Annotated in this window: 51 protein-coding genes and 3 tRNA genes (1 of these 54 running past the window's edge); 23 read left to right on the top strand and 31 right to left on the bottom strand. The window is 54.0% G+C overall.

Annotated elements, in window-relative coordinates:
• From rnr to nnr, 13 genes are all read right to left on the bottom strand, one after another.
• On the bottom strand, positions 1 to 338 hold the start of the coding sequence (gene rnr, locus PMI17_RS19990; protein ID WP_007892017.1) for a ribonuclease R. 2,113 nt of this gene lie to the left of the window's left edge; only the first 338 of its 2,451 coding nucleotides appear in the window; it begins with the start codon at positions 336 to 338; its stop codon lies beyond the left edge, outside the window.
• A gap of 16 nt (positions 339 to 354) precedes the next feature.
• Positions 355 to 798 (bottom strand): nitric oxide-sensing transcriptional repressor NsrR, encoded by a 444-nt coding sequence (nsrR, locus tag PMI17_RS19985; protein WP_007892016.1) that lies wholly within the window; start codon positions 796 to 798, stop codon positions 355 to 357.
• Positions 799 to 1,112: 314 nt separating this feature from the next.
• Positions 1,113 to 2,411 (bottom strand): adenylosuccinate synthase, encoded by a 1,299-nt coding sequence (locus tag PMI17_RS19980; RefSeq protein ID WP_007892015.1) that lies wholly within the window; start codon positions 2,409 to 2,411, stop codon positions 1,113 to 1,115.
• 178 nt (positions 2,412 to 2,589) lie between these two features.
• Positions 2,590 to 2,790 carry a DUF2065 family protein gene (locus tag PMI17_RS19975; protein WP_007892014.1) on the bottom strand — a complete coding sequence of 67 codons (201 nt, stop codon included), beginning with the start codon at positions 2,788 to 2,790 and terminating at the stop codon, positions 2,590 to 2,592.
• Positions 2,791 to 2,847: 57 nt separating this feature from the next.
• Entirely contained in the window at positions 2,848 to 3,852 is a 1,005-nt protein-coding gene (gene hflC, locus PMI17_RS19970) for a protease modulator HflC (RefSeq protein ID WP_007892013.1), read from the bottom strand.
• 3 nt (positions 3,853 to 3,855) lie between these two features.
• Positions 3,856 to 5,088, bottom strand: a complete 1,233-nt coding sequence (hflK, locus tag PMI17_RS19965) for an FtsH protease activity modulator HflK (protein ID WP_007892012.1) — start codon at positions 5,086 to 5,088, stop codon at positions 3,856 to 3,858.
• A 229-nt stretch (positions 5,089 to 5,317) separates the two neighbouring features.
• On the bottom strand, positions 5,318 to 6,598 hold the full coding sequence (gene hflX, locus PMI17_RS19960) for a ribosome rescue GTPase HflX (RefSeq protein ID WP_007892011.1): 1,281 nt from the start codon (positions 6,596 to 6,598) through the stop codon (positions 5,318 to 5,320).
• Between the two features lie 80 nt (positions 6,599 to 6,678).
• Entirely contained in the window at positions 6,679 to 6,996 is a 318-nt protein-coding gene (gene hfq, locus PMI17_RS19955; protein WP_007892010.1) for an RNA chaperone Hfq, read from the bottom strand.
• 110 nt (positions 6,997 to 7,106) lie between these two features.
• Positions 7,107 to 8,048, bottom strand: coding sequence for a tRNA (adenosine(37)-N6)-dimethylallyltransferase MiaA (gene miaA / locus PMI17_RS19950; protein ID WP_036621940.1), 942 nt, complete (start codon positions 8,046 to 8,048; stop codon positions 7,107 to 7,109).
• Complete coding sequence (gene mutL, locus PMI17_RS19945) at positions 8,041 to 9,897, bottom strand: DNA mismatch repair endonuclease MutL (RefSeq protein WP_007892008.1); 1,857 nt, start codon at positions 9,895 to 9,897, stop codon at positions 8,041 to 8,043. The genes miaA and mutL overlap by 8 nt, the downstream gene beginning before the upstream one ends.
• Before the next feature lie 42 nt (positions 9,898 to 9,939).
• Positions 9,940 to 11,601: an N-acetylmuramoyl-L-alanine amidase AmiB gene (gene amiB / locus PMI17_RS19940; RefSeq protein WP_007892007.1), complete on the bottom strand. Its 1,662-nt coding sequence runs from the start codon at positions 11,599 to 11,601 to the stop codon at positions 9,940 to 9,942.
• Positions 11,598 to 12,074, bottom strand: coding sequence for a tRNA (adenosine(37)-N6)-threonylcarbamoyltransferase complex ATPase subunit type 1 TsaE (tsaE, locus tag PMI17_RS19935; RefSeq protein WP_007892003.1), 477 nt, complete (start codon positions 12,072 to 12,074; stop codon positions 11,598 to 11,600). Before tsaE ends, amiB begins: the two co-directional genes overlap by 4 nt.
• A 3-nt stretch (positions 12,075 to 12,077) precedes the next feature.
• Positions 12,078 to 13,595, bottom strand: coding sequence for a bifunctional ADP-dependent NAD(P)H-hydrate dehydratase/NAD(P)H-hydrate epimerase (gene nnr / locus PMI17_RS19930; RefSeq protein WP_071531078.1), 1,518 nt, complete (start codon positions 13,593 to 13,595; stop codon positions 12,078 to 12,080).
• Between nnr and queG the strand changes: the two genes are divergently transcribed.
• On the top strand, positions 13,594 to 14,733 hold the full coding sequence (queG, locus tag PMI17_RS19925) for a tRNA epoxyqueuosine(34) reductase QueG (RefSeq protein WP_007892000.1): 1,140 nt from the start codon (positions 13,594 to 13,596) through the stop codon (positions 14,731 to 14,733). The two genes, nnr and queG, sit on opposite strands and share 2 nt — an antisense overlap.
• 434 nt (positions 14,734 to 15,167) lie before the next feature.
• Here queG and PMI17_RS19920 read toward each other — a convergent pair.
• The 4 genes from PMI17_RS19920 to orn form a co-directional block, all read right to left on the bottom strand.
• Positions 15,168 to 15,243, bottom strand: a tRNA-Gly gene (locus PMI17_RS19920).
• Between the two features lie 197 nt (positions 15,244 to 15,440).
• A tRNA-Gly gene (locus PMI17_RS19915) sits at positions 15,441 to 15,516 on the bottom strand.
• Between the two features lie 26 nt (positions 15,517 to 15,542).
• A tRNA-Gly gene (locus PMI17_RS19910) sits at positions 15,543 to 15,618 on the bottom strand.
• 290 nt (positions 15,619 to 15,908) lie between these two features.
• The gene (gene orn, locus PMI17_RS19905) at positions 15,909 to 16,457 is read right to left on the bottom strand and encodes an oligoribonuclease (protein ID WP_007891998.1); all 549 of its coding nucleotides are present in this window, start codon (positions 16,455 to 16,457) and stop codon (positions 15,909 to 15,911) included.
• 103 nt (positions 16,458 to 16,560) lie between these two features.
• Here orn and rsgA point away from each other — a divergent pair, with 103 nt between their 5' ends.
• The 3 genes from rsgA to mscM all read left to right on the top strand — a co-directional run bounded on the left by rsgA (position 16,561) and on the right by mscM (position 21,945).
• Positions 16,561 to 17,604: a small ribosomal subunit biogenesis GTPase RsgA gene (gene rsgA, locus PMI17_RS19900; RefSeq protein ID WP_007891997.1), complete on the top strand. Its 1,044-nt coding sequence runs from the start codon at positions 16,561 to 16,563 to the stop codon at positions 17,602 to 17,604.
• Between the two features lie 93 nt (positions 17,605 to 17,697).
• The gene (asd, locus tag PMI17_RS19895) at positions 17,698 to 18,594 is read left to right on the top strand and encodes an archaetidylserine decarboxylase (protein WP_007891996.1); all 897 of its coding nucleotides are present in this window, start codon (positions 17,698 to 17,700) and stop codon (positions 18,592 to 18,594) included.
• Between the two features lie 15 nt (positions 18,595 to 18,609).
• Positions 18,610 to 21,945 carry a miniconductance mechanosensitive channel MscM gene (gene mscM, locus PMI17_RS19890; protein ID WP_007891994.1) on the top strand — a complete coding sequence of 1,112 codons (3,336 nt, stop codon included), beginning with the start codon at positions 18,610 to 18,612 and terminating at the stop codon, positions 21,943 to 21,945.
• A 52-nt stretch (positions 21,946 to 21,997) separates the two neighbouring features.
• Here the strand turns inward: mscM and mdh are convergent, their stop codons facing one another.
• Positions 21,998 to 22,933 carry a malate dehydrogenase gene (mdh, locus tag PMI17_RS19885; protein WP_007891993.1) on the bottom strand — a complete coding sequence of 312 codons (936 nt, stop codon included), beginning with the start codon at positions 22,931 to 22,933 and terminating at the stop codon, positions 21,998 to 22,000.
• 422 nt (positions 22,934 to 23,355) lie between these two features.
• Between mdh and argR the strand changes: the two genes are divergently transcribed.
• From argR to yhcN (PMI17_RS19865), 4 genes are all read left to right on the top strand, one after another.
• Positions 23,356 to 23,826, top strand: coding sequence for a transcriptional regulator ArgR (gene argR, locus PMI17_RS19880; protein ID WP_007891992.1), 471 nt, complete (start codon positions 23,356 to 23,358; stop codon positions 23,824 to 23,826).
• A gap of 489 nt (positions 23,827 to 24,315) precedes the next feature.
• Positions 24,316 to 24,579, top strand: a complete 264-nt coding sequence (gene yhcN / locus PMI17_RS19875) for a peroxide/acid stress response protein YhcN (protein WP_007891991.1) — start codon at positions 24,316 to 24,318, stop codon at positions 24,577 to 24,579.
• A gap of 88 nt (positions 24,580 to 24,667) precedes the next feature.
• On the top strand, positions 24,668 to 24,934 hold the full coding sequence (locus tag PMI17_RS19870) for a YdgH/BhsA/McbA-like domain containing protein (protein ID WP_007891990.1): 267 nt from the start codon (positions 24,668 to 24,670) through the stop codon (positions 24,932 to 24,934).
• A 101-nt stretch (positions 24,935 to 25,035) separates the two neighbouring features.
• On the top strand, positions 25,036 to 25,302 hold the full coding sequence (gene yhcN / locus PMI17_RS19865) for a peroxide/acid stress response protein YhcN (RefSeq protein ID WP_007891989.1): 267 nt from the start codon (positions 25,036 to 25,038) through the stop codon (positions 25,300 to 25,302).
• A gap of 51 nt (positions 25,303 to 25,353) precedes the next feature.
• Here yhcN (PMI17_RS19865) and PMI17_RS19860 read toward each other — a convergent pair whose 3' ends face one another.
• From PMI17_RS19860 to aaeX, 5 genes are all read right to left on the bottom strand, one after another.
• A complete protein-coding gene (locus PMI17_RS19860) occupies positions 25,354 to 25,623 on the bottom strand; it encodes a hypothetical protein (protein ID WP_036621939.1) in 270 nt (89 codons plus the stop codon).
• Between the two features lie 25 nt (positions 25,624 to 25,648).
• Positions 25,649 to 27,103 carry an NAD-dependent succinate-semialdehyde dehydrogenase gene (locus PMI17_RS19855; protein WP_007891987.1) on the bottom strand — a complete coding sequence of 485 codons (1,455 nt, stop codon included), beginning with the start codon at positions 27,101 to 27,103 and terminating at the stop codon, positions 25,649 to 25,651.
• 111 nt (positions 27,104 to 27,214) lie between these two features.
• Positions 27,215 to 29,167, bottom strand: a complete 1,953-nt coding sequence (gene aaeB / locus PMI17_RS19850; protein WP_007891986.1) for a p-hydroxybenzoic acid efflux pump subunit AaeB — start codon at positions 29,165 to 29,167, stop codon at positions 27,215 to 27,217.
• Between the two features lie 11 nt (positions 29,168 to 29,178).
• Positions 29,179 to 30,108, bottom strand: coding sequence for a p-hydroxybenzoic acid efflux pump subunit AaeA (aaeA, locus tag PMI17_RS19845; RefSeq protein ID WP_007891985.1), 930 nt, complete (start codon positions 30,106 to 30,108; stop codon positions 29,179 to 29,181).
• A 9-nt stretch (positions 30,109 to 30,117) separates the two neighbouring features.
• On the bottom strand, positions 30,118 to 30,321 hold the full coding sequence (gene aaeX, locus PMI17_RS19840; RefSeq protein WP_007891984.1) for a p-hydroxybenzoic acid efflux pump operon protein AaeX: 204 nt from the start codon (positions 30,319 to 30,321) through the stop codon (positions 30,118 to 30,120).
• A 258-nt stretch (positions 30,322 to 30,579) separates the two neighbouring features.
• Here aaeX and aaeR point away from each other — a divergent pair, with 258 nt between their 5' ends.
• Positions 30,580 to 31,497, top strand: a complete 918-nt coding sequence (aaeR, locus tag PMI17_RS19835) for an HTH-type transcriptional activator AaeR (protein WP_036621938.1) — start codon at positions 30,580 to 30,582, stop codon at positions 31,495 to 31,497.
• 41 nt (positions 31,498 to 31,538) lie between these two features.
• Here the strand turns inward: aaeR and tldD are convergent, their stop codons facing one another.
• The 8 genes from tldD to csrD form a co-directional block, all read right to left on the bottom strand.
• Entirely contained in the window at positions 31,539 to 32,984 is a 1,446-nt protein-coding gene (gene tldD / locus PMI17_RS19830) for a metalloprotease TldD (RefSeq protein ID WP_007891982.1), read from the bottom strand.
• 64 nt (positions 32,985 to 33,048) lie between these two features.
• Positions 33,049 to 36,867 (bottom strand): AsmA2 domain-containing protein YhdP, encoded by a 3,819-nt coding sequence (yhdP, locus tag PMI17_RS19825; RefSeq protein WP_007891981.1) that lies wholly within the window; start codon positions 36,865 to 36,867, stop codon positions 33,049 to 33,051.
• Between the two features lie 46 nt (positions 36,868 to 36,913).
• Positions 36,914 to 38,383 (bottom strand): ribonuclease G, encoded by a 1,470-nt coding sequence (gene rng, locus PMI17_RS19820; RefSeq protein ID WP_007891980.1) that lies wholly within the window; start codon positions 38,381 to 38,383, stop codon positions 36,914 to 36,916.
• Complete coding sequence (locus PMI17_RS19815; protein ID WP_007891979.1) at positions 38,373 to 38,966, bottom strand: nucleoside triphosphate pyrophosphatase; 594 nt, start codon at positions 38,964 to 38,966, stop codon at positions 38,373 to 38,375. The genes rng and PMI17_RS19815 overlap by 11 nt, the downstream gene beginning before the upstream one ends.
• Positions 38,967 to 38,974: 8 nt before the next feature.
• Positions 38,975 to 39,463 carry a rod shape-determining protein MreD gene (gene mreD, locus PMI17_RS19810; protein WP_007891978.1) on the bottom strand — a complete coding sequence of 163 codons (489 nt, stop codon included), beginning with the start codon at positions 39,461 to 39,463 and terminating at the stop codon, positions 38,975 to 38,977.
• The gene (gene mreC, locus PMI17_RS19805) at positions 39,460 to 40,494 is read right to left on the bottom strand and encodes a rod shape-determining protein MreC (RefSeq protein WP_007891977.1); all 1,035 of its coding nucleotides are present in this window, start codon (positions 40,492 to 40,494) and stop codon (positions 39,460 to 39,462) included. The genes mreD and mreC overlap by 4 nt, the downstream gene beginning before the upstream one ends.
• 206 nt (positions 40,495 to 40,700) lie before the next feature.
• Positions 40,701 to 41,744, bottom strand: a complete 1,044-nt coding sequence (gene mreB / locus PMI17_RS19800) for a rod shape-determining protein MreB (RefSeq protein ID WP_007891976.1) — start codon at positions 41,742 to 41,744, stop codon at positions 40,701 to 40,703.
• A gap of 308 nt (positions 41,745 to 42,052) precedes the next feature.
• Positions 42,053 to 43,999 carry an RNase E specificity factor CsrD gene (csrD, locus tag PMI17_RS19795; RefSeq protein ID WP_007891975.1) on the bottom strand — a complete coding sequence of 649 codons (1,947 nt, stop codon included), beginning with the start codon at positions 43,997 to 43,999 and terminating at the stop codon, positions 42,053 to 42,055.
• 324 nt (positions 44,000 to 44,323) lie between these two features.
• Between csrD and msrP the strand changes: the two genes are divergently transcribed.
• From msrP to PMI17_RS19725, 14 genes are all read left to right on the top strand, one after another.
• Positions 44,324 to 45,328, top strand: a complete 1,005-nt coding sequence (gene msrP, locus PMI17_RS19790) for a protein-methionine-sulfoxide reductase catalytic subunit MsrP (RefSeq protein ID WP_007891974.1) — start codon at positions 44,324 to 44,326, stop codon at positions 45,326 to 45,328.
• A complete protein-coding gene (msrQ, locus tag PMI17_RS19785) occupies positions 45,329 to 45,931 on the top strand; it encodes a protein-methionine-sulfoxide reductase heme-binding subunit MsrQ (RefSeq protein ID WP_007891973.1) in 603 nt (200 codons plus the stop codon). It begins immediately after the preceding gene.
• Positions 45,932 to 46,163: 232 nt separating this feature from the next.
• The gene (gene aroQ, locus PMI17_RS19780; RefSeq protein WP_007891972.1) at positions 46,164 to 46,616 is read left to right on the top strand and encodes a type II 3-dehydroquinate dehydratase; all 453 of its coding nucleotides are present in this window, start codon (positions 46,164 to 46,166) and stop codon (positions 46,614 to 46,616) included.
• A gap of 21 nt (positions 46,617 to 46,637) precedes the next feature.
• The gene (gene accB / locus PMI17_RS19775; RefSeq protein WP_007891968.1) at positions 46,638 to 47,105 is read left to right on the top strand and encodes an acetyl-CoA carboxylase biotin carboxyl carrier protein; all 468 of its coding nucleotides are present in this window, start codon (positions 46,638 to 46,640) and stop codon (positions 47,103 to 47,105) included.
• A gap of 11 nt (positions 47,106 to 47,116) precedes the next feature.
• Positions 47,117 to 48,466 carry an acetyl-CoA carboxylase biotin carboxylase subunit gene (gene accC, locus PMI17_RS19770; RefSeq protein ID WP_007891966.1) on the top strand — a complete coding sequence of 450 codons (1,350 nt, stop codon included), beginning with the start codon at positions 47,117 to 47,119 and terminating at the stop codon, positions 48,464 to 48,466.
• A 72-nt stretch (positions 48,467 to 48,538) separates the two neighbouring features.
• Positions 48,539 to 48,781: a YhdT family protein gene (locus PMI17_RS19765; RefSeq protein WP_007891964.1), complete on the top strand. Its 243-nt coding sequence runs from the start codon at positions 48,539 to 48,541 to the stop codon at positions 48,779 to 48,781.
• The gene (panF, locus tag PMI17_RS19760) at positions 48,771 to 50,216 is read left to right on the top strand and encodes a sodium/pantothenate symporter (RefSeq protein ID WP_007891962.1); all 1,446 of its coding nucleotides are present in this window, start codon (positions 48,771 to 48,773) and stop codon (positions 50,214 to 50,216) included. The genes PMI17_RS19765 and panF overlap by 11 nt, the downstream gene beginning before the upstream one ends.
• Positions 50,217 to 50,227: 11 nt before the next feature.
• Positions 50,228 to 51,109, top strand: a complete 882-nt coding sequence (gene prmA / locus PMI17_RS19755) for a 50S ribosomal protein L11 methyltransferase (protein WP_007891959.1) — start codon at positions 50,228 to 50,230, stop codon at positions 51,107 to 51,109.
• A gap of 404 nt (positions 51,110 to 51,513) precedes the next feature.
• Positions 51,514 to 52,479, top strand: coding sequence for a tRNA dihydrouridine synthase DusB (gene dusB, locus PMI17_RS19750; protein WP_007891958.1), 966 nt, complete (start codon positions 51,514 to 51,516; stop codon positions 52,477 to 52,479).
• Positions 52,480 to 52,503: 24 nt separating this feature from the next.
• Positions 52,504 to 52,800 carry a DNA-binding transcriptional regulator Fis gene (fis, locus tag PMI17_RS19745; RefSeq protein ID WP_007891954.1) on the top strand — a complete coding sequence of 99 codons (297 nt, stop codon included), beginning with the start codon at positions 52,504 to 52,506 and terminating at the stop codon, positions 52,798 to 52,800.
• 540 nt (positions 52,801 to 53,340) lie between these two features.
• Entirely contained in the window at positions 53,341 to 54,366 is a 1,026-nt protein-coding gene (locus PMI17_RS19740; RefSeq protein WP_007891952.1) for an amino acid ABC transporter substrate-binding protein, read from the top strand.
• A 66-nt stretch (positions 54,367 to 54,432) separates the two neighbouring features.
• The gene (locus PMI17_RS19735; protein ID WP_007891950.1) at positions 54,433 to 55,611 is read left to right on the top strand and encodes an amino acid ABC transporter permease; all 1,179 of its coding nucleotides are present in this window, start codon (positions 54,433 to 54,435) and stop codon (positions 55,609 to 55,611) included.
• Positions 55,612 to 55,626: 15 nt separating this feature from the next.
• On the top strand, positions 55,627 to 56,727 hold the full coding sequence (locus PMI17_RS19730; protein ID WP_007891949.1) for an amino acid ABC transporter permease: 1,101 nt from the start codon (positions 55,627 to 55,629) through the stop codon (positions 56,725 to 56,727).
• 8 nt (positions 56,728 to 56,735) lie between these two features.
• Positions 56,736 to 57,497, top strand: a complete 762-nt coding sequence (locus PMI17_RS19725) for an amino acid ABC transporter ATP-binding protein (RefSeq protein WP_007891947.1) — start codon at positions 56,736 to 56,738, stop codon at positions 57,495 to 57,497.
• Positions 57,498 to 57,671: the final 174 nt, after the last annotated feature.

Below are 57,671 nucleotides of genomic sequence, written 5' to 3'. Positions count from 1 at the left end.
TCAGCGGAGAGATAGAAATCATCTTTCTGACCTTCAACGCGCAGGAAGCCATAGCCATCACGATGGCCAATCACTTTGCCACGAATCAGATCCAGACGTTCTGGTAAGGCGTAACATTGACGGCGAGTAAACACCAACTGACCATCACGCTCCATGGCGCGTAGACGGCGGCGCAGCGCTTCCAGCTGCTCTTCGCTGGTGATATTCAGTTCCTGCGCGATGTCGTCGCGGTTAGTTGGTTTTTCCCGTTTCTCAAGCAGAGCCAGAATGAACTCACGGCTCGGAATAGGGTTTTCGTATTTTTCAGCTTCTCTATCCTGAAAAGGATCTTTTGACATTACGGTTCCTCCGATGTCATTTAATTTGGATTGCCACCGGCGGTTCGGACAATAAAAGTTGGTACAACGCATCGTTGTTTCTGACCAAATCGGCCAGCGTGTACCTGTCCAGTTCCTTGAGGAATAGCTGGACCGCATCGTGTAGCGCTTTACGCAAACGACAGGCTGGTGTGATGGAACACTCTTCGCAGTTCACGAGCTGCAAGGGCTCCATTTTTCTCACCACATCGCCAATCACGATTTTTTCCGGGTCCATGCCTAAACGAATTCCGCCGTTTTTACCGCGTGTTGCGGCTACAAAGCCAGCCCGGCTAAGTTGGTTGATGATTTTAACCATATGGTTACGCGACACCCCGTAGGTATCGGTGACTTCGGTAATGTTAGTCTGCTTACCTTCCGGCAACGTCGCCATGTAAATCAGGGCACGCAGACCATAATCGGTAAAACTTGTTAGCTGCACATAGACCTCAGTGAATCATCGGACATTATGGTTATGCGCCGGTCGGCGTGATGTTTAAATATGATGATAAACCAGAGCGTGGTGGCCGGTGCGTTTTTTTCCTGCAAGTATCGATATTTGCAAGAAAAAATAGAGTGAGTGGAGTCAAATATTGTCTATAGCCTAAATAATTCGAGCTGGAGGAAGGCGGCAAGTGGGTGAATCCCCAAGCGCTTACTCAAGTAAGTGACTGGGGTGAGCACGCGCAGCCAACGCGCCTGCAGCTTGAAGTATTTAGGTTATATTGAGGCCGGGCGATGCCCGGCCTCAAAAGATTATGCGTCGAACGGATCGCGCAGAATCATGGTCTCACTGCGGTCTGGGCCGGTAGAAATAATATCAATCGGCACACCGGTCACTTCTTCTACACGTTTGATGTAGTCACGTGCAGCTTGCGGCAAACCTTCCAGCGTCTTAACGCCGAACGTGGTCTCGCTCCAGCCTGGCATGGTTTCGTAGATCGGCTCAATGCCTTCCCAGCCTTCCGCAGCCAGCGGCGTGGTGGTCATTTCGCGGCCATCTGGCATGCGATAAGCCACGCAAATTTTTACTTCTTTCAGGCCATCCAGCACGTCCAGCTTGGTCATGCAGAAACCTGACAGCGAGTTGATCTGCACTGCACGGCGAACTGCCACCGCGTCCAGCCAGCCGGTGCGACGACGACGACCGGTAGTCGCGCCAAACTCGTGGCCCTGCGCGCACAGGAATTCGCCGGTTTCGTCGAACAGTTCGGTCGGGAATGGACCAGCGCCAACACGCGTTGAATACGCCTTCACGATACCCAGCACGTAATCAACGTAACGTGGACCAATGCCTGAACCGGTCGCCACGCCACCTGCGGTGGTGTTAGAAGAGGTCACGTACGGATAGGTACCGTGATCGATATCCAGCAGCGTACCCTGTGCGCCTTCGAACATAATCAGATCGCCACGCTTGCGCGCGCCATCCAGCAGATCAGACACATCAACGACCATGCTGGTAATGATATCGGCAACTGCCAGCGTATCACTCAGCACTTTTTCGTAGTCAACTGCATCAGTTTTGTAGTAGTTAACCAGCTGGAAGTTGTAGAAATCGACGATCTCTTTCAGCTTCACCGCGAAGGTTTCTTTGTTGAAGAGATCGCTCACGCGCAGACCGCGACGTGCCACTTTGTCTTCATAAGCTGGACCGATACCACGACCGGTGGTGCCGATAGCTTTGGCGCCGCGCGCTTTTTCACGTGCTACATCCATTGCTACGTGGTATTGCAGAATCAATGGGCAGGCTTCAGAGATCAGCAGACGTTCACGTACCGGCACACCGCGTTCTTCAAGGCCTTTCATCTCTTTCATCAGCGCTTCAGGCGACAGCACAACGCCGTTACCAATGATGCTGGTGACGTTTTCACGCAAGATGCCAGATGGAATTAAGTGAAGGACGGTTTTTTCACCGTTGATGACAAGTGTATGGCCTGCATTGTGGCCACCTTGGTAACGCACGACGTAATTCGCGCGCTCTGTCAGAAGGTCTACGATCTTACCTTTACCTTCGTCACCCCATTGGGTGCCCAGTACGACGACGTTCTTACCCATTTTTTCAAAATCACCGATTGCTTAAAAATGGATTCTACCACCTGACTTTTACTCTTTCAGCACTTTTAGCATACGATTGCGCTGTTTTTTGCCTGAGTTTTGCTCAGCTCACAACATGTTGGGTACACAACGGCCATCAGACACAATTGAACCCCTGCGACCTCACATAATTTTTCATTTACGATCGCGTATGCATGCTGATCATCGCGTAAATCACCACGCCAGCAACGACTAAACCACCGCCAAAACGATGCAAAAGGCGATCGGGTAACTGTGTCATTGCTAGTATCATGCGCCGCCAGGCTCGTGGCATAAACATCGGCCCAAGTCCTTCCAGCACCAAAACTAAAGCCAGCGCCATCCAGATGGTTGTGTTCATGATTTTTTCCCAAAAAAAAGGCCGACAACATTGTCGGCCTGGACTTTATATCAGTTCTTAACGCGTGGCGTTAGAGGGCGCTTTCATATAGCGGAAGAAATCGCTATCCGGGCTCAATACCAACACATCCTGATTGTCTGAGAAACTATTCTCATAGGCACGCAGACTGCGGATAAAGGCATAGAAATCCGGATCCTTGCTAAAGGCATCAGCAAACAGTTTTGCCGCTTCACCATCACCTTCACCCCGGGAAATCAGCGCTTCACGCTGAGCTTCTGCCAGCGTACGCGTCACCTGATAATCAGCCTGCGCACGCAGTTTTTCTGCCTCTTCCTGGCCTTGTGAACGCTGACTACGCGCTACCGCTTCACGCTCGGCGCGCATACGGTTGTAGATCGCGTCAGACACTTCCGTTGGCAGGTTGATCTGCTTAATACGCACGTCGACGACCTGGATACCCAACGCTGCCATGCTGTTCGGGTTAGGTGCTGGTTCACTGCTGTTGGTTTCACGCTCTACACGTGCCGCCGCATTAGCAATCGCATCATCCGCAGCTGGCGTCTGAACGTCATCATCATTGCCGGCGCTGCCGGTGTTCAGCGCATCACGCACGTCGGTGGTCAAGCGACCACGCGAATCGGTCACGATGTCTTTCACATCCAGACGGCCCATTTCAGAGCGCAGACGGTCACTGAACTTACGTTTCAACAACACTTCGGCCTGAGAAACGTCGCCACCGCCGGTTGCCAGGTAGTAACGGCTGAAATCGCTGATGCGCCATTTGATGTAGGAATCAACGATCAGGTCTTTCTTCTCTTTGGTGACAAAACGGTCGGCCTGGTTATCCATGGTCTGAATGCGCGCATCCAGTGACTTCATGGTTTCAATAAACGGAATCTTGAAATGCAGACCCGGTGCATACACCAGCGGTTTATTTTCGTCATCACGCAGAACCTTACCAAAGCGCAGCACGATGCCACGTTGGCCTTCCTGCACCACGAACAGTGACGCGTAAAGCACCACCAGCACTACAATAATTACGGCGATGATTGGCTTACGCATCGATTACTCCCTCCCTTGGCGCTGGGTATCGTTGCGCAGCGCATTGGCGCGACGCTGATCCATGATGCTGTCTGGACTGTATGATGAGGTATCACTACGGCTTGCATTGCTATCAGAAGACGAAGGTGACTTCATTAAATTAGTCATTTTTTGACCGCCCTGGCCAGATTGACCACCGCGCATCAACTGATCCAATGGCAGAACCGTCAAATTGCTACCACGATCGCTGATCAATACTTTGCGGGTATGGCTCAACACGCGTTCCATGGTTTCAATGTAGAGACGCTCTTTGGTGATTTCCGGTGCGGCTTTGTATTCCGGCAGCAAGCGAGCGAAACGGGCAACTTCACCCTGCGCTTCTAGCACCGTACGTTCTTTGTAGGCACGACCTTCTTCAAGGATACGCTGCGCCTGACCATTGGCACGCGGCTGGACTTCATTCGAATACGCTTCGGCTTCACGCACATACTGTTCACGGTTTTCACGCGCGGCAATCGCATCATCAAACGATGCTTTTACTTCTTCCGGTGGACGCGCCGCCTGGAAGTTTACGTCCAGCAGGGTAATACCCATGTTGTACGGACGGATGGTCTCGTCGAGCTCACGCTGCGTTTCGCTACGCACCACGGTACGGCCTTCCGTCAGAATGCGGTCCATGGTCGAGCGCCCAATCACGCCACGTAAGGCGCTGTCAGTGGCCTGACGCAGACTGTCGTCGGCGCTGGTTACCGCATACAGATAACGTTCTGGATCGGTTACGCGGTACTGCACGTTCATCTCAACGCGCACCACGTTCTCATCCGAGGTCAGCATCACGCCAGACGCCGCCAGTTCACGGACGGCTTCAACGTTCACCGCACGAACCTGATCGATAAAGGTCGGTTTCCAGTTAAGGCCTGGCTCAACCAGATGGCTGAATTTGCCAAAGCGGGTGACGACGCCACGTTCCGCTTCTTTGATAGTGTAGAAACCGCTAGCCGCCCAGATAACCACTGCCGCTACGGCAACGATGCCAACAACTTTGCCACCGCTACCGCCGCTGCGCTGACCGTTATCATTCTGTTTGCCACCGCCCAGTCCGCCGAGTTTTTTACTCAGCTTACGGAAGATATCATCCAGATCAGGTGGTCCCTGATCGCGACCTCCTTTATTTCCCCCAGAGTTGCCGCCTTGATTATTGCTGCTTCCCCACGGGTCGCGGTCCTGTCCGTTATTTCCGGGCTGATTCCACGCCATGTCTCTACTCCATTTATTGTATTTACGGTTTTACCCTTCATCTTTCGGATTGCAGCTGCGTTGGCTGCCTTCACGCACCCCAGTCACTTACCGATGTAAGCTCCTGGGGATTTGCTCAGTTGCCGCCTTGCCGCAATCCGAAATATTCGCGTAAAACCATAATATTTCGGCCTGCAACGATAATTACTACAACCTGAAATCTTTTTTGGGTAAGTGCGATTGGGCAATATCAAACAATATAACTGGCTAGCGACGGCTCTTGCTTACACAGACGACGCCAGTCAACAATCGGCATACGCACGTGCAAACTTACACAGCCATCATCTTCATTCCATTCTTTTTCTATTGCGTGTAGCTGGTAAAAACGACTGCGTAAACGGCCTGCTTCCGGCGGCAGACGCAAATCGTACTGCGCAATTTCACCGGCTAAACGCTCTGAGAGCGCCTGCCACAACAGCGGTAGGCCTACGCCGCTCTGTGCAGATAACCAAACACGTATCGGCTGGTTCTCTTCGTTACGATCGATACGCGGCACAAAATCCTCCAGCATATCGATTTTGTTCATGATCAACAGAGCCGGAATTTCATCGGCTTCAATCTCTTCCAGAACTTCGTTAACGGCATCAATGTTGTCATTCACGCGCAAATCGGCAGCGTCAATCACGTGCAACAGCAGTGTCGCCTGCCGCGTTTCCTGCAGGGTGGCTTTAAATGCCGCCACTAAATCATGCGGCAAGTGACGAATAAAACCTACCGTATCGGCTAACACCACTTCACCCACATCCGCCACGTTAAGGCGGCGCAGAGTCGGATCCAGTGTCGCGAAGAGTTGGTCCGCTACGTAGACATCCGCAGAGGTAATCGCGTTAAACAGAGTGGATTTGCCGGCGTTGGTGTATCCCACCAGCGAAACTGTTGGCACGTCAGCTTTGGCGCGCGCTTGCCTACCCTGATCGCGCTGTTTTTCGACGCGTTCAAGACGGGAGAGAATCTGGCTAATACGACCACGCAGCAAGCGGCGGTCCGTTTCCAGCTGAGTTTCACCTGGACCACGCAAACCGATACCGCCTTTCTGGCGTTCAAGGTGTGTCCATCCGCGAACCAAACGGGTTGCTAAATGGCGTAGTTGTGCCAGCTCGACCTGCAATTTCCCCTCATGGGTGCGGGCGCGCTGGGCGAAAATATCGAGAATTAAGCCGGTGCGATCGATTACGCGACATTCGCACAGCCGTTCAAGATTACGTTCCTGAGCAGGAGTTAAGGCATGATCGAATAAAACGACCGATGCTCCACTCGCTTTTACCGCATCGGCAATTTCAACTGCCTTTCCTTCACCGACAAAATATTTGGGATGTGGCGCTTTACGGCTGCCCGTAATGACTTGCAGCGCTTCGACGCCCGCAGAAGAGACAAGAGTTTCAAACTCCTGCAAATCTTCCAGCTCTTTGTCTTGGGAGAACCAGATGTGTACCAGTACGGCCTGCTCACCGGCATCATAACGGTCAAACAAGCTATAACCTCGCTAAAATAAAATAACCAGGACAGGAAAACGCTCTCGTTCTCCAGCCCTGGCTTTACGGCAGCGCAAAATTATTCTGCGTTATCGCCGTCTTGTTGTGGCTGCGACTGAGCGCCTTGGCTGCTTCCGCTGTGATGATAGTTGCTGCTACCACCGCTGCCGCCCGCGTTATTGCTATGGTGCGACACTGGACGAGAAGGAACCACTGTAGAGATGGCGTGCTTATACACCATCTGGCTAACCGTGTTTTTTAACAGAATGACGAACTGATCAAAGGATTCAATTTGCCCTTGCAGCTTAATACCATTCACCAAATAGATCGAAACCGGTACACGTTCACGACGCAATGCGTTCAAAAACGGGTCTTGTAAAGATTGCCCCTTAGCCATTCTATCTTTTCCTTATATGCTTGTTGTTTGTTGCTTTAAGAACCGTGGTTCAGAAAAACTGCGTAAAAATTTGCGCACGATAACGAACCAATTGTACACAATCATCCCTGCTACGCACTAACTACCTTAAGCACCGCATTACGCGCTAACTCTGGCTCATCACTGTTTAACCAGTGTACTTCAGGCCAGCCACGTAACCAGGTCATCTGGCGTTTAGCGAGCTGCCGAGTGGCGCAAATTCCCCGATAAACCATTTCGTCGTAATCGATTTCACCTGATAGATAAGACCACATCTGGCGATAACCCACACAACGAATGGAAGGCATGTCCGTATGCAAATCACCTCGCGCAAACAGTGCACGAGCCTCCGCTTCAAATCCTGACGCTAGCATCTGGTCGTAACGCAACGCAATGCGTTGATGTATCAGCTCACGACTCGCAGGAGCGATAGCAAACTGGTACACGTCGTAGGGTAACGCTTCGCCGGAAGTTTTTGTCAGTTCCGTTAAAGTTTTACCCGAAATAAAAAAAACTTCCAGTGCTCGCGAAAGTCTCTGCGGATCATTCGGATGAATACGACTACCGGCGACCGGATCGATTTCACACAGCTGGCGGTGCAAGGCTTCCCAACCTTTCTCCGCCGCCATTTGCTCTATCCGCTGACGCACCTCGGGATCGGCCGAGGGCAACGGCGACAATCCTTCAAGCAAAGCCTTGAAATAGAGCATGGTTCCACCAACAAGCAACGGAATCTTCCCCTTCCGGGTGATTTCCGCCATTTCTGCCAACGCATCGCGACGAAACTCTGCGGCGGAATACGCTTCCGCAGGATCGCGAATGTCCAGCAAACGATGGGGTGCCAGTGCTAACTCTTCTGCCGACGGTTTCGCCGTGCCAATATCCATCCCGCGATAGATTAAGGCAGAGTCAACGCTAATAAGTTCCACCGGAAGCTCCTGACGCAGCGAAATCGCTAATGCCGTCTTACCGGAGGCGGTAGGCCCCATCAAAAAAATTGCCTTTGGCCGGCTAGCCTGGTTTAGTTCACTCATGCTTCAACGCGTTAATCGCGCTCTCAATCTCAATGGTCTGTAACAGACCTGAAGGCGGCGACTTCAGCAGTTGCGGACAGAGCCTTTCCAGCTCTGCCAGCAGTGCAATCGCCTGCGAGTGATTCCAGTGAGCGTCTTCTGCATCATCTCGACGCGCCAGCCATTGAGCCAACGCGGATACAGAAATCTCTTGCTGCCGGGCCAGGTAGCCTAACAGTTCTGGAATCAAGATTTGTAAATTTTGTGTTCGTAACGGTAAAGGAACCGCGCGTAGCGTCACATGCTGCCCTTCTCGTTGTAAATCAATGCCCATTAAGCGTAGCAGCGTCGATTGCGCATCAATAACAGCCAGCTCCGGCGCAGCAATTTTCAGGCGAACCGGAATCAGCAACGGCTGCGGTTTTAATCCCTCTTCCCCTGGTTGCAACTGGGCCTGTTTTAGCCAGCGAGCGGCAACCGCCAACGATAATAGTTGCAGTTGATTACCGCGTTCCAGCAGCGCGTAGCGTTCCTGCAACACACTTAACACGCGACCGAAACTTTGTGCGTGAGCAGCCAACGGGGCTTCACGCGCTTCAGGCTGCCTGGCGGGTATCGGCGCAGGAACGGGCGCAGCACGCGCGACCTCGGCGACTGGCGTTTTGATCAACTGCTTGTAGGCCGCCCCTTCACGCGCACTGTAACTGGGTTCCTTACTTTGCCAACTCGCACTGGCGCCAGCAGCAGGACCACCACCGCTGCGTGGCGTGTTGCCCGGCTGGGCAAAATGATTAGCCCCCGCCGCCTGACGATTTTCTGGCTGCCACTTGGGTGCAGGTTCTTCAGCATGTGTAATGGGCAATTCCGCGGCGCGGCTGGCTTGCAGTGCACTCATCACGCCTTGCCAGATAAAGTCGTGTACCAAACGTGACTGGTGGAAACGCACCTCATGCTTAGCTGGGTGCACATTAACATCCACCTGATGTGGATCGATCTCCAGATAGAGCACATATGCCGGCTGCTGATCGTCGCCAAGCTGTGTTTGATACGCCTGGCGAATCGCGTGATTGATCAGCTTGTCACGCATCATGCGTCCGTTGACGTAGCAATATTGCAGATCGGTGACCTGACGCGAACCGTTTGGATCGGCGACCCAACCGCGCAGCGCTAAATCGTCATGCTGCCACTCAATACGCAACGCATGCTGCATAAATGTGGTGCCACAAATCGCACCTAGCCGCCGCTCCCGCTGCGCATCTTCACTCACCGCGCGATACTGGCGCATCAGCTTGCCGTTGTGGCTCAGCGAAATCGCCACATCAAAGCGGGCCAACGCAATGCGACGGATCACCTCGTCGATATGGGTAAATTCGGTCTTTTCGGTGCGCATGAATTTGCGGCGTGCGGGCGTGTTGTAGAACAGGTCGAGCACTTCCAGCGAGGTGCCCACCGGATGCGCAGCCGGTTTCACCGTCACATCCATATCGCGCCCTTCGGCATAGGCTTGCCACGCTTCAGTTTGATCGGCCGTGCGCGAAGTCAGGGTTAAGCGCGAAACGGAGCTGATACTGGCGAGCGCTTCGCCACGGAAACCGAGGCTCATTATCGCTTCAAGGTCGTCAAGTGACGCAATTTTACTGGTCGCATGCCGCGCCAGCGCCATCGCCAGTTCAGCTTTAGCGATACCACAGCCGTTGTCGCGAATGCGGATAAGCTTAGCGCCACCTTTCTCGATATCGACATCAATGCGCGTGGCACCGGCGTCAAGGCTGTTTTCCACCAGCTCTTTTACGACCGATGCCGGGCGCTCAACCACTTCGCCTGCGGCAATTTGGTTCGCCAGCTGCGGCGGTAAAATCTGTATTGGCATGGTGGTGATCCTTCTGCGGATTGGCTCACAGGGAGCCAATAATCAGGATTGCGGAATTTTTAAGTTTTGCCCCAGCATCACATTGCTCGACTTCATGTTATTCGCCTGCATGATGGCTTTCGAGCTCACGCCATAGTGTGCGGCAATGGCCGTTAGCGAATCGCCGCGCACCACTTTATGTCGCGTTGGACGGCTCGTGGCCGCAACGCTGACGCTGGATTTCGCTGGCACCTTCAGGCGCTGACCAACCCAAACCACATCGCGCTTCAGACTATTCATCTCACGTAACGTCGCCATGCTCACGCCATATTTTGCCGCAATGCCTGACAGCGTTTCGCCCCGCGTGACGGTATGACGCTGCGTCGCGCCGGTATATTGCACCGTGCCGGTCGCCGGGTTGCTGGCGACGCTAACCGCTGGTGCGCTGTCCAGCGGCCGGTTTTCCTCCTTTGGGATCGATTGCAGCGGATGCGTGAGGAAATAATTGCGCAAGCCTTTATAAATCGACTGAGCAATTTTCTCCTGATACGCGCTGCTGCCAAGCAGCCGCTCCTCCGCGGCATTACTGATAAAGCCGGTTTCGACCAGTAAAGAAGGAATATCCGGGGAACGTAATACGCCAAGGCTGGCATGTTCCGGCAGACGTTTATGCAGCGGCGTAATACCGCGCAGTTGCTGCAAGACTTTGACGGCAACGTCATAGCCTACGCGCTGTGAATGACCAAACTGCAGATCCAGCACTGCCTGGCTGAGATAGGGATCGGCCTGGCTGTTCGCCAGCAAATCGCCTGCGCCACCCAGCAGCTCAGATTGTTTCTCTTTTTGCTCCAGCCAGTTAGCCATTTCGTTATTGGCGCGACGATTTGACAGCACCCAAACCGATGCGCCCGTGGCCGAGTGGTTTGGCGCGGCGTCCGCGTGAATCGAAACCAACAGGTTGGCGTTCTCTTTACGCGCAACCTCGGAACGGCCCATTACCGAGATGAAGTAGTCGCCATTACGCGTCAGAACCGGCTTGAACATCGGATCCCGATCCATTAGCGCCTTCAATTTCCGCGCAATTGAGATGGTGACGTTTTTCTCGTGCAAACCGTGCTGGCCGGATGCGCCTGGATCCTGACCGCCGTGTCCGGCATCAATCGCCACAATCACCACATCGTTGCGGCTTAACGCTCCGCCAGGACGAACGGTGGTATCGCTGCTGGTGACGGCGGTAACCTGATTGGCGTTAAAGGGATTGCTCTGGCTGCGGCTCTGATTCTGGCTTTCACGCGCCGTTGTGACCGGCGCCGCGGCGGTGGTACGTTTCGCTGGCTGCGTGCCGCGAATAGTGAACACCACGCGATAATTATTGCCATCACGCTGCGTGCTGGCGCGAGTTTGTGCGGCCTGCGTCAGTTCGAACACCAGACGCAGGCTCTGCTTATCCTTCGGCTGACTGTGACGAATGCGCTGCACAATGTTTTCACCGCTGAAATTCAACGGCAAACCTTTGATGGCGCCGCTTTGACGAATATCCAGCACCACGCGATTGGGATTATGCAGCGGGAAAAAACCATACACCGGCTGGCCATTAAAGCTCAGCGTGACGGTAGCCTGGCTATCGCCATTCTCGACTTTGATATCTGACAAAGTGGCAGAGAACGCCGAGACAGAAAACAGGCACAGCAAGCCCAGTACAATGATTTTCATCCGTGACATCATGCCTGATCCCTGCCTTGCTGGAATTGGTGTAACAGCGCTTCGCCAATAGCGGAAACTGCACTTATTTCGGCTTCACGTGCCGCGTCAACGTAGCGCAGCGTCAGCGCTAAATCGGGTTCAGGCAATACGCCAGTGCCCTGTTGCGGCCACTCCACCAGACATAGCGCATCGCCGGTGAAATAGTCACGAATGCCCATAAACTCCAGCTCTTCGGGATCGGCGAGACGATAGAGATCGAAATGGTACAGCGTGCGCGAACCCAATTCGTAGGGCTCAACCAAGGTGTAAGTTGGACTTTTAACGTTACCTTGATGGCCGAGCGCCTGCAGAAAGCCACGACTAAAGGTGGTTTTTCCGGCACCCAGATCGCCATAAAGATAGATCACCAGCGCGCTATTGCAGACGCGCGCCAATTGCGCACCCAGATTCAGGGTTGCCGCCTCATCGGGCAAAGGGATAACACAGCTCTTCATGCTTTATTGTTGGATCATCTCTGGATTAACAAACTGCCACAGCAGTTCGAACAAATCAGTGGCTAACATGCCGCGCGTACCACGCTGACGCGCAATGGCATCGGCAGTTGCCCCATGCGCGACACAGCTTGCGCAGGCTGCCTCAAATAGTGTCAATTTCTGGCCCAGCAGGGCCGCAATAATACCGCTCAATACATCGCCCATGCCGCCGGATGCCATGCCCGCATTGCCGACATCGGCAATGGCAATTTCACCCGCCGCGCTGGCAATGATCGTGCCCGCGCCTTTCAATACCACCACGCCGCCATAGCGTTTTACCAAGGCATGCGCTGCATGTAAGCGGTCACTTTCAATTTCACTGGTTTTCATCCCCAGCAAGCGCGCAGCTTCACCAGGATGGGGCGTAATGATGCGATTCTGACGGTTATCCTGCTTGATTGCCAGCAGGTTAAGCGCATCCGCATCCCAAAGCATTGGCTTTTCACTGGCCGCAATCTTTTTCAGTGCCTTCTGAGCCCAATCGCGCTGACCGAGTCCCGGTCCAACGGCAATCACATCGGCCCACTCCAGTGCCCGTTCGAGACGCTCATCACTGAGCGCATCAACCATTAATTCCGGCCGCGCGGTGAGAATCGGGCCAATATTATCTTCATGCGTGAGCACACGTACAAGCCCGGCGCCACTGCGCAGAGCCGCTTCACCGGTCATGCGAATGGCGCCCGCCGTGCCGCTATCGCCGCCGACGACTAACAAACGCCCCTGATCGCCTTTATGTGAGGTGGCGCGGCGCGGTTTAAGCCAGCGCGCTAAATCATTGGCGTCATAGCGTGAAACAGGTGCCTGTTCAGCGCACAGGAAGGAGGACAAGCCCAACTCATCATTATGCAAAATGCCCACGTAATCACGCGCCTTGCCGGTTAACTGGCCGGGTTTGAGGGCAATCATGCTAAGCGTGTGATCGGCGATGATGGTCGCGCCCGGCGCCGTGCCATTTGCCGCCACCAGACCAGAAGGAATATCAATCGCCAGCACCGGCGCGGCGTGCGAATTAGCCATGTCGATTAAGCGATCGTAGGGCGCGGCTGGCGCGCGATTGAGCCCGGTGCCGAGCAGCGCATCGACTATCACATCAACTTGCTGTGGCCAGGACGCATCCGCTGCATGGATCACGCCGCCCGCCGCCAGCCATGCGTCATGCGCTTGCTGCGCCTCTTCCGGCAAAGCCTTGCTGCTTTCACACGCCAGTAGCGTCACATTTACGCCTGCTGCCTGCGCTAATCGCGCCACCACATAACCATCGCCGCCGTTATTGCCGTGCCCACACAGAACCAACCAGTGCTGCGCCTGCGGCCAGAGGTGGCGAGCTAATTCATAGCTCGCCTGTCCCGCGCGTTGCATCAACTCAAATAGCGTTAAGCCCAGGCTATCGGCAGCATCACGTTCCAGTTGTGCCATAGCCTGCGCAGGCCAGACAGAGTGTGTTAAACTGCGCGCGTTTGCTTCAATTGCCTGGTTTCTCATGTCATACCCTCTCGATCTTCAGCAGCTCGCTCAACAAATTAAACAGTGGGGACGCGAACTCGGTTTCCAACAGGTTGGTATTTGCGATACCGATCTCAGCGCCGAAGAGCCCAAACTGCAGGCGTGGCTGGATAAGCAGTATCACGGCGAGATGGATTGGATGGCGCGCCACGGCATGATGCGCGCGCGTCCGCATGAACTGCTGCCTGGCACGCTGCGCGTGATTAGCGTGCGCATGAACTACCTTCCTGCCAAAGCCGCTTTTGCCAGCACGTTAAAAAATCCTCAGCTTGGCTATGTTAGCCGCTATGCCCTTGGCCGCGACTATCACAAAGTATTACGCAATCGACTGAAAAAGCTCGGAGAAATGATTCAGGCGCACTGCGGCGAACTCAATTTTCGTCCGTTCGTCGATTCCGCGCCCATTCTCGAACGCCCGATTGCCGCTAAAGCGGGACTGGGCTGGACCGGTAAACATTCGCTGATTCTCAATCGTGAAGCCGGCTCATGGTTCTTCCTTGGCGAGCTGCTGATTGATCTGCCGCTGCCGGTCGATCAGCCCCAGGAAGAGCAGTGTGGGCGCTGTGTCGCCTGCATCACCATCTGCCCTACTGCCGCTATCGTCGAGCCTTACGTAGTGGATGCGCGCCGCTGCATCTCCTATCTCACCATCGAATTGGAAGGCGCAATTCCCGAAGAGTTCCGTCCGCTGATTGGTAATCGAATTTATGGTTGCGACGATTGCCAGCTGATTTGCCCGTGGAATCGCTACGGCCAACTGACCGATGAAGATGATTTCTCCCCGCGCGCCGTACTACACGCGCCGCCGCTGACCGATCTGTTCAAATGGGATGAAGCCAAGTTCCTGCGCATTACCGAAGGCTCAGCGATTCGACGTATTGGGCATTTACGCTGGTTGCGAAACATTGCCGTGGCTTTAGGCAATGCGCCGTGGACAGAGGAAAATATGGCGGCATTAGCATCACGCAGTGGCGAGCATCCGCTGCTTGATGAGCACATTGAGTGGGCGATGGCACAGCAGTTGCAGAAACGCGCGGCGCAGGCCGTAGAAGTGCAGCCAGCGAAGAAACAGCGGCTGGTGCGCGCCGTCGAAAAAGGCCTGCCACGTGATGCGTGATTGAGCAGTGGCACAGGATAAAACTCTTTTCCACATGCTGTGAATAAAATTATCCAACTGAATAGTGACGGAGATCGTAATTTCGTCTAAAGAGTAAAATTACAGTCTGAAATAACCAAAAATTATTATAAATCATGGGTTTGTTGGATTTCTGTAAATAATTGCGTCACGTTTAGCGCGCAGGGGTTATTCCAGAGCCTGTGGATAACTCTGTTCAAAACAGTTTTGTATATCGGGGAAAACGCCGTCAGCACGATGCAGGCACATTGTGGATAACCTGTAAGGTAACCGCGACAGACTCAGGCATCATGAGTGCAAGCAAGGCGTGTAAAACTTCCAGAAAAAAACCATGTCACATGTGATCGATAAAGATCTGCAGCTGTTTTAATTCTGATTGCGCCTAAGGGCAAATAACATTAGTGAATATGAAAATCTGGAGCGGGAAACGAGACTCGAACTCGCGACCCCGACCTTGGCAAGGTCGTGCTCTACCAACTGAGCTATTCCCGCATAATCTTCGTATTTTAGTTCGCTACTGCGTTGGCTGCCTTCACTCACCCAGGTCACTTACTGATGTAAGCTCCCAGGGATTCGTTCAGTTGCTGCCTTGTTGCAAACTAAAATACGCGATTCTGACTCTTCGTATTTTTGTCACAACAACCACGCTAACGACTAAATCCGTGATTTGGATGGTTTACTACAAACTCTGGAGCGGGAAACGAGACTCGAACTCGCGACCCCGACCTTGGCAAGGTCGTGCTCTACCAACTGAGCTATTCCCGCATTAGAGGTTTACTGCTAAACGAAATTGGAGCGGGAAACGAGACTCGAACTCGCGACCCCGACCTTGGCAAGGTCGTGCTCTACCAACTGAGCTATTCCCGCATAATCTTCGCCTGTTTATTTGCTGCTGCGTTAGCTGCCTTCACTCGCACAGGTCACTTACTGAAGTAAGCTCGCTGTGACTCGTTCAGTTGCCGCCTTGCATCAAATGAACATGCTCGATTCTGTATTTCGTTACTGCTCCGTTCCGTATAAAATTCTTCACCGGTACGGGGTGCGCATTATACGAGAAATCCTTTCAGTCGCAAGAGTCTAAAAGCAAAATTTTGCGCTTTCCGCGCGATCGCTGCTTTAATCGACAACCTGATGATTTCCTGCGCACCCACCGTCGATTAAAGCTGCAAGAAGTGTTCGCGGTAGTAAGCCAGCTCTGCAACAGACTCACGAATATCATCCAGCGCCTGGTGGCTGCCGGATTTTTTGAAGCCTGGCAAAATACCCGGTTTCCAGCGGCGAGCCAGCTCTTTCAACGTGCTGACGTCAAGATAGCGATAGTGGAAATAGGCTTCCAGCTCAGGCATGTACTTGAACAGAAAGCGGCGATCCTGACCAATGCTATTGCCGCAAATCGGCGAGGTATTGGCCGGCACCCACTGTTTCAGGAATTCGATGGTGGCCAGCTCCGCAGCGCGATCGTCGTGCTGGCTGGCCTTCACGCGCGCCACTAAACCGCTATTGGTGTGGGTACGAACGTTCCAGTCATCCATCAGCGCGAGCTGATCGTCAGATTGATGCACCGCGAATACCGGACCTTCTGCCAGGATGTTGAGATTGGCATCGGTGACGATGGTGGCGATCTCAATAATGCGATCGCGCTCCGGATCTAATCCGGTCATTTCGAGGTCGATCCAAATCAGGTTGTTTTCATTTCCAGCTGTCATGCGTTTCCCGCCTGTTGCCAAAGTCGTCATTAAACTCATTTCAGGTGTATCATAGACGTTTTGCCCAGCAGGGCGAAGCCTGGCGAAAGCCGTGAGAGGATGCGTGAGTAAAAACAAACTGTCGAAAGGTCAACAACGTCGCGTAAGCGCCAACCATCAGCGTCGTCTGCAGCAACGGAGTGATAAGCCGGAGCCGGATGATAGCCTGTTTGGAGAAGCGGCTGATGGCGTGGTGATCAGCCGTTTCGGCATGCACGCAGACGTGGAAGATAGCGAAGGCGTTGTGCATCGCTGCAACATCCGCCGCACCATTCGCTCGCTGGTCACCGGCGATCGTGTGTTGTGGCGCGTGGCCATTGGCGGCGGCAAAGGGATCGTTGAAGCGGTACACGATCGCAAAACGGTGCTAACCCGCCCTGACTTCTATGACGGCGTGAAACCGATCGCCGCTAACATCGATCAGATCATTATTGTATCGGCGATCCTGCCGGAGCTGTCGCTTAACATCATCGATCGCTATCTGGTGGCCAGCGAAACCCTTGGCGTCGAGCCACTGCTGGTTCTCAATAAAACCGATCTGCTGGATGCCGAAGGTCGCGCGTTTGTCGACGAACAGATGGAGATCTATCGCAACATTGGTTATCGCGTATTGATGGTGTCCAGCCACGCCAAAGATGGCCTGGTTGAGCTGGAAAGCGCCTTAACCGGTCGCGTCAGCATCTTTGCTGGTCAATCCGGCGTGGGCAAATCCAGCCTATTGAATAACCTGCTTGGCCTGGATGTGGCGGCTGAAATTCTGACCAACGATGTCTCGAACGTCTCCGGTCTTGGACAACACACCACCACCGCTTCACGCCTCTATCACTTCCCGGCAGGTGGCGACGTGATCGACTCCCCAGGCGTGCGCGAGTTCGGTTTATGGCACCTGGAACCGGAACAAGTGACGCGTGGATTTGTCGAATTCCGTGAGTTTCTCGGTAGTTGTCGTTTCCGCGACTGTAAGCATGATACCGATCCCGGCTGCGCGATTCGCGAAGCGGTAGAAGAAGGCAAAATTGATATCTCCCGCTTCGATAACTACCACCGAATTCTGGAGAGTATGGCGCAGGTAAAGACGCGTAAAAACTTTTCCTCCGACGCAGATTAACGAGTACAACGGCACATTCGCCAACGAGCTGGGGCGCTGCTACAATCCGCCCCCCTTTTTGTTAACGACACGTAATTAAGCCAGGAGGCAACGGTGTTTGATCGTTTTAAACTCGGCCTGAATCATATTTTGCCTAAAAAAGGGCTCACCGAGCTCGCCGGTTGGGGCGCTAGCCGTCGTGGTGGCTGGCTCACCAAAGCGGTCATCGACATCTTTGTCTGGTACTACAAAGTGGATATGGCAGAAGCCAGCAAGCCACATACCGGCAGCTACCGCACCTTCAACGATTTCTTTGTGCGTCCGTTAAAAGAGGGCGCGCGTCCCATCGATCCTGATGCCACTTTATTGGCGCTGCCAGCCGATGGCGCGATTAGCCAGCTGGGCCGCATTGCCGGCGATCAGATCTTCCAGGCCAAAGGCCACACCTACAGCCTGCAGGCGCTGCTGGCGGGTAACGACGATTTGGCGGCGCAGTTTAACGACGGTGAGTTCGTTACCACTTACCTCGCCCCGCGCGATTATCACCGCGTGCACATGCCCTGTAACGGCATCCTGCGCGAGATGATCTACGTGCCTGGCGATCTCTATTCGGTGAACCCGCTGACCGCGCGCAACATTCCCAACCTCTTCGCACGTAATGAACGCGTGATCTGCGTTTTCGATACCGATCATGGCCCGATGGTGCAGATCCTGGTCGGTGCCACCATTGTTGGCAGCATCGAAACCGTGTGGGCGGGAACCATTACGCCACCGCGCGAAGGGGTGATCAAACGCTGGCGCTATCCTTCTGCCGAACATGACGGTGCGGTGGTGCTGCTGAAAGGCCAGGAAATGGGTCGCTTCAAATTGGGTTCAACGGTTATCAACCTGTTCGCGCCTCATCGCGTGAAGCTGGCCGAAAGCCTCGAAGCCGAAAGTAAAACCCGCCTCGGTCAGCCGCTGGCCATCGCCCTGCCTCAGCCCGGCGACAGCGTCTCACTTAGCAAATAACCCGGAACCTCTCCCGTGCGCGTTCTCCTCTCTCTGCTGCTGAGCCTTGTGCTCAGCAGTTCTGTCTTTGCCGCTACCGTTCCGCAATCCAGTCAGCTTAAGCAGGAACTGGATGCGGCTAAATCCGCGAAAAGCTCACCTGCTCAAACCGAACAGGTTCAGGCGCTGGAAGCGGCAATCAACTTCCTCAACGAGCGCGATGAGTCGCTGGAGCGCGCGAAGCAGTATCAACAGGTGATCGATGATTTCCCGCGACTGGCGCGCGAACTGCGTCAGCAGATTGCCACCCTAACCGATAGCAGCAAGGCGGTACGCAGCAATATGAGCAGCGCCGAGCTGGATCAAGAGCTGTTGCAGGTGAGCAGCCAACTGCTGGAAGAAGGCCGCCAGGCACAGCAAGAGCAGGATCGTGCTCGCGAAATCAGCGATTCACTGTCGCAACTGCCGCAGCAGCAAACCGATGCGCGCCGGGCGATGACCGAAAGCGATCGCCGCGCGCAGAGCTCATCTGCGGCGACCACGCCGCTCGCGCAGGCGCAGATTTACGCACGTCAGGCAGAGAATGCCGCTAACAAAGCGCGCGTTGATGAGTTAGAGCTGGCGCAGCTGTCGGCGAATAATCGCCAGGAGCTGGCGCGCATGCGTGCCGAAGTACACCAGCGTAAAGCCACTCAGCTGGATAACTATCTGCAGGCGCTACGCAATCAACTGAATAACCAGCGCCAGCGCGAGGCTGAACTGGCGCTGGAGCGCACCGAGCAACTGGCGGAAAACAGCGGCGATCTGCCGAGCGCCATCAGCGATCAGTTCCGCGTTAACCGCGAATTGTCCGCAGACCTCAATCAGCAAGCGCAGCGCATGGATCTCGTCGCTTCGCAGCAGCGCCTTGCCACCAATCAAACTCTGCAGGTGCGTCAGGCGTTAAGCACGCTGCGCGAGCAGTCGCAATGGCTGGGCGCCTCCAATCTGTTAGGTGAAGCGCTGCGAGCTCAGGTGGCGCGTCTGCCGGAGATGCCGAAATCTCAACAGATTGATAGCGAAATGGGCCAGCTGCGCGTGCAGCGCCTGCATTATGAAGACTTACTAGAACGCCAGCAGGACCTGCGCAAAGCCAAGCAAGATGATGGCACGCCATTCAGCAGCGATCAGGTGCGCATCCTTGAAGCACAACTCAAAACCCAGCGCGAACTGCTGAATTCCCTGATTTCTGGCTGCGATACGCTGATTCTGGAAATCACCAAACTTAAAGTTTCCAATACGCAGTTGCAGGATGCCTTAGCCGAAGTAAAAGATGCGACGCATCGCTATCTCTTCTGGACCGCCGACGTAAACACCATCGGCCTGAATTTCCCGGTAGAGATGGCGCATGATCTTAAACGTCTGCTGTCGCTGGATACTGCCGGCCAGCTCGGCAAAGCGCTGGCGATGATGTTTACGAATCGCGAAACCGTGTTGCCGATCATTGGCGCAATTTTGCTGGTTGGCTTCAGCATCAGTTCACGTCGTCATTACAACGCTTTTATGGAGCGCTCGGCCAGCCGCGTCGGTAAAGTGACTCAGGATCGCTTTAGCCTGACGCTGCGCACGGTATTCTGGTCGATTCTGGTGGCGGTGCCGCTGCCAGTGCTGTGGGCCGCGCTCGGTTATGGTTTGCAGCACGCCTGGCCCTATCCATTTGCCGTAGCGATTGGCGACGGCATCACCGCTACGCTGCCGCTGCTGTGGGCCTTTATGATCAGCGCCGCGTTTGCGCGCCCTGATGGTTTATTTGTGGTGCATTTCCGTTGGCCTCAGGCGCGCGTGGCGCGTGCGATGCGCTATTACTCGCTGTCCGTTGGGCTGATTGTGCCGCTAATCATGTTGCTGATCGCCTTTGCTAATCTCGACGATCCGCAATTCTCAGGCACGCTGGGACGCGTGTGCTTCATCCTGATTTGTGGCGCGCTGAGTATCGTCACCGTTAGTCTGAAACGCGCCGGCATTCCGCTCTATCTGGATAAAGAAGGCAACGGCGACAATTTCGTTAACCGCATTCTGTGGAACCTGATGATCGCCCTACCGCTGGTCGCCGCCTTCGCCTCCTGCATCGGTTATCTCGCTACGGCGCAGGCGCTGCTGGCGCGTCTGGAAACCTCGGTAGGTATTTGGTTCTTCTTGTTGGTGGTGTATCACATCATCCGCCGCTGGATGCTGATTCAGCGTCGCCGTATCGCCTTTGATCGTGCGCGCCAGCGTCGTGCCGATATGCTGGCCAACCGCGCGCGCAGTGAAGAAGAGAAAGAGCAACAAACGCCGGTGAATGCGGACACCATCGAAATTGAGGAGCCGAGCATCGATCTGGATGAGATCAGCGCGCAGTCGCTGCGTCTGGTGCGTTCACTTCTCACGCTGATCGCCCTGGTGTCGGTGATTGTGCTGTGGTCAGAAATTCATTCGGCGTTTAGCTTCCTCGATAACATTCCGCTGTGGAATGCCAGCACCACTATTCAGGGCGTTGATAGCGTGCAGGCGATTACGCTGGGCGCGGTGCTGATCGCGATTCTGGTGCTGATTATCACCACGCAGCTGGTGCGCAATATGCCTGCTCTGCTGGAGCTGGCGCTGTTACAGCATCTCAGCCTGGCGCCCGGCACCGGCTACGCGATTACCACCTTGACCAAATATGCGCTGATGCTGATTGGCGGTTTGATTGGCTTCTCGATGATGGGCATTGAGTGGTCGAAGCTGCAGTGGCTGGTTGCCGCGTTAGGTCTGGGATTGGGCTTCGGTATGCAGGAGATCTTCGCCAACTTTATCTCCGGCTTGATTATCCTGTTCGAAAAACCGATTCGTATCGGCGATACCGTCACCATTCGCGACTTGACCGGCAGCATTACCCGCATCAACACGCGCGCCACCACCATTACCGATTGGGACCGCAAAGAGATTATCGTGCCGAATAAGGCCTTTATCACGGAGCAATTCGTTAACTGGTCGCTGTCGGATTCGGTCACGCGCGTGGTGCTGACCATTCCTGCTCCCGCGCGGGTTAACAGTGATGAAGTGACCAACATTCTTAAGCAGGCAGCCGATCGCTGTACTTATGTGCTCGATATGCCGGCGCCGGATGTATTCCTGGTCGATTTGCAGCAGGGTATTCAGCTGTTTGAACTGCGTGTGCATGCGGCGGAGATGGGACATCGCATGCCGCTACGCCATGAACTGCATCAGCTGATTCTGCGCGGCTTTGAAGAGCACGGGATTGAGATGCCGTTCCCACCATTCCAGGTGCGTATGGAAACGCTGGGCAGGAAAACCCCCGCCAGCAACGGAACTCCCTCCAGCCAGACGTTTAAGTCCGGCGGATTATAAAAACAAAACGCCCGGCAGAAGCCGGGCGTTATTTACTGCAGCACAGAGCCAATCACTTCACAAACTCTTCGCCCTGCGCGATATCTTTCTTCAGCGTTTCCAGCATGCCCTTCAGTGCCTGCTGTTCAAACGCACTCAACGTGCCAAGCGGGCGGCGTTCGACAATGCCATTTTTACCCAACAGCAGCGGCTGCGAGAAGAAGCGCGCGTATTCACCCTCGCCTTCCACATACGCACACTCCACCACGTTAGCTTCACCTTGCAATGCGCGAATCAGCGACAGGCCAAAACGTGCCGCCGCTTGTCCCATCGACAGCGTAGCCGACCCGCCGCCGGCTTTGGCTTCCACCACTTCGGTGCCGGCATTCTGAATTCGTTTAGTCAGATCCGCCACTTCCTGTTCGCTAAAACTCACGCCTTTAACCTGCGACAGCAGCGGCAAGATAGTCACGCCTGAATGGCCACCAACAACCGGCACTTCAATCTCGTTCGGCTGCTTGCCTTTCAGCGCGGCCACAAAAGTATTGGCGCGGATAATATCGAGGGTTGAAACGCCAAACAGGCGATTTTTGTCATACACGCCAGCTTTCTTTAGCACTTCGGCCGCAATGGCCACCGTGGTATTCACCGGGTTGGTGATGACGCCAATCAGGGCTTTCGGCGCGGTGCTGGCAACCTGTTCGATCAGGTTACGCACGATGCCGGCGTTGACGTTAAACAGGTCGGCGCGATCCATGCCCGGTTTACGTGCCACACCCGCAGAGATCAGCACCACATCGGCACCATGCAGCGCTGGCGTGGCATCTTCACCGCTGAACCCTTCAACGGTGACTGCCGTTGGGATATGGCTGAGATCCACCGCCACACCCGGCGTTACCGACGCGATGTCATAAAGTGAGAGAGCTGAGCCTGCGGGTAATTGCGTTTTGAGCAGCAGTGCGAGCGCCTGGCCAATACCACCAGCGGCACCGAGAACGGCAACTTTCATCCTGAACTCCTTATTAAGGTGGGGCAGAGATATGCCGAAAATCCATCAGGTTACGAGTTTAATCAACTTCTCAGGCGATAGCGACTAAACCTGTCGCGCACTTAAACTACGCCGCAATCGGCTCCCGAGACATCTCCACTTCAGAAGTCGCCTGAATGATACATTCGCAGCCAGAAGACAATGGACGGCAATGATCATCGATATAGTTGTTACCACATCAATAATATAACAACTTTGCAACCTTCGCTTTGCGCGCCAACCCGCGATTTTGGCGCGGCGTAAAACTCTGGTATCATCTCGCCCCCGCAGGGTGTAACCGCGATTCTCTCACCAGACTTATTGCATAAAAATTCATCTAAATGCATAATAATTTATCTGCCGTAGGCCTGTTGCCTGCTGCAACCCTCTTTTATTGGTAGCTTATGCGAAACCCATCAAAACAAGACGACTTGATTAAGGCGTTTAAAGCCTTATTGAAGGAAGAGAAATTCAGCTCCCAGGGCGAAATTGTGCAGGCGCTGCAGGAAGACGGCTTCGAGAACATCAATCAGTCCAAAGTTTCTCGTATGCTGACCAAGTTTGGCGCGGTGCGCACGCGCAATGCCAAGATGGAGATGGTTTACTGCCTGCCCGCCGAGCTCGGCGTCCCCACCACCACCAGCCCGCTAAAAAATCTGGTACTGGATATCGACTACAACGATGCCCTGGTGGTAATTCACACCAGCCCCGGCGCGGCGCAGCTGATTGCACGCCTGCTGGATTCGCTCGGCAAAGCCGAAGGTATCCTCGGCACCATCGCTGGTGATGACACCATCTTTATTACCCCTGCGCGCACCTTCTCGGTGAAACAGCTGCACGATGCTGTACTGGTTTTATTCGAACAAGAGCTATAAAAACCTGCTGCATGCCGGCAGAATCTCTGCCGGTTATTTCTCCTCACCCGCATCATCCGTAACCATGCTGTTACAAATTCCTTTGTAAATAATAAGTTATCCATATACCCAGCGGTTCTTTTCCTCCATGAGGATTGGTACGACCTTTGCGCCTGCTTAACCTAATGCGCTATTTTACGCTGCTTTACATACGGTCCTAAGTGTCATTACCTACCCGCAGCGTATCAGCCAGCGAGATCAACCATGATCTTTCGCACTAAAAGATAATTTGATGTAGATCATTGTTTTTACATTGAATTAGCTGTCATTGGTTAAGATCCAGGCGTTTTTTATAACTTCCGGTTCTAAAAAAGTGCCATAAGGATAAAGAATTACAACCAAACATTATTAGCTAGATATTAATTTCGTGAGTGATTAGATCTATACTTAGTTTCGTGATGCAAATCACATGAAAGAAAAAGATAAAAATAGACGACGAGGAAAAATATCATGAACGTTAAAACTACTATCGCAACGCTAAGTGTTCTCTCTGCCCTGTCATTTGGTGCTTTTGCAGCAGATTCTATCAATGCCGAACAGGCTGCGAATCTGCAACCCGCAGGCACCATCAGCGTCAGCGGCGTGGGTGGCTCCCCAATGGATATTCGTCAGCAGTTAAATGACAAAGCCGATCAGCAAGGGGCAAAAGCTTACCGAGTGATCGAAGCGAATACCGGTGACAACTACCACGCGACCGCTGAACTGTACAAATAAGTTACAGATTCAACGCAATGTGAACGGCGACCCGTTTAAGACGCCCTTGCCTCTCAGGTTGCCTACCCAAATTTCAGGAGAGTGAATCATGAAAACCAAATTAGCTATCGCAGTACTGGGCCTGGCTTCTGTTCTTTCTTTTGGCGCAAGCGCCGCAAGCCTGGTTTCCAATCAACAAGCTGAACAGCTGCAATCTCTGAACCAAACTATCAGCGTAAGCGGTGTTGATGGCGACCAGACCAATGTTCGCCAGGAACTGTCGCAGAAGGCCGATGCTCAAGGTGCCAGCCATTACCGCATCATTGAGAGCAACCGTGGCGATACCTTCCACGTGACTGCTGAACTGTATAAATAATCATTAATTGAACGTCCGGTGCCCAGACGGCGCCAGGCAATAGATCGACGACCCGCCCACCCCTTTCTGCCGCAGGTTGTTGATTAAACGAGGAGAAAATTATGAAAATCAAAACAACCATCGCAACTGCTAGCCTGCTTTCCCTGTTAGCCTTTGGTGCTTCCGCAGCACAACTGGTTACCGAACAACAGGCGCAGAATCTGCAACCTACCGGCAGCACTATTTCAATTAGCGGAACCGGCGGTTCACCGATGGATTACCGTGCCGAGCTTTCACAGAAAGCGGATGAGCAAGGTGCCAGCGCCTACAAAGTTATTGAAGCTAAAACCGGCGACAGCTATCACGTCACCGCTGAGCTGTATAAGTAATTCCTCGTCAATTAAGACGAACCCTTTGGCCCCGCTCGCCGGGGCCCTTTTTTACTTTACATTGAAGCGGAGCTGGCCTTCCAGCTCCTCTTCTGCTTCATCAAATAGCAGAATCAATGCGCCATACCGGCGTTTCTGCCCTTTCCCCAGATTTACAAACTCAATCTCCAGCGGCAACGGCAGTTGCTCACCGACGATCGCATCCCAAAGATCATCAAGATCGTTGATGGTGAGATCGGCCAGTGCAAAACGATCGCTAAACTGGCGGTAGAAATGGGCTTGATCGACAATTTCGTCGAAATCGAAACGCTCGGTTCTCATCATGACGCCCTCTTAATCGCAGCGGCTAATTTAGTCCGCCGAGGTGCAGCGCTTTCACTTCCAAATACTCTTCCATACCCAGTACCGAACCTTCGCGTCCCAGTCCGGACTCTTTCACGCCGCCGAACGGCGCCAGTTCGGTGGACACCGCACATTCGTTAATGCCAATCATGCCGGCTTCCAGCGCCGAAGAAACCCGGAATACGCGTTGAAGATTCTGCGTGTAGAAATAGGCCGCTAAACCATATTCAGTGTTATTGGCGCGCTGAATGACATCGTCTTCATCGTCAAAACGGAAGCAAGCCGCTACCGGCCCAAACGTCTCTTCCTGCGCTAGCTTCATCGCTTCATGCGCTTCCGCGATGACCGTCGGCTGCCAGAAATTACCGCCGAGCGGATGACGCTCACCGCCGACCAGCAGTTTGCCACCTTTGCTCAGCGCGTCTTTGACATGCTCTTCCACCTTTTCCAACGCGGACTGTTCAATCAGCGGGCCTACAATGACGCCCTCTTCTGCGCCGTTACCGACTTTAAGTTTCCCCACCGCCTCGGCCAGCTGGTTGACGAAACGATCGTACACAGCGTTGTGTACATAGAAGCGATTAACACTGACGCACACCTGTCCGGCGTTACGGAACTTATTGGCAATCGCACCCTGCACCGCGGCATCGATATCCGCGTCTTCAAACACGATATAGGGCGCGTTCCCGCCTAACTCCATCGAGACTTTTTTCATGGTTTCCGCAGCGTTACGCATCAGCGTTTTACCCACGGCGGTTGAACCGGTGAAGGAGATTTTACGTACCGCCTTGCTGGCCATAATCGCATCACTGATCGCATGCGTATCGCCCGCTACCGCATTGAGCACGCCATCCGGCACGCCAGCTTTCTGCGCCAGAGCCAGCAGCGCAAATGCGCTTAACGGCGTGTTATTGGCCGGTTTAATGATGCCAGTACATCCGGCGGCCAAAGCGGGACCGAGTTTGCGCGTCAGCATCGCCATCGGGAAATTCCACGGCGTGATCGCGGCAACCACGCCAATCGGTTCGCGCGTTGCCAGAATGCGCGAGCCTGGTTTAGCGGGCGGGATAATTTCTCCATTGACGCGCTTTGCCTGCTCGGCAAACCACTGAATAAAACTGGCGGCATATTCCACTTCGCCTTCGGCTTCTTTGAGCGGTTTACCCTGCTCCGCCGTCATCAGTTGGCCCAGCCAGCTTTTGTTTTCGATGATTAGCTGATACCAGCGATTGAGGATTTCGGCACGCGCCTTAGCGGTTTTATCGCGCCAGGCAGGAAAGGCTCGCTGCGCAGCGGCAATCGCCTGTTCAGTTTCCTTTGTGCCGGCTTTCGCTACCTGCGCTAATACCTCGCCGGTGGCGGGATTAGTGACATCAAAGGTCGCGCTGGCTTTTTGCCATTGGCCATCGGCGAAGTAGCCGGTTTTGAATAATTCGTGTTGTTGCAGGGAAGTGGACATCGGTTTTCTCCTGTCAGTTTACGTCCTGTCAGGAAAGTATAGATGCCATTATCAGAGGTTTTTGTGTCAGCGTGGGATCTAAAAGGCCGCTGCATGCTGCAGCGGCCAGTTTCAGATTTGTATTAGCGTGTTCTGGTACTTATCCAACATCAGTGCCAGCCGTTTCACCGGCTCGGTGACGTTATCCGGCGCTGAATAGTGCTGCAGCTTCTCCTGATAAATCTCTAACTCTTGCAGCAAGCGCTCGAAATAGTAACGCCGCTTGTCATCGCTGGTCGCAGAAACGATGCGATCGGCGGTAGAGCGCAACTGGCGGTGATAGGCTGATAAATCTGCATTGACCGGCACTTCGGCATTTCGCAGGCGTTGATGCCCGATAATCAGCGTCAGCGCGATGCGATATTTATTAATATCGCCGGGAAACAGATTGAGCAGCAAGAACAGTTGCTGATACAGCGCCGGCAGATGGTTTTCACGCCGACGCGCCTGATTGGTGGTAAGAGCGGCCACAGCAGCATACATAAAGCGATTGAGCAGTTTACGTCCGGTACGGTCTTTCGATTTATCGCGAATCAGCAGAATCACCATCATCGCCACGAAGCAGCCGATAACCTGGCCCAGCACGTTGTCGAGGAACACGTTGAACTCAAACTTCATCGGGTTATCGAGTACCAGCACGTTTAGGGTGCCAATCAGCGCGCCCAGCGTTCCCAACTGACGGCGCTGTACAAAAATGCCACCGATAAAGCCCAGCGCACCAATGGCGATGCATAACAGCAAGATACTTTGCTGGGTAGCGGGCAGAATAAAGATGAAGTAGAGCGCACCGAGCGGTACCGCCACCGTCATGCCGTAAAGGAAATCTTTCGCCACCATCAGCGGATTTGGCATGCGCATCGCGAGCGCGGTAATCACCGCCAGCATCACCATGCAGCCGCTGCCCGACGTCCAACCGGTATACAACCAGAACAGCGAACCCAGTGCGGTGGCGACAAAGGTACGTACGCCGTTAATCATCGCGTGATGCGTTTCGGCCGAGCGCGCCTGAATCACCACTTCGCGTTGCAGTATGCTCTCTTCGAGCGTGGTGATACGGCTGTTGCTTTTTATGCCATTGATGAGCAGCAGATATTCGGTTGCCGCACCCACCCAACTCGCCAGCGTGACCGGCACGGTTTTACTGCTCACGCCAATTAAGCGACGCATCAACTTCATGCGTTTATGCACATCGTTGACGTTGTTGACCTCTTTTTCGATCAGCAAGCGGTAGTGCGGTGGAATGTATTCCGGACGTGAATTTTGAATCAGAAAGGTTTCGGCGGCCTGAGTGATCAGCGTCAGCGACAACGTATTCAGCATTTGCAGACGGCGGCTGGAATTTTTCCAGCGTGACGACTCCATTAGCAGTTGGCTACGCATGCCGTTGAGTGCCGTAGTGCGACGCACTAACGCGCTCCAGGCTTTGTCCACTTCGTCTTTATCTGTATGAGCCACGCACATTTGCAGCAGCTTGTAGTGCGCCACCAGCAGCGCATCGACTTCCTGCTCAATCACTTTTTTGATTGAGCGCGGCGAGAACAGCATGTCGGCGAGAATCGCGCACAGAATACCGATAACGATTTCACTGCAGCGCTCAACCGCATATTGCGGCGCCAGCGTTAAGCCGCCGCTGGCATCCGCCGTCACCACAATGATCAGCGCGGTGTAACCCGCAAGGCCAAGTGCGTAGGAGTTTTCCACTTTGATTAGCGAAGAGAGCCAGACGCACATGCCCGCCCACAGGCAGCAGATCAGCAACATGACCACCGGCGCGCGCACCGTGGCAATCATGATGGTGAGCGCGGCGATACAGCCAATAAAGGTACCAATGATGCGCAGGATGCCGCGATAGCGCAGTGCGCCAGAGTAGGGATCGCCCCCTGCAGCAAAAGCGGTACCACCGGCCACGATGCCGGCGGTCATCACCGCCCAACGCGGCGTTTCCAGATTGAAGTGAAAGCCAATCATCAACGCCGCAACCAGCGCGAAGGTTAGCTTTACCGGGAAACGCAAAAACTCAATCATATCGCCCTCGCTTAACCAAACTCACGCAGGCGGTTGAACAACTGCGTCAGCGGCGAGACTTTGGTTTCGCGGTCCTGCGCGCCGGTGATCACCACCGTCGCGGTAGTACCTGCCGGGAAGCGGTTGCCTGGCTGATCGTCGAGACGAATGCGTACCGGCACACGTTGCGCCAGACGAACCCACTCCAGATTCGAGTCAATGGTCGCCATGCCTTTGCTGTCGCTGGTGCTGCTGCTGTTCGTGACACCCGCAGCAATACTGTCGACGGTACCGCGCAGCACCACATTGCTACCCAACGGCGTAATCTGCGCGCGGAAGCCGGGACGCACGCCATCCAGCTTGGTCTCTTCCATGTAGGCCAGCACATAGAAGGAGTGCTGCTGTACCAGCGCGACCGCCACTGAACCACGCGTAATAAATTCGCCCTGATACACGTTGAGGTTAGTGACCCAGCCATCTGATGGCGCTTTGATGGTGGTACGATCGAGGTCGATTACCGCCAGATCGCGCGTCGCAACCGATTTGGCCAGCTGATGTTCGCTGGTTTGCAGATCGTTATTGGATTGCTCAATCGCTTCACGCGACATGGCGCTGGTGCCCAACTGATTGCGGCGGCTGGCTTCACGACGTTTTTCGCTTACCAACGCCTGGTAATATTCAACGTCTGCCTGCGCTTCATCCAATGCTTTTTGGTAACGTGGACGATCGACCACAAACAGCGTGTCGCCTTTTTTCACCAGCTGGTTATCGTGCACTGGCACGTCAGTGATGATGCCGGTGACGTCTGGCGAGATCGCCACGACATCGGCGGAGAATTTAGCATCACGCGTCCACGGTGATTCGGTGTAGAACACCCAGGCGCGGAAGATGATCACGATTGCGATGACAACCAGCAGGAGCGTAATCGCGTATCGCGCGATTTTTCTTATTAGCGCTTTCACTTAAAAACCTCAGACGAATAAACGGGATACAAGGTAAAACACACAGCAATACAACGCGGTGTTAAACAGTGCTGGATGCCAAACCAGATCGTAGATCCCGCTAGGCGTTAGCACGCGTTTCACCAGCCAGAACAGCGCCAGAGAAACCAATAGTTCTACGAAGATGGGCGGAAAAGACAGCCCGAATACGACAAATACCGGAAGCACACTCATTTCGGATCCTTAGTTCGACCTTGCCGGATTGCACCGATACCTGCCCACATGCCGAGCGGCACGTTGGGTTTATGCTCAGGGGAAGACGGATAAACTGATGGCAACATTCAGGCCGCGTTGAGCTAATCATAGCGTATCATCGGGTTAACACAGCCGTGTTCAGGTGCAGTGAAGAGACCCAGCGCGCGTATAGTAACGCGCTTGACTATACGTTTTCTACATATTGTGAGCTAAATCACTTTTTAGCCAGATTAAACAATGGATCGACTTAAAAGCATGTCCATTTTCGCCAAAGTGGTTGAATTGGGCTCATTTACCGCCGCAGCACGCCAGCTTCAGCTTAGCGTTTCATCTATCAGCCAGATTGTCGCCAAACTGGAAGATGAGCTACAGGTTAAATTGCTCAACCGCAGCACGCGCAGCCTTGGACTGACTGAAGCCGGGAAAATCTATTTTCAAGGCTGCCGCCGCATGTTAGCTGAGGCATCACAGGTGCACGAGCAGCTGTATGCCTTTAATAACACGCCGATAGGTATTCTTCGCATCGGCTGCTCATCAACGATGGCGCAGAATGTTTTATCGGCGATGACCAGCGAAATGTTACGTGAATATCCGGGTTTAAGCGTCAATCTGGTGACCGGCATTCCGGCACCGGACCTTATCGCCAATGGCCTCGATTTAGTGGTACGTGTGGGTGCGTTGCAGGATTCGAATCTGTTCTCACGCCGTCTGGGGGCAATGCCGATGGTGGTGTGTGCGGCCAAAAGCTATCTGGCGCAGCACGGCACGCCGGAAAAGCCGGGTGAGATCGACAATTTTTCCTGGTTGGAATATAGCGTGCGGCCAGATAACACCTTTGAACTGGTGGCACCGGAAGGATTGGTGACGCGTCTCACGCCGCAGGGCCGTTTTGTGACCAACGATTCACAAACGCTGATTCGCTGGCTGAAAGCCGGTTGTGGCATCGCCTATGTGCCGCTGATGTGGGTGATTGATGAGATCGGCGCCGGTGAGATCGATATTCTGTTCCCGCAATACCACTCGGAGCCGCGCCCGGTCTATGCGCTCTATACCGAGAAGGATAAGCTGCCGCTGAAAGTACAGGTGTGTATTGATTATCTGACGGAGTATTTCAAACAGGTGGCGCAGCAATATCAGCAGCATCGGAAAGGGTGAAAAGAGATTAAGGTCGCCGGAAATGGCGACCTTACAGCGGATTAAGCGGTACCACCAACGGTGATTTTATCCAGCTTCAGCGTTGGCTGGCCGACGCCCACTGGCACGCTCTGGCCCTCTTTGCCGCACACGCCGACGCCTTTATCCAGCGCCAGGTCGTTGCCGACCATCGAAATCTGCTGCATCGCTTCAATGCCAGAGCCAATCAGCGTTGCACCTTTCACCGGTGTGGTCACTTTACCGTTCTCGATCAGATAGGCTTCTGAGGTGGAGAACACGAACTTGCCGGAGGTGATATCAACCTGACCGCCGCCAAAGTTCGGCGCATAGATGCCGTATTCCACGCTTTCGATGATATCCTGCGGCGTTGATTTACCCGCCAGCATATAGGTGTTGGTCATACGCGGCATGGGCAGGTGCGCATAGGACTCACGGCGACCGTTACCGGTTGGATTAACGCCCATCAGGCGCGCATTCAACTTGTCCTGCATGTAGCCTTTCAGCACGCCATTTTCAATCAGCATGTTGTACTGGCCCGGTACACCTTCATCATCAACCGCCAATGAACCGCGCAGACCTTCAATAGTGCCATCATCAACCACGGTACAGAGTTCTGAAGCCACCAGCTGGCCCATTTTGCCGCTGAATACCGATGTCGCGCGACGGTTAAAATCCCCTTCCAGGCCATGTCCAACCGCTTCGTGCAGCAGCACGCCCGGCCAGCCCGCGCCCAACACCACTGGCAACATACCGGCTGGCGCCGCAACGGCAGACAGATTCACCAGCGCCATACGTACCGCTTCACGCGCCCAGGCATCGGCACGCACATCACCGTTTTCATCGGCGAGGAAGAATTCATAACCGGTACGCGCACCGCCGCCGCTCGAGCCGCGCTCACGCTTGCCCTGGTCTTCCACCTGTACGCTGATGGAAAGACGCACCAGCGGACGGATATCCGCCGCCAGCGTGCCATCAGTGGCGGCCACCAGCACTTGTTCGTAAACGCCGCTCAGGCTGGCATTCACTTCCTGCACGCGCGGATCGGCAGCGCGCGCCACTTGATCAACACGATGTAGCAGGGCGATTTTGTCTTCGCGCGTCAGGCTATCCAGTGGGTTCACTGGCGCATATAGCGAACGGTTCAGTACCGCCGACAACGTATGCGCTTTGCCATTGCCTTGCTCACGCACGATGCTGCGCGCCGCTTCAGATGACTGACGCAGTGCATTCAGGGAGATTTGGTCGGCATAGGCAAAACCGGTTTTCTCACCGCTCACGGCACGCACGCCAACGCCCTGATCGATGTGGTAAGAACCATCTTTGATAATTTTGTCTTCCAGCACCCAGGATTCGTGGAAACTGGACTGGAAATAGAGATCGGCATAATCCAGACGACGTTCTGAAAGCTGCCCTAACAGGGAATAAAGGTCCTGCTGATTAATGCTGTTCGCAGTTAGCAACTGCTCACTTACCAGATTCAGAGTCATCGTTTCTCACTCATTATGTGCTCGGATAGTCATAGCCTGAGGCAATTACCCGACGGCGTCAAATTCACTTCTTCTCGTCTTCGCGCGGTTTGCGCAGTACTTCGTTGATTTCCGGCTTATCCAGCGGCCCGCTGATGTGGTAACGCAGCAGTGAAATCTTGTTCCACAGCGGCCCCAATACTTTACTGGCGGCAAACACCGCGGCGCCAACCACCGGGTTGATGACGAAGGCGGTTGCCACACCGACCGAAGCGGAGATTTCCGGTGCGACCACCGCTTCCATATCAATCTGACGCTTCACTAAATCAATGTTGCCCTTCATGGCGATATCCGCTTCCAGACCATCCACCAGCAGGTTATCGGTGCGCATCACGCCGTTTTCAATCCACGCGGTGCCGTTGATGGAATCAAAATAGAAGCCGTCGTTAAAGGTATCGCTGAAATCGAAACGCAGCTTACGCAGCAAGGCATCGAAGCTAAACAGACGCAGCAGCTGCCCGGCGCGACCGGTATTCACATCGGCGATCTGTCCTTTGCCAAAGTGGGTTTTCAGCGTGCCGCTCAGCGTCTGTTCCGAAGGCTGCCAGGGTGCAGAACGCCAATGCAGGTCGTAATCGAGTTTAAACGGTGCATCGCGCAGCGGCGTGTTCATGCCGAACCAGTTGGCGGCGTCATTGATATTCTCGCCGCTCAGGCTGCCCTTCAACGAGGTGCGCTGATTGCCGGGTTTATTCACCCATTCGCCCGCCACATTGAGCTTCGAGCTGCCGGAGTCGATTGACCCGTTAGTAAGTGCTAACGTATCTCCCTGTGGCTGCAGCTTCGCCTGCATGTGGCCAAACTTCTGCCCACGCAGCCAGCACTCATCGCAATTAAGCTGCAATGCGGGCCAGCTACTGAAATTGATGTTGCTGCTGCCACCGCTAAACGGCGAGGATTTATCGTCGTTTTTGTCGGCCCATTCAGGATTGTAATAAAGATAGCTTAGGTCGATCTGCCAGGGGGTATGCTGCGCCGTCTGCAAACTACCGCGTGCTTCACGGCTCTCCAGCTGCAAACGCGTGTTGCCACTTGGGCCCTGAGTAACGGTGGCATTAACGTCATGCCATTGCTGACCGCCGAGCGTCAACGCTGGCGTGCGGATAATGAAATCGCCCGGCAGCAGCGCGCCGCCCACTTCAGGTTCGCCCTGCGCGTTGCGTGAGCCGCCCGAACCAGCCAGCATTCCCATCCAGGCTTCACCATCCAGCGCAGGAAGATTCAGCTCCATGCCACGTTTTTCCGGCAGTTTCGGCGTCGTTTTCGCATCGTTCAACCAGATACCGCGATCAACGCGCAGCTGTGGCTCCAGAATCCAGCGACTGTTGAAACGATGCTGGTCGCGCACGCTGCCGCTCAAGGTAAAGCCTTTTAAATCACCGTTGGCGTTGATGGTAATCGGCATCGCTTCACCGGCTGGTTTATCCAGCGGCGCAGGTAAGTGACTGCTTACTGTTTTGCCATCGCCTTTCAGTTCAACCTTGTAACTCGCGCCACCTTTATGCGGCAACGTAATATCGACATTCCCCTGCCACGGCAAACTTCCGCCCAGTTGGCGAGCCATCGCTTGCGGCAGCATTTTCAGTTTACCTGGCTGCCAATCCCCCAGCAGCTTAACGTTAACGCCGAAATCGTCTGGATTTTCCTGAGTACTAAAGCTAACGCCCGTCGGCTGACCGAACCAGTTCGCCTGCATCTCTTCACTTTCCAGATTACCGTTGTTGTAACGGAACCGGCCGGTGAGGTTATTGAGCGTGGTATTTAAAGGCTTGATGTGCAGAGTGTTGTTGTTCATCACCACATTGCCGCTGGCGTGCACCTGTTCGCCATCCAGCGGGATGTCGAGATTCAGCGAGCCGCGCACATTGCCGCCTATCTGCAACTGCTCCAGCGCTGCGCCGAGTGTCGGTTTCAGCGGGGTTTGCTCGAAATAGTCAGCGATCTGTTTGCCTTCACCGCTGATATCGCCATCAACGATCAGCTTCTCTTTCAGGTAATCCGGAATTACCGCGCTAACGTTACGTGCATCCACTTCGCCGAGTTTGGTCTTCTCCGCCTTCATCCACAAACCGTTGTTGAGGAAGTCGAGATTGATGTCGAGGTTTTCCAATGCCGGCCAGCCGGGCTGGAACTGGAAGGTGGAGTTGCGCAGCGGCACCCAGACTTCAAACATGCCGTCATTGTGCTTGAACGGGAACAGCGAGGGATCGCCGGCAAACAGCAGCGTGGCGTTATCCACCTGCCCGCCTTTAATCGCATCACTAAGATAGTGCGTGAGATCGTGCCCCATCAGCTGTTGTGGGAAATAGCGCCAGGCATCGCCGGCATCGGTGACGCGAATCCCGGCGAGAATATCAAGGCGCGGCGCCTTGCCAGGATTTTGCTGGTAGCGGAAATCACCGTGCGCCCACAGCGAACGCGCCTGCACATCAAGCTGATGTCCATCCAGCGTCAAGCCATTGGCATCGCGCAGCCAGTTAAGCTGACCGGTGATCTGCTTAATCTGCAGCGGCGCCTGGAACATATCACCGTACGGCACTTCGGCCTGGCCCATCGCCACATCCAGCAAGCCGTTGTTCAAGCTGCCGCTGGCGCTACCGCTGAGGTTACTGATGCCCGGCAGCAGTTCCCACTGTTGCCAGGCGAGATCGCGCCATTTCGCCTGCAGGCGCGTCTGGTCTGGCTGCTGCAGTGGAATATCCAGCGCCAGCGCGTCGATGTGGCCACGCGGTTGCAGCGAACGCCAGTTGTCCAGCAGGGTCGGTGAAAGCGGGGCAAACAGCGGAAGGATCGGCGCCAGACGTTCTAAATCAAGTTGCGTAGCACGTACGCGTACTTCCGGCGCACTGTTGGCACCGAGCATTTGCTTATCTTCCGGTTTCCACAGCAGTGAAAAATGTCCCGGCGCCCATGCGATGCCGTCGGTGCTCAAACGGGTTTGCGGTACGGTAAGGCTCCAGCCGTTCTGGAAACGCGACATATGTGCAGTTAAACCATCGACCTGCAGCTGATGATCGCCCTGCTCGCCGCGCCAGCGCGCCCCGCCTTTCCGCAGCAGCAGATCGCCGGCGTAGACGTCGCCATCGCGCAAATTCACCCATGCGGCGAGGCTGAAACGCGCGCTTTCGAGGCTGGTATTATCGCGTAGCCATGGGCCAATCCACGGCCGCACATCAACATCATCGGCCTGCATCCAGATGCGACCATCGCTAAGCAAGCCGTTGTTATCGTTGAGATCGAGCCGTACCTGCACCACGCCATGCTGCCCGGTAAAGCTGGAGAGGCTCACTTCACCTTCGGCGCGGTGACGGGTATTTTCGTTTAACCAGGTGAGGCGTGGAATCGCCAGTTCGGCGTGTTGGCCGGACGGCGTAAGAAAGCGAATGCTGCTATCACGCAAATCGAAGTGGTCGAACTGACGCAAAAATAGATCGTTGATTTGTGCTGGTTTGAAGCTGTTTTTCTGTTCGTCGCTGGTGAGCAACGGGTGATTGGTTTCGAGGCGCAGTTGCCAGAAGGTGAGATCGCGGAATTGCCAGCGCCAGTGCAACAGCGATTGCCAGACGTTGAGCGCCAGATTGACGCGGCCGATGGTCAGTTGACCATCCTCCTGCATCGAAACGTTAAGGTTGCGCACCTGCAGCGTGGGGCCAAAATTCTCCCATTTACCCTGCAGTTCGCTGGCGTCCACTGTGACACCGCTGACGCGCGAGATCGTCTGCAGAATATCGCTGCGATAATGGTTGAGGTGCGGCATCACGAGGCGCAACCCGCTGACCAGCAGCGCCACAATAACGATGATTGCGGCGAGCAGCAGTAACAAAATCCTCGGCAACCGCCTCACACACCTCTCCTTGCTGTCCGTTGGCTTACGGAGCTGAACCTCACGATCACATCATGACGACGTCAAACTGCTCTTGGGTATAGAGCGGCTCAACATGAACTTTGACCTGTTTGCCGACGAAGATCTCCACTTCCGCCAGCGCATGTGACTCTTCACCCTTCAGGGCATCGCCCACTGCAGGTGAAACGTACACCAGGAAGCGGTCGGAATCGTAGGCGTGATGCACGCGCACAATTTCACGCATGATCTCATAACAGACGGTTTCAACCGTTTTTAACGTGCCGCGCCCTTTGCACACCGGGCAATCGGCACACAGCACATGCTCAATACTTTCACGCGTACGTTTACGCGTCATTTCCACCAAACCCAGCGCCGAGAATCCGTTAATGCCGGTTTTCACCCGATCTTTGCTCAGCGCACTTTCCAGCGAATGCAGCACGCGGCGACGGTGTTCATCATTACTCATGTCGATGAAATCAATAATGATAATGCCGCCGAGATTGCGCAGCCGCAGCTGACGCGCGATAGCTTGCGTCGCTTCGATATTGGTATTGAAAATAGTTTCGTCGAGGTTGCGGTGTCCGACAAACGCGCCAGTGTTGATATCTACCGTGGTCATCGCTTCGGTTTGATCGATGATCAAATAGCCGCCGGACTTCAGCTCCACCTTGCGCTCCAGCGAGCGCTGGATTTCGTTCTCAACATCGAACAGATCAAAAATCGGCTGTTTGCCGCTGTACAGTTCCAGCTTGCTGGCCATTTCCGGAATATATTCACTGGTGAATTCCACCAGCAAATCGCAGGTCAGGCGCGAGTCCACGCGAATGCGATCCAGCGCCGCGCCAGCGAAATCACGCAGCACGCGCTGTGCTAACGCCAGCTCACCGTACAGCAGGCAGCGCGTCTGATTGCGCTTTTTACGTTCGCTGACTTTGGTCCACAAACGCTTGAGGAAAGCAGCATCCTGCGCCAGCTCTTCAGAACCAATACCTTCTGCGGCGGTACGAATAATAAAACCACCGAGATCGTCACAGTAAGCTGCAACCACCGCTTTCAGGCGTTCACGCTCCGCTTCACTCTCAATACGCTGTGATACGCCAACGTGCGAGGCGCCCGGCATAAACACCAGATAGCGCGAAGGTAAAGTAATGTCGGTGGTAAGGCGCGCGCCTTTGGTGCCCAACGGATCTTTTACCACCTGCACCATCAAATCCTGGCCAGGACGCACCAGTTCACCGATGTCGCGCACCACAAAATTTTTCTTCTCATCACCCGCCACGCATTCGGTGTGCGGCATGATGTCAGAGGCGTGCAGGAAGGCGGCTTTATCCATGCCGATATCGACAAAGGCCGCCTGCATGCCCGGCAAGACGCGACTGACGCGTCCTTTATAGATATTGCCCACAATGCCGCGTCGTGCTTCGCGCTCAATGTGGATTTCCTGCAGAATGCCGCCATCAATATAAGCAACACGCGTTTCCGAAGGTGTCACATTTACCAGCAGTTCAGCCGTCATCTTGTCCCCTTAACGCGCGCAGTGACTGAAAATGACTCAGCAGCTCGCCGGTCTCAACCAGCGGCAATCCCACTACAGCGTGATAGCTTCCATTAATCTTGCGGACAAAATTGCCGCCAAGGCCCTGAATTCCGTACGCGCCGGCTTTATCCATCGGCTCGCCGCTGGCGATATAGTGCGAAATTTCTTGCGCCGACATCTTGCGGAATGTCACGTCGGTGGTCACCAGGCAATCCAGCTCGCGCTGCGTATCGGCCAGTGCCACGGCGGTCATCACCTGATGAGTTTGTCCAGACAGCTTGCTCAGCATCTCGGCGGCGTGGGCGGCATCGCACGGTTTTTCCAGTACTTCACCGTTTAGTACCACAATGGTATCGGCACCGAGAACCGGCAGATCCTGTGGTGCTACCGCGACTCCCGCGCGCGCCTTATCAGATGCCAGACGACGCACGTAGGCTTCAGCCGCTTCTTCTGGCTGGCGCTGCTCTTCTACGTGGGTTATCAGGCGTTCAAATTGCAGACCAAGCTGCGTTAACAGCTCACGGCGACGCGGTGAACCAGACGCGAGGTACAGGCTAATCATAGTATTCCTTACTGAACAGCGAATTGACGGCGAATCTTTCTCATCAATAAGAATAGCCAGGGCCAAAGGATGCCGTCGACCACGCTACTCCAGAAGATCTCTGGCCGGAAAGAGACGTTGATCACCAGGAATTCTGCCCAGAAAACAATCACATCCACCGCAAGGGACAGCACCATAACCATTAATGCCTGCTGCCACAACGCTAAGTTTCGGAATAACTGAAATTTAAAGGCCACCAGATACGCGATGATGCTGAACGCCAGAGCACGCACGCCCAGCGTTGAACCTGCCACCAGATCCATAATCGCACCCAGGAAGAAACCCGTGCCGACATTCACCCGATGCGGTAGCGCCAGCACCCAGTAAATGAGGATCAGCAATAGCCATGAAGGCCGGAACATAAAGATTTGTTCCGGCCAGGGCATGATTTGCAGGATGAGGGCAATCAGAAAGGACAGCCAGATAACCCATCGGCCCTGGCTGCGATATCGACTCAAGGCTGGCCTCCGCGTGTGTTCGCAGAATTCCCTTGCGAACGACTGCTGTTAGCCGGCTGCGGCGGCCCCATTTGCTGCGCGGGTTGCATCATGTCCGGTGCCGGCGGGCCCATTTCGCCTGCTGGCGGCAGAACCTGCGGCATCATCTGCATCAGACGTTCATTGGCAACGCGATGTACTTCATCTGGCGCCATCGGCGTTTCGCCATTGCGATCCGCGCCCCACAACAACAGCAAATAGCGCAGACGCTGCAGACCTGCAGCCGGACGCGCCTGAATCACCGTGTAAGCACGCTGCGTATCGACTTTAACCGAGGAGACCACGCCGACCGGATAACCTTCCGGGAAACGTCCGCCAAGGCCGGAAGTCACCAGCACATCGCCCACGCGAATATCCGTATTGCCCGGCAGATGCTCAAGCTGCAGATCTTCGCTACAACCGTTGCCAGCCGCAATCACACGAATATCATTACGCAGAACCTGAATTGGCAACGCATGCGAGGCATCGCAAATCAACAAGACGCGGCTGGTCACCTGACCGACCGCAACGACCTGCCCTACCACACCTTTATCGCTAATCACCGGCTGGCCTTCGTAAACACCGTTTACGCTGCCTTTATCGATAACCACCTGGTCGGTATAAGGATCGGTTCCGGTTGAAATAACCTGAGTCACCATCTTGTGCTCATCCTGGCGCAGCGGCGAGCCGAGCAGTTCACGCAGACGCGCGTTTTCCTGCTTATATTGCCCCAGCATCAGCAAGTCGCTGTTCTTCAGGAAGAGCTCACGGCGCAGTGCTTTATTTTCCAGCTCCAGCTGCTGACGTGATGCCAGCGTTTCGGAAACGCCATCAAGCAGCTGTCTTGGGCCGTTGGCCAAAAAGTAAAATGGACTGACCGACGTGTCCAGGTAGTTGCGGATCTGGGAAAAGGAGCTCACGCGGCTATCAGCGATAATAATCGCGATAGCTACGATGACTGCCAGAAAGAGGCGCAACTGCAGGGAAGGTCCCCTGCTAAAAATCGGCTTCATAAATTCTGCGTGTTCCTCGACATCAGGGAAGAAGCGTTAGCCTAAATCGCCAACGCCTCCAGGGCTGGACGCATCTCGCCGTGGTGCGCAGGAGCAGCAGCGTCAGCATATATCCCTCGTCCTTCAAACTTCAGATGCGTTTGAATGACTTTGGGTATAGGCGCTATTCCCTGCGCAATTTGACCAGGGCCTCAGCCGGTGAGGAGTTACTCCTCGCTGAACAAATCGCCGCCATGCATGTCGATCATTTCCAACGCTTTACCACCACCGCGCGCTACGCAAGTCAGCGGATCTTCTGCGACAACCACCGGAATTCCGGTCTCTTCCATCAACAGACGATCGAGGTTACGCAGCAAGGCGCCACCACCGGTCAGTACCATACCGCGCTCGGAGATGTCAGAAGCCAGTTCCGGCGGGCACTGTTCCAGCGCAACCATCACCGCACTCACGATGCCGGTCAGCGGTTCCTGCAGCGCTTCAAGAATCTCATTGGAGTTCAGCGTAAATCCACGCGGAACACCCTCAGCCAGATTACGACCGCGCACTTCAATCTCGTGCACTTCGTCACCCGGGTAGGCAGAGCCAATGCCATGCTTGATACGTTCAGCCGTTGCTTCACCGATCAGTGAACCGTAGTTGCGGCGCACATAATTAATGATAGCTTCATCGAAGCGGTCACCACCAATACGTACAGAAGAAGAGTAAACCACGCCGTTCAGCGAGATCACCGCCACTTCAGTGGTACCACCACCAATATCAACCACCATTGAACCGGTCGCTTCTGAAACCGGCAAGCCAGCACCAATCGCTGCGGCCATAGGTTCTTCGATCAGGAAGACTTCACGTGCGCCTGCGCCCTGCGCAGATTCACGGATGGCACGACGCTCAACTTGGGTCGCACCTACCGGTACGCAGACCAGCACACGTGGGCTTGGACGCATAAAGCTGTTGCTGTGCACTTGTTTGATAAAGTGCTGGAGCATTTTTTCAGTAACGAAGAAGTCAGCGATAACGCCATCTTTCATAGGACGGATAGCAGCGATGTTGCCCGGCGTACGGCCAAGCATCTGCTTAGCGTCATGACCGACAGCCGCTACGCTCTTTGGGGAGCCGGCACGATCCTGACGAATGGCAACCACAGAAGGCTCGTTCAACACGATGCCTTGTCCTTTTACGTAAATCAGGGTATTCGCGGTACCCAGGTCAATGGACAAGTCATTGGAAAACATGCCACGAAATTTTTTAAACATACTAAGGGATAATCCTGCAAGCTGGGGGCGGAAAATAAAATCCGCCTACTTTACCAACCACGCGAAGCCGCTACAAGGCGCAAAAACGTTCTGCTTCGGTGAAAAAATACGCTGAATAATTTTTTGGCCTGATAGTCTCGCCTTACGCCGCTGTTAAATGGCGTTAACACGCCGTTTTAACCTAAATTTACCCGGCGTTAACGGGGCAATTTCGACATAAAATCTAACATTTCCAGCCGCCAGGATCGCGCGCTCCGGCACAAATAAGTTAAAAACAGACCTCAGCCTGCTTTTCTCGAGCTGAAGGTTTAAATTCGATAACGTTGTGAGTGTTTCTTCACATTACTATTGACCGGCAACGATGGCGCAAAGAAATCGCCCTGCCCGCCCGAAACACCCAATCCCGACAGCGTTTGCCACTCTGCGCGAGTGCGCACGCCCGCGGCAAAAACCTGCGTCGAGGAAGATTTACATACTTCCAGCAAACTCTGCACAAACAGCTGATTTTCAGTACGTCGTTCAATATTTCGCACTAAACCCGGCGCAAGCTTGATCACCTCAATCGGGAATTGCTTGATGTAAGCGCTGCTCACCACCGTCAAACCCGCCTGATCCACCGCAATGCGGCAGCCAAATGTAGTTAACATATGGAAAACCGGCTCTAAACGGTTGAGGTGTTGACAAACGTCAGCCTCGGCAAGTTCAAATAAAAAACGTTTTCTTTGCGATTTGCTGCACTGCAGCAGCAGTTTCTGCAGCCAACGCTGGAAGGGCCGCTGCAGCAGGGAATCAATATTCACCGGTAGTGCCAGCGTTTCATCCGGCCACACTTCAGACAGCGCGGCGATACGTGTTACAAGCTGGCGATCCCAGCTATCCGTCATGCCAAGCTGTAACACTAAGGGCATGAATTCCGCCGAAACCACTTCTTTATCGCCATCGAACACCCGCGCCAGCACTTCACGATGATGGACTTTCCCATCCAGCAGCACCGCCGGTTTTTGGTACAAACGCGGGCCGCCGCGGTTCAGGGTATTCTCGAGCAATGTACGCCAGCGCACGCTGCCACGTCCCATATCGAGCGTATTACCTTCGCCAACCGACCAGCTATTGCCGCCCTGCAAAGCTGCGCGGCGCGTTGCCATCTCGACATTTTCCATCACCTGCGACACGCTTTGTCCGCTGCGCCACGCGCTGATGCCGATGTGAATCAGGTCATCGCGATCGACCATGCGCATTGGCGGTAGCGAATCGACGGCATTAATCAACTGATCGGCTATGCTGTTGGCTTCTTTTAAGGTGCGGTGCGGTAGCAGTACAGCGAAATCACTGCGGAAATAACGCGCCAGCAAAGCACCCGGATAGCGCAGCACAAAGGTCGATAACATATTAATCAGGTCAAACAGATACTCTTCCACCAGCGTCGGACCGAGCGTTTCGTGCAGCGTGTCGAGATCGGGTAGACGCACCATCATGACTACGCCGTGCGTACCGACATCCTCCTGATCCTCCAGCAACGTCGCGAGCTGGTTATCGAAGAACAAGCGATTATTCAGACCGGTGCGTGAATCCTGTGCGGCAAAGGCACGAATTAAGGTATCGATGCGTAAACGCTGCTCACCCGCTTCGCGTAAATCTCCCAGCAGCGTATCGATTGCGCGGCTGGCTTTTGGCGGCCACTCAGCGGCATTGTCGCTGTGCGGAACGCGTTCACCCGCCAAAATACGATCGGCACGCGCTTCTAACTGTTCCATATTCTGCCAGCGGCGATTAAGCCAGCGATGGGTCATCACCAGCAGCGCGGACATGATGGCCACGACGGTGAGCAGCACGATCAGCGTATAAGCCCCCGTAAAGGAACGAAACCAGGTTTTAGCGGGATCGAGTACCACTACGCGCAGCTCAAGCCCTGGCGAGTGCGTCAGCGGCAAATCGAACTGAACGAAGCGATTGGGCTCATCTTCTAACATTGGATTTTCGTGGCGGGCTAAACTGAACACTACCGTATCGCCGTTGATCAATTGCATTTGTTCGGCGTTGACCACGGGCATCATGCGCGTCAGCCACTGCGTCATCTCCTGCGGCGATTGTGTAGCAAGCGCTTTATCCACTTCGGTTGCCAGCGTTTGCATCCGTATTTCCACCCGCTGCTGCGACAGCCAGATAAAACTAAAAACGCAGCCAACCAGCATTAATAACATTGCCAGTAAGCTTAAAAAGGTAATAAACGCAGAAAATTTAGTTGTTAATCGCATCCCTGTGCCTGCATCACTGCGGTTATGAACGGTGTTAATCCGTCGACGCCAGTTTTAGCATTGGCGCAAACCTGAGCAAAATAGCACATATCATGGTGTGATTCAGCGCCAGACTGACATCAAAATCGCACCCTGCAAAACTTAATAAGCGCTACGGCGCGAGTATAGCGTCAAACGATGATCGCCCGACTTTGACGTGGGCTTTTTCGTCCTATTCTCAAAAGGAGGATTTGGCCAGGAAATTTCACATTTTTTCCGCCAGGTTCGCGCCCGAAGCTGAAGTTGCGCATGCTAACGCTAATTTACTATTTACAGGAGCACGTCATGAACCTGAAGCACTTGCTGACAGAAGCCGACGTCACGCCAGAAAGCGTCTTTAATATGCGCCGCCGCCAGGTGTTGAAAGCGTTAGGATTAGGCGCAGCCGCAGCCAGCTTGCCGGGCACGGCGCAGGCCGATGTACTGAGCTGGTTTAAAGGCAATAACCGCCCACCTGCGCCTGCAGGCAGAGAGTTAGATTTCACTAAACCGGCCGAATGGCAGGCGGATTTGCCGCTTACGCCCTTTGATAAGGTTTCCGGCTACAACAACTTCTATGAATTTGGTCTGGATAAAGCCGATCCTGCAGCCAACGCCGGAACGCTGAAAACCGATCCATGGCAGTTGCGCATTGAGGGCGAAGTCGCCAAACCAATGACGCTGGATATGGATGACATCTTCAAGCGTTTTGCGATGGAACAGCGCATTTATCGCATGCGCTGCGTCGAAGCCTGGTCGATGGTCATTCCATGGGTTGGTTTTGAACTGAACAAGCTACTGAAGCTGGTGGAACCCACCAGCAATGCGCGCTATGTCGCATTCGAAACGCTGTACGCGCCAGACCAAATGCCGGGTCAGAAAGATCGTTTTATCGGCGGTGGGCTGGATTATCCCTACGTTGAAGGTTTGCGTCTTGATGAAGCGATGCATCCGCTGACGCTGCTGAGTACCGGCGTGTATGGCAAAGCGCTGCCACCCCAAAATGGCGCGCCTATTCGCCTGACAGTGCCGTGGAAATACGGCTTTAAAGGCATTAAATCGATTGTGAAAATCACCCTGACGCACGATCGCCCGCCAACCACCTGGAGCCAGATCGCCGCCAATGAGTACGGCTTCTACGCCAACGTGAACCCACATGTGAATCATCCGCGTTGGTCGCAGGCCACCGAACGTTTCATCGGTGCGGGCGGCATTCTTAAGGTGGATCGCCAACCTACGCTGCTGTTTAACGGCTACGCCAAAGAAGTGGCTTCACTGTATCGTGGCCTGGATTTACGGGAGAACTATTGAGTGCGCCTCTCTTTACGCCACATCACCGGCCTAAAAGTCGTGATGCATCTGGCGGCTTTCCTGCCGTTCGTCTATCTCTTTATGGCGGCGAGCCAGGGTTGGCTCAGCGCCGATCCGGCGAAAGATATCCAGCATTTTACCGGCAGAATGGCGCTAAAGTTGCTGTTAGCCACGCTGCTGGTCACTCCGCTGACCCGCTATCTTAAACAGCCGCTGCTGATTCGTACCCGCCGCCTGCTCGGCGTATGGTGTTTCGCCTGGGCGAGCTTGCATCTCACCAGCTATTATCTGCTGGAGCTAGGTTACGATCATCTCGGTTTACTGGGCAGTGAGATCATTTCGCGTCCTTATCTGTTACTGGGAATGATCAGCTGGATCACTCTTTGCGCTCTCGCCATCACCTCATTCCAGCGTATGCAGCGCAAACTGGGCCGTCGCTGGCAAACGCTGCACAATGGCATCTATCTTGTGGCGATCCTCGCGCCAATTCACTATTTATGGTCAGTGAAAGTGCTGTCACCGCAGCCCGTGATCTACGCCGTACTGGCGATTGGGCTGTTAGCGTGCCGTTACAATAAGTTGCGTAAACTTCTGCAGAGATAATCCCCGCAAGGTTGTGTTCCTCCCGCGAGATCTGTTAAAACGTGTGGCCTTCGGGCCACATCCGATCAACTTCGCAGATAAGACCAGTATTTTGCTGCGAATGGCGACGAAACGGATATAATGCCCGGCTTTATTGCAAGCCACGTCTTCTTTTTCATCCGCAAGGGTGACAAATGCAAGACGTCGCGGTATTTTACGCGATGCCTTACTGATTGCAGGAGATAGCAGCAAGATGGCGCACAAATTTCACATACTGCTTTTGAACGGTCCCAATCTGAATTTACTGGGAACGCGCGAGCCTGATAAATATGGTCACACCACGCTGGCGCAAATTGTCGGCGATCTGACGCAACAGGCCGATCAGCACCATGTGAAATTGAGTCATTTGCAATCGAACGCAGAGTTTCAGTTGATTGACCGTATTCACGAAGCCCGCGGCAATGTGGATTACATCATCATCAATCCTGCTGCGTTCACGCATACCAGCGTTGCACTGCGTGATGCCCTGTTGGCGGTTAGCATTCCTTTTATAGAGGTGCATCTCTCAAATGTGCATGCACGCGAGCCGTTCCGACATCACTCCTATCTTTCCGATGTATCTGCCGGCGTCATCTGTGGACTTGGCGCTGATGGATACTCTTGGGCTTTACAAACGGCAGTAAAACGCCTGTCACATTCCAATTAAACAGAGTACGGAACCACACTCATGGATATTCGTAAAATTAAGAAACTGATCGAACTGGTTGAAGAGTCTGGCATCTCCGAGCTGGAAATCTCCGAGGGCGAAGAGTCCGTTCGTATCAGCCGTTCACCTGCAAATGCCGGCTACCCGATGATGCAGCAGGCGTACGCTGCACCAATGATGCAGCAGCCTGCGCTGGCGACCGCCGTTGCTCCTGCGGCACCGGTTGCAGCAGAAGCCGCTAAACCAGAAATCAGTGGCCACATCGTGCGTTCACCGATGGTTGGCACCTTCTATCGCACCCCAAGCCCGGACGCGAAAGCCTTCATTGAAGTCGGCCAGAAAGTGAACGCCGGCGACACGCTGTGCATCGTTGAAGCAATGAAAATGATGAACCAGATCGAAGCCGACAAATCCGGCGTTGTGAAGGCAATCCTGGTCGAAAGCGGCCAACCGGTTGAATTTGACGAGCCGCTGGTCATCATCGAATAACGAGGCGAAGCATGCTGGATAAAATTGTCATTGCTAACCGTGGTGAGATCGCGCTGCGCATTCTGCGTGCCTGTAAAGAGCTGGGTATCAAGACTGTTGCTGTGCACTCCACCGCGGACCGTGACCTGAAGCACGTGCTGCTGGCGGACGAAACTGTCTGCATCGGCCCGCCACCTTCGGTCAAAAGCTATCTGAACATCCCGGCACTGATTTCCGCCGCCGAAATTACCGGCGCGGTTGCCATCCACCCGGGTTACGGCTTCCTCTCTGAGAACGCCGATTTCGCCGAGCAGGTTGAGCGCTCAGGCTTTATCTTCATCGGCCCGAAAGCCGACACCATTCGCCTGATGGGCGACAAAGTGTCAGCTATCACCGCCATGAAGAAAGCCGGCGTGCCAACCGTACCAGGCTCTGACGGCTCGCTGACCGACGACATGGAAAAAAACCGTGCCTTCGCCAAGCGCATCGGTTATCCGGTGATCATTAAAGCCTCCGGCGGCGGCGGCGGTCGCGGTATGCGCGTCGTGCGCAGCGACAAGGATCTTGAGCAATCCATCAACATGACGAAAGCGGAAGCCAAAGCGGCTTTCAACAACGACATGGTGTACATGGAGAAATACCTCGAGAACCCACGCCACATCGAGATTCAGGTACTGGCCGATGGCCAGGGTAATGCCATCTATCTGGCCGAACGTGACTGCTCTATGCAGCGACGTCACCAGAAAGTTGTCGAAGAAGCACCAGCGCCAGGCATCACGCCGGAACTGCGTCGCTACATCGGCGAGCGCTGCTCCAAAGCCTGTATCGACATTGGCTATCGCGGTGCGGGTACCTTCGAGTTCCTGTACGAAAACGGTGAGTTCTACTTCATCGAGATGAACACCCGTATTCAAGTTGAGCATCCGGTAACCGAGATGATCACCGGCGTGGATCTGATCAAAGAGCAGTTGCGCATCGCTGCTGGTCAGCCGCTGTCAATTAAACAGGAAGACGTGATTATTCGCGGCCATGCGGTGGAATGCCGTATCAACGCCGAAGATCCTAACACCTTCCTGCCAAGCCCGGGCAAGATCACTCGTTTCCACGCGCCAGGCGGTTTTGGCGTGCGTTGGGAATCGCATATCTATGCCGGTTACAGCGTGCCACCTTACTACGATTCCATGATTGGTAAGCTGATTACCTATGGCGAAAATCGTGACGTGGCAATCTCGCGCATGAAGAATGCGCTGGCGGAACTGATCATTGATGGCATCAAGACCAACATTGAGCTGCAGATGAAAATCATGTCCGACGAAAACTTCCAGCAAGGTGGGACTAACATCCACTATCTGGAGAAGAAACTCGGCCTGCAAGAGAAGTAATTGCAGCGCAGAGCAAAACAGAGGCCGGTTAACTCCGGCCTTTTTCATTTTTGTTGCCTTTGAGGTTACATAATGGATTGGCGTTTTTTGCAAGCAAACAAAGAGGCGCGTTGGTCATTTTATCTGACGCTGGCCTACCTCGCCGTATGGGGACTTTCTGCCTGGCTGGGCGGCAATGAAATCGGCTTGTTTGGCTTACCACGCTGGTTTGAGCTTTCTTGTGTGTTCGCGCCGCTGCTGTTTATTGTGTTGTGCTGGCTGATGGTGCGCGTGCTATTCCGCGACATGTCGCTGGAGGATAACGATGGACTCTGAAATCATTCTTCCGCTATTAGCCTACCTGGTGCTGATTGCCGCGTTGTCGGTGTTTGCCATGCGCAAACAGCGTCAGGGCAACTTCCTCAGTGAATACTTCCTTGGGAGCCGTTCGATGGGCGGCTTTGTGCTGGCCATGACCATCACCACTACCTATATCAGCGCCAGCTCGTTTATTGGCGGCCCTGGTGCGGCCTATAAATATGGCCTCGGATGGGTGCTGCTGGCGATGATTCAGGTACCGGCCGTCTGGCTCTCCCTGGGCGTGTTAGGGAAGAAATTCGCGATTCTGGCGCGCCGCTACAATGCCGTCACGCTTAACGATATGTTGTATGGACGCTATGGCAGCACGCTGCTGATCTGGCTCTCCAGCATTAGTCTGTTAGTTGCCTTTATCGGTGCCATGACCGTGCAGTTCATCGGCGGCGCGCGCCTGCTTGAGACGGCTGCGGGCATTCCTTACGATACCGGCCTGCTGATTTTCGGCGGCACCATCGCGCTCTACACCGCTTTCGGCGGCTTCCGCGCCAGCGTGTTAAACGACGCCATGCAAGGGCTGGTGATGCTGATCGGCACTTTCTTACTGCTGTTCGCGGTGATCCACCATGCCGGCGGATTGGCGTCTGCGGTGAGCAAATTGCACACTATCGATCCGCAGCTGACGTCACCGGAAGGTGTGGGTAATGTCATTAACCCCACCTTCCTGAGCTCCTTTGCGGTGCTGGTGTGTTTTGGCGTGATTGGCCTGCCGCATACCGCCGTGCGCTGTATTTCGTATAAAGACAGCAAAGCCATGCATCGCGGTATCGTGCTCGGCACTATCGTCGTGGTGATTCTGATGTTCGGCATGCATCTGGCCGGCGCGCTAGGACGGGTCATCCTGCCGGATCTGACCATTCCCGATCGTGTGATTCCCACGTTGATGATCACGGTATTACCGCCGATGGCGGCGGGCGTATTTCTTGCGGCACCCATGGCGGCCATTATGTCGACCATTAACGCGCAGCTGCTGCAATCCTCCGCTACGCTGATCAAAGATCTCTATCTGCGTATCGCGCCGCAGCACAGTGAAAATGAGGCGCGCCTGCGCATGCTGTCGGGCACCATCACCTTCGTGCTCGGCGTGTTGCTGCTGCTAGCCGCGTGGAATCCACCCGACATGATTATCTGGTTAAACCTGCTGGCCTTTGGTGGTCTGGAAGCCGTATTCCTGTGGCCGCTGGTGTTGGGTTTATATTGGGAACGTGCCAATTCTACCGGCGCAATCAGCGGCATGCTGGTCGGCGCCGGATGCTATACGCTGCTGGCCAGCCTGAATATTGAATGGTGGGGATTCCACCCGATCGTTCCGTCATTGACCTTAAGCCTGCTGGCCTTCCTGGTAGGCAATCTGTTTGGTCGCACGCCTGCAACGCAGGCTGCGACACTGGAATAAAGAGAAACGCGATGCCTTGGATTCAAATCAAAATTAATAGCACCGGCGCCAATGCCGAAACCCTAAGCGATGCGCTGATGGATGTGGGTGCCGTGTCGGTGACTTTCCAGGATACCCACGACAATCCGGTTTATGAGCCGCTGCCCGGTGAAACGCTTTTATGGGGCGATACCGACGTGATTGGCCTGTTTGACGCCGAAACCGAGATGCGCGACGTGGTAGCAGAGCTCAGCCAGCATCCTCTGCTGGGATCGGCTTTTCGCCATAAGATCGAACAGATCGAGGATAAAGATTGGGAGCGCGAATGGATGGATAACTTCCATCCGATGCGTTTCGGCGAGCGTCTATGGATCTGTCCAAGCTGGCGCGACGTGCCCGATCCACACGCCGTTAACGTGATGCTGGATCCAGGCCTCGCGTTCGGTACGGGCACCCATCCCACCACATCGCTGTGCTTGACCTGGCTCGACGGGCTGGATCTGCAGGGTAAAACGGTGATCGACTTTGGCTGTGGATCCGGCATTCTCGCCATCGCCGCGCTGAAACTGGGTGCCGCACAAGCCATCGGTATTGATATCGATCCCCAGGCGATTCAGGCTAGCCGTGATAACGCCGAACGTAATGGCGTGTCCGAGCGCTTAGCGCTGTATCTGCCGCACCAGCAGCCGGAAAACCTGCAGGCAGATGTGGTGGTCGCCAACATTCTTGCAGGCCCGCTGCGCGAACTGGCGCCACTGATTAGCGTGCTGCCTAAAGCCGGTGGCCATCTTGGGCTATCGGGCGTGTTAGCGAGCCAGGCGGAAGGTGTGTGTGAAGCCTACGTAGATCGTTTCGACTTAGATCCGGTAGCTGAGAAAGAAGAGTGGTGCCGTATTACAGGCGTGCGTCGCTAACTCACCGACCGGCCAGCGGTGGTTGGCCGGTTCGGCGCTTTCAGGTAATAACCGAAAGGCATAATTTTCGTTCGCGATTATTGCTTGATAAAGTTAATCAGGACTTTCAGCTTAAGCTCAATTAGTACATTTAATAATCATATTGCCGTCATTTCTCTGGCTAATTACCAGATGTAGCGGTTTTTATGTTGTGATTTAGCTCATGTTTTGAGAAAAATTTTTGTACACAATTTCATCATATTTTTTTAATTAACTGAATTATAAAGAATATTATCCATCACCCACACCTTTGAGCCATTTCCCCTGTTGTTTAACGGCGAATTGTTCAAAGTTTGGCCTTTCATCTTCTTTAAAAAATGCGTAATATACGCCGCCTTGCGAACAGTTAGGGTCACTTCTTTTTCATGCGCATTGGACATCATCAGCTACGTAATCGACTCATTGCTGCGCCTATGGCCGGAGTATCCGATAAGCCATTTCGCACCCTGTGTTATGAGAACGGCGCCGGTATGACTGTCTCCGAGATGCTGTCATCTAACCCGGAAGTTTGGGCCAGTGACAAATCCCGTTTGCGTATGGTGCATAGTGACGAGCCTGGTATTCGTGCCGTGCAAATTGCCGGTTGCGATCCTGATGAGATGGCTGCTGCCGCGCGCATTAATGTGGCGTCTGGCGCGCAGGTTATCGATATCAACATGGGCTGCCCGGCCAAAAAAGTGAATCGTAAGATGGCAGGTTCTGCGCTGCTGCAACATCCGCAACTGGTGGAGTCGATTCTCACCGCGGTCGTTAACGCAGTTGATGTACCGGTTACGCTGAAGATTCGCACCGGCTGGGACAAAGAAAATCGTAATTGTGTAGAGATTGCCCAATTGGCTGAACGCTGTGGCATTCAGGCTCTCACCATTCATGGCCGCACGCGCGCCTGTTTGTTTGAGGGGTTTGCTGAATACGATAGCATTCGGACAGTTAAGCAGAGTGTTTCCATTCCGATTATCGCGAATGGCGACATTACTGACCCGCATAAAGCCAGAGCGGTGCTCGACTATACCGGAGCCGATGCTCTTATGGTTGGCCGTGCCGCTCAGGGAAGACCGTGGATCTTCCGGGAAATCCAGCATTATCTGGACACAGGGGAGCTGCTGGCACCGAAGCCGCTGGCTGAAGTGAAGCAAATGCTGATTGGACATATACGGGAGCTGCACGACTTTTACGGTCAGCGCAAAGGATACCGTATTGCCCGAAAACACGTTTCCTGGTATTTGCAGGAAAGTGCTCCTGATGACCAGTTTCGGCGCACATTCAACGCCATAGAGGATGCCAGCGAACAGCTGGAGGCGTTGGAGGCATACTTCGAAAATCTTGCGTAAACGAAATAAAGAGCTGAAAGAACTATGTTCGAACAACGCGTAAATTCTGACGTACTCACCGTTTCTACCGTTAACTCTCAGGATCAGGTGACTCAAAAGCCACTGCGTGATTCGGTTAAACAGTCACTGAAGAACTATTTTGCTCAACTGAACGGTCAGGATGTTAGTGACCTGTATGAGCTGGTATTGGCAGAAGTCGAGCAGCCTCTGTTGGACATGGTGATGCAGTACACCCGTGGCAACCAGACCCGTGCAGCTCTGATGATGGGTATCAACCGCGGTACCCTGCGTAAGAAGCTGAAAAAATACGGCATGAACTAATTCGTTCGTTGCTGCGATAACGCCAGCCCTGCGGCTGGCGTTTTTGTTTTTATGCTTTTAGTTCCGTAGCGGTAGCAACGCATGAAACAATTGTCGCGATAATGGTAACGATAGTTGCAATTGCATCAGTGATATTTAGCCCTTCTCAGCACCTTATTCTCTTTCTTCAGTTACTCAGATATTAATCCATCCACCCGACCTCAAGCCGCTATCTCTGTGATCATCAACCGCTTCAGCCGTAAGTGTGCAAAGTCATACATCTACTCGTGAGCGTTAGCTCACACTGCTTCCATATAGTGAAACTTTTTGCACTATTTGTGATCGTGTCGTCTCGTCATGCTGCCTTTTGGTGCGCCATATTAGCCAGAATCTTCTGAGTGCTTCAGTTTATTAAAAGATCTTTCCAGAGAATTCAGGATTCTGCAAACCTGGCATCAGGTTTGCAGAGTTGTGGATGGCTAACCACCACAGACATAAAAAAGTGCACATTAAAGTGCACGCAAACATAACAACACACGATATCGCCACACAGGATGCTTTATGAAAAAGATGATGCTTTCCACTCTGGTCGCTGCAGCCTCGCTGTTAGCTGTTGCTCAACAAGCGCACGCCGGCACCACATTGGATGCCATTAAGAAGAAAGGTTTTGTACAGTGCGGCATCAGCGATGGCCTGCCAGGCTTCTCTTATGCTGACTCCAACGGCAAATTCACGGGTATCGACGTGGATGTTTGCCGCGCTGCCGCTGCTGCTGTATTTGGCGACGCAACCAAAGTGAAATACACCCCGCTCACCGCTAAAGAGCGCTTCACCGCGTTGCAGTCGGGCGAAGTGGACATCCTGTCACGCAACACCACCTGGACGTCGTCGCGCGATGGCGGCATGGGCTTCCTGTTTGCTGGCGTGAACTATTACGACGGCATCGGCTTCCTGACTCACCAGAAAGCCGGTTTAAAAAGCGCTAAAGAGCTGGATGGCGCCACCGTATGTATTCAGGCCGGTACCGATACCGAGCTGAACGTGGCTGACTACTTTAAGACCCATAAAATGCAGTACACGCCAGTGACCTTTGACCGTTCTGACGAATCCGCCAAGGCACTCGACAGCGGTCGTTGTGACACCCTCGCTTCTGACCAATCACAGCTGTATGCGCTGCGCATTAAGCTCGGCAAACCAGATGAGTTCATCGTGCTGCCGGAAGTGATCTCCAAAGAGCCGCTGGGCCCGGTAGTACGCCGCGGTGATGATGATTGGTTCACCATCGTCAAATGGTCACTGTACGCCATGCTGAATGCGGAAGAGATGGGTATCAGCTCTAAAAATGTCGATGACATGGTGGCGAAGCCAACTACACCGGATATGGCACATCTGCTGGGCGCGGAAGGTGACTTCGGTAAAGACCTGAAGCTCGATAACAAATGGGCTTACAACATCATCAAACAAGTGGGTAACTATCAGGAAGTGTTCGACCGTAACGTCGGTAAAGATAGCGCGCTGAAAATCAAACGCGGCCAGAATGCGCTCTGGAACCAGGGCGGCATCCAGTACGCTCCACCAGTGCGTTAATTTCGTCCTGCCAGTCGGGCACCGCATCCTGCGGTGCCCACGCGTAATCTTCACTGAGGTTTTAACATGTCGCAACGCCCAACCGTAAAGAGGGATTTTTCGTTCGGTAATCCTACGGTTCGCGCCTGGCTTTACCAGATCGTCGCGATTGTTGCCGTGCTTGCTGTGGTGGGATATTTAATCCATAACACCGTAATCAACCTGGCCAATCGTGGCATCACGTCCGGATTCGGGTTTCTTGATCGCAGTGCCGGCTTCGGCATTGTCCAGCACCTGATCGATTACACCGAAGGAGACACCTACGCGCGCGTGTTTATGGTGGGGTTAACCAACACCTTGCTGGTTTCTGCGCTCTGTATTGTGTTTGCCTCAATTCTTGGCTTTGCTATCGGTCTGGCGCGTTTGTCAGAAAACTGGCTGCTGCGTAAGCTCTCAACTATTTATATTGAGACCTTCCGTAATATCCCGCCGCTGCTGCAAATCTTCTTTTGGTACTTTGCGGTGCTGCGTAACCTGCCCGGGCCGCGTCAGGCGCTGAACGCCTTTGATCTGGCGTTTGTCAGTAATCGTGGCTTATATATCCCTTGGCCGGAATATGCGCCGGGTACCTGGCCCTTTGTGATTGCACTGGCTATTGCGGTGCTCGGCTGCTTGGCGTTATTTCGTTATAACCGCAAGCATCAGCTAAAAACTGGCCAGCTGCGCCGCACCTGGCCCGCTGCGGTAGGGCTGGTAATTTTGCTGCCGCTGATTGCCCATACCTTGTTTGGTGCTGCTATGCACTGGGATGTGCCGGAGCTGCGTGGATTTAACTTCCGCGGTGGTTTCGTGATGATTCCTGAGCTCGCTGCCTTAACGCTAGCGCTGTCGGTCTATACCTCATCGTTTATCGCTGAAGTGATTCGCTCGGGTATTCAATCAGTACCGCATGGTCAAAGTGAGGCTGCACGTTCGCTCGGTTTACCTAATCCAGTGACGATGCGTCAGGTGATTATTCCGCAGGCGATGCGTGTGATTATTCCGCCACTCACCAGTCAGTATCTCAATATCGTGAAAAACTCCTCCCTGGCGGCAGCTATCGGTTATCCAGACATGGTCTCGCTATTTGCCGGCACCGTGCTGAATCAAACCGGCCAGGCGATAGAAACCATCGCGATCACCATGGCGGTCTACCTGATTATCAGTCTGCTCATTTCACTGCTGATGAACCTCTACAATCGCAAAATTGCGCTGGTTGAGCGTTAAGAGAACGGGATCATTATGTCTGTTACCACACACGAAACACCGCCGATCCCAACCAATCCACTCAGTAAGGCTTGGCTATGGGCACGAAAAAATTTGTTTTCCAGCTGGCTGAACACACTCCTGACGTTGTTCAGCATCTGGCTGATTTGGAACGTGATCCCACCGGCATTGAACTGGCTGGTTTTTCAAGCCAACTGGATTGGCGACACGCGCGCAGACTGCACTAAAGAAGGCGCTTGTTGGGTGTTCATCCATGCGCGCTTTGGCCAGTTTATGTATGGGCTCTATCCGCATGAGTTGCGCTGGCGCATCAATCTTTCGCTAATCATCGGTTTACTCTCCATTATCCCGATGTTTATCAAAGCGATGCCACGCCGTGGCCGTTATATCGCCTGTTGGGCTGTGGTATATCCGATCGTAGTTTGGTTCCTGATGTACGGCGGATACTTCGGTTTAGAGCGTGTTGAAACTCGCCAATGGGGCGGTCTGACGTTAACGCTGATTATCGCTTCAGTGGGGATTGCCGGCGCACTGCCGCTGGGCATTCTGCTGGCGTTAGGACGCCGTTCAGACATGCCGGTGGTGCGTACGCTATCGGTCATCTTCATTGAGTTCTGGCGCGGCGTGCCGCTGATTACCGTGCTGTTTATGTCGTCAGTCATGCTGCCGCTGTTTATGGCAGAAGGTACCACCATCGACAAGCTGGTGCGGGCGCTGGTCGGCGTAATCCTATTCCAGTCGGCTTATGTCGCGGAAGTGGTGCGCGGCGGTTTGCAGGCACTGCCGAAAGGTCAATACGAAGCAGCCGAGTCGCTGTCATTGGGATATTGGAAAACACAGGCGCTAGTGATTTTACCGCAGGCGCTCAAGCTCACCATTCCCGGCCTGGTGAACACCATTATTGCGCTGTTTAAAGATACCAGCCTGGTGATCATCATCGGCTTATTCGATCTCTTCAGTAGCGTGCAGCAAGCCACCGTTGACCCAACTTGGTTGGGTATGTCGACAGAAGGCTATGTTTTTGCTGCCATGGTTTACTGGATTTTCTGTTTTAGCATGTCGCGCTATAGCCAGTATCTGGAGAAGCGTTTTCACACCGGGCGTGCATCGCACTGAGGTTTAACATGACACAAACTATGACTAATGCGGCTGATGCCATGATGATTACACTTGAAAACGTGAATAAATGGTATGGCCAATTCCACGTACTGAAAGACATCAATTTAAAGGTGAAACCACGCGAGCGTATCGTACTGTGCGGCCCATCGGGTTCCGGTAAATCCACTACTATTCGCTGCATCAACCATCTGGAAGAGCATCAGCAAGGGCGCATCGTGGTTGATGGCATTCATCTTAATCACGATGTGCGCAATATTGAGCGTGTACGTACTGAAGTAGGCATGGTATTCCAGCATTTCAATCTTTTCCCGCATCTTACCGTACTGCAAAACTGTACGCTGGCGCCGATTTGGGTGCGTAAAATGCCGAAGAAAGAAGCGGAAGAGTTAGCTATGCATTACTTGCAGCGAGTGCGGATTGCTGAACATGCGCATAAGTTTCCTGGCCAACTTTCTGGTGGCCAGCAGCAGCGCGTGGCGATCGCCCGTTCACTCTGTATGAAGCCGAAAATTATGCTGTTTGATGAGCCGACATCAGCGCTCGACCCAGAGATGGTAAAGGAAGTGCTCGATACGATGATTGGCCTGGCAGAAGATGGCATGACCATGCTGTGCGTAACCCATGAAATGGGTTTTGCGCGCACCGTGGCGGATCGCGTGATCTTTATGGACCGCGGTGAAATAGTCGAAGAGGCGCCGCCGCAGGAGTTCTTCGCTAATCCGAGATCAGAACGTACGCGAGCCTTCCTTTCGCAAGTTATTCACTAATATTCAGTCAGTTATGTTGGAAATGGCCTCTGCTTTACCGCAGAGGCTTTTTTATATCTTTAATTTGAAACGCGCAAAGGGCTTCTTTTGGATGGCAGCTTAAGGGTTTGCGCATACAAAAAAGCCCTGAACTTTCGTTCAGGGCTTCTATGTTTGATGCCTGGCAGTTCCCTA

Source organism: Pantoea sp. GM01, from assembly GCF_000282675.1.
GTDB lineage: Bacteria > Pseudomonadota > Gammaproteobacteria > Enterobacterales > Enterobacteriaceae > Pantoea > Pantoea nemavictus.
The sequence above is the reverse complement of the archived record's forward strand: the minus strand, read 5'-3'. Positions and strand labels throughout refer to the sequence as shown.

Bases quoted from the DNA above. Each gene is read 5' to 3' on its own strand.
- PMI17_RS19980 (WP_007892015.1), bottom strand. From the start codon at position 2,411: ATGGGTAAGAACGTCGTCGTACTGGGCACCCAATGGGGTGACGAAGGT.
- PMI17_RS19975 (WP_007892014.1), bottom strand. From the start codon at position 2,790: ATGAACACAACCATCTGGATGGCGCTGGCTTTAGTTTTGGTGCTGGAA.
- hflC (WP_007892013.1), bottom strand. From the start codon at position 3,852: ATGCGTAAGCCAATCATCGCCGTAATTATTGTAGTGCTGGTGGTGCTT.
- hflK (WP_007892012.1), bottom strand. From the start codon at position 5,088: ATGGCGTGGAATCAGCCCGGAAATAACGGACAGGACCGCGACCCGTGG.
- hfq (WP_007892010.1), bottom strand. From the start codon at position 6,996: ATGGCTAAGGGGCAATCTTTACAAGACCCGTTTTTGAACGCATTGCGT.
- miaA (WP_036621940.1), bottom strand. From the start codon at position 8,048: ATGAGTGAACTAAACCAGGCTAGCCGGCCAAAGGCAATTTTTTTGATG.
- mutL (WP_007892008.1), bottom strand. From the start codon at position 9,897: ATGCCAATACAGATTTTACCGCCGCAGCTGGCGAACCAAATTGCCGCA.
- amiB (WP_007892007.1), bottom strand. From the start codon at position 11,601: ATGATGTCACGGATGAAAATCATTGTACTGGGCTTGCTGTGCCTGTTT.
- tsaE (WP_007892003.1), bottom strand. From the start codon at position 12,074: ATGAAGAGCTGTGTTATCCCTTTGCCCGATGAGGCGGCAACCCTGAAT.
- queG (WP_007892000.1), top strand. From the start codon at position 13,594: ATGTCATACCCTCTCGATCTTCAGCAGCTCGCTCAACAAATTAAACAG.
- nnr (WP_071531078.1), bottom strand. From the start codon at position 13,595: ATGAGAAACCAGGCAATTGAAGCAAACGCGCGCAGTTTAACACACTCT.
- orn (WP_007891998.1), bottom strand. From the start codon at position 16,457: ATGACAGCTGGAAATGAAAACAACCTGATTTGGATCGACCTCGAAATG.
- mdh (WP_007891993.1), bottom strand. From the start codon at position 22,933: ATGAAAGTTGCCGTTCTCGGTGCCGCTGGTGGTATTGGCCAGGCGCTC.
- argR (WP_007891992.1), top strand. From the start codon at position 23,356: ATGCGAAACCCATCAAAACAAGACGACTTGATTAAGGCGTTTAAAGCC.
- yhcN (WP_007891991.1), top strand. From the start codon at position 24,316: ATGAACGTTAAAACTACTATCGCAACGCTAAGTGTTCTCTCTGCCCTG.
- PMI17_RS19870 (WP_007891990.1), top strand. From the start codon at position 24,668: ATGAAAACCAAATTAGCTATCGCAGTACTGGGCCTGGCTTCTGTTCTT.
- yhcN (WP_007891989.1), top strand. From the start codon at position 25,036: ATGAAAATCAAAACAACCATCGCAACTGCTAGCCTGCTTTCCCTGTTA.
- PMI17_RS19860 (WP_036621939.1), bottom strand. From the start codon at position 25,623: ATGAGAACCGAGCGTTTCGATTTCGACGAAATTGTCGATCAAGCCCAT.
- PMI17_RS19855 (WP_007891987.1), bottom strand. From the start codon at position 27,103: ATGTCCACTTCCCTGCAACAACACGAATTATTCAAAACCGGCTACTTC.
- aaeB (WP_007891986.1), bottom strand. From the start codon at position 29,167: ATGATTGAGTTTTTGCGTTTCCCGGTAAAGCTAACCTTCGCGCTGGTT.
- aaeX (WP_007891984.1), bottom strand. From the start codon at position 30,321: ATGAGTGTGCTTCCGGTATTTGTCGTATTCGGGCTGTCTTTTCCGCCC.
- aaeR (WP_036621938.1), top strand. From the start codon at position 30,580: ATGGATCGACTTAAAAGCATGTCCATTTTCGCCAAAGTGGTTGAATTG.
- tldD (WP_007891982.1), bottom strand. From the start codon at position 32,984: ATGACTCTGAATCTGGTAAGTGAGCAGTTGCTAACTGCGAACAGCATT.
- rng (WP_007891980.1), bottom strand. From the start codon at position 38,383: ATGACGGCTGAACTGCTGGTAAATGTGACACCTTCGGAAACGCGTGTT.
- PMI17_RS19815 (WP_007891979.1), bottom strand. From the start codon at position 38,966: ATGATTAGCCTGTACCTCGCGTCTGGTTCACCGCGTCGCCGTGAGCTG.
- mreC (WP_007891977.1), bottom strand. From the start codon at position 40,494: ATGAAGCCGATTTTTAGCAGGGGACCTTCCCTGCAGTTGCGCCTCTTT.
- mreB (WP_007891976.1), bottom strand. From the start codon at position 41,744: ATGTTTAAAAAATTTCGTGGCATGTTTTCCAATGACTTGTCCATTGAC.
- csrD (WP_007891975.1), bottom strand. From the start codon at position 43,999: ATGCGATTAACAACTAAATTTTCTGCGTTTATTACCTTTTTAAGCTTA.
- msrP (WP_007891974.1), top strand. From the start codon at position 44,324: ATGAACCTGAAGCACTTGCTGACAGAAGCCGACGTCACGCCAGAAAGC.
- aroQ (WP_007891972.1), top strand. From the start codon at position 46,164: ATGGCGCACAAATTTCACATACTGCTTTTGAACGGTCCCAATCTGAAT.
- accB (WP_007891968.1), top strand. From the start codon at position 46,638: ATGGATATTCGTAAAATTAAGAAACTGATCGAACTGGTTGAAGAGTCT.
- accC (WP_007891966.1), top strand. From the start codon at position 47,117: ATGCTGGATAAAATTGTCATTGCTAACCGTGGTGAGATCGCGCTGCGC.
- PMI17_RS19765 (WP_007891964.1), top strand. From the start codon at position 48,539: ATGGATTGGCGTTTTTTGCAAGCAAACAAAGAGGCGCGTTGGTCATTT.
- panF (WP_007891962.1), top strand. From the start codon at position 48,771: ATGGACTCTGAAATCATTCTTCCGCTATTAGCCTACCTGGTGCTGATT.
- prmA (WP_007891959.1), top strand. From the start codon at position 50,228: ATGCCTTGGATTCAAATCAAAATTAATAGCACCGGCGCCAATGCCGAA.
- dusB (WP_007891958.1), top strand. From the start codon at position 51,514: ATGCGCATTGGACATCATCAGCTACGTAATCGACTCATTGCTGCGCCT.
- fis (WP_007891954.1), top strand. From the start codon at position 52,504: ATGTTCGAACAACGCGTAAATTCTGACGTACTCACCGTTTCTACCGTT.
- PMI17_RS19740 (WP_007891952.1), top strand. From the start codon at position 53,341: ATGAAAAAGATGATGCTTTCCACTCTGGTCGCTGCAGCCTCGCTGTTA.
- PMI17_RS19735 (WP_007891950.1), top strand. From the start codon at position 54,433: ATGTCGCAACGCCCAACCGTAAAGAGGGATTTTTCGTTCGGTAATCCT.
- PMI17_RS19730 (WP_007891949.1), top strand. From the start codon at position 55,627: ATGTCTGTTACCACACACGAAACACCGCCGATCCCAACCAATCCACTC.
- PMI17_RS19725 (WP_007891947.1), top strand. From the start codon at position 56,736: ATGACACAAACTATGACTAATGCGGCTGATGCCATGATGATTACACTT.